Source organism: Streptomyces sp. NPDC051921, assembly GCF_040680975.1.
Taxonomy (GTDB): domain Bacteria; phylum Actinomycetota; class Actinomycetes; order Streptomycetales; family Streptomycetaceae; genus Streptomyces.
In genome coordinates this window covers 225,255-281,757 of record NZ_JBFAXU010000007.1, presented here as the reverse complement: position 1 = coordinate 281,757, position 56,503 = coordinate 225,255, and the positions used below count along the sequence as shown (strand labels likewise).

At 73.8% G+C, this 56,503-nt stretch carries 49 protein-coding genes and 1 pseudogene (2 of these 50 only partly in view); 32 read left to right on the top strand and 18 right to left on the bottom strand.

The genetic code is table 11. The features are described from left to right. Positions 1-4,228, top strand: the 3' portion of a protein-coding gene (gene gltB / locus AB0M16_RS12580) for a glutamate synthase large subunit (protein ID WP_365341792.1). The gene continues 332 nt to the left of window position 1, outside the view; the window shows 4,228 of its 4,560 coding nt (coding positions 333-4,560); its start codon lies off the left edge, out of view; its stop codon occupies positions 4,226-4,228. Beyond that, positions 4,221-5,681, top strand: coding sequence for a glutamate synthase subunit beta (locus AB0M16_RS12575; RefSeq protein WP_365341790.1), 1,461 nt, complete (start codon positions 4,221-4,223; stop codon positions 5,679-5,681). Before gltB ends, AB0M16_RS12575 begins: the two co-directional genes overlap by 8 nt. A gap of 124 nt (positions 5,682-5,805) precedes the next feature. Here the strand turns inward: AB0M16_RS12575 and AB0M16_RS12570 are convergent, their stop codons facing one another. Genes AB0M16_RS12570 through AB0M16_RS12560 form a run of 3 tightly spaced genes read right to left on the bottom strand, consistent with a single transcriptional unit; the run spans position 5,806 to position 8,539 of the window. Beyond that, a complete protein-coding gene (locus AB0M16_RS12570; RefSeq protein WP_365341788.1) occupies positions 5,806-6,693 on the bottom strand; it encodes an alpha/beta hydrolase in 888 nt (295 codons plus the stop codon). Next, positions 6,690-7,415 (bottom strand): glucose 1-dehydrogenase, encoded by a 726-nt coding sequence (locus AB0M16_RS12565; protein WP_365341786.1) that lies wholly within the window; start codon positions 7,413-7,415, stop codon positions 6,690-6,692. The genes AB0M16_RS12570 and AB0M16_RS12565 overlap by 4 nt, the downstream gene beginning before the upstream one ends. Further along, complete coding sequence (locus tag AB0M16_RS12560; protein WP_365341784.1) at positions 7,412-8,539, bottom strand: LLM class flavin-dependent oxidoreductase; 1,128 nt, start codon at positions 8,537-8,539, stop codon at positions 7,412-7,414. Before AB0M16_RS12560 ends, AB0M16_RS12565 begins: the two co-directional genes overlap by 4 nt. A 124-nt stretch (positions 8,540-8,663) precedes the next feature. Between AB0M16_RS12560 and AB0M16_RS12555 the strand changes: the two are divergent. After that, a pseudogene (locus AB0M16_RS12555) lies at positions 8,664-9,248 on the top strand (helix-turn-helix transcriptional regulator); the annotation flags it as partial. Here AB0M16_RS12555 and AB0M16_RS12550 read toward each other — a convergent pair. Beyond that, a complete protein-coding gene (locus AB0M16_RS12550; protein WP_365341782.1) occupies positions 9,185-9,913 on the bottom strand; it encodes a flavin reductase family protein in 729 nt (242 codons plus the stop codon). The pseudogene AB0M16_RS12555 and the gene AB0M16_RS12550 sit on opposite strands and share 64 nt — an antisense overlap. Before the next feature lie 144 nt (positions 9,914-10,057). Here AB0M16_RS12550 and AB0M16_RS12545 point away from each other — a divergent pair, with 144 nt between their 5' ends. The 5 genes from AB0M16_RS12545 (at position 10,058) to AB0M16_RS12525 (ending at position 14,487) form a co-directional block, all read left to right on the top strand. Beyond that, positions 10,058-11,587 (top strand): FadD3 family acyl-CoA ligase, encoded by a 1,530-nt coding sequence (locus AB0M16_RS12545; RefSeq protein ID WP_365341780.1) that lies wholly within the window; start codon positions 10,058-10,060, stop codon positions 11,585-11,587. Then, positions 11,584-12,702, top strand: coding sequence for an acyl-CoA dehydrogenase family protein (locus tag AB0M16_RS12540; protein WP_365341778.1), 1,119 nt, complete (start codon positions 11,584-11,586; stop codon positions 12,700-12,702). The genes AB0M16_RS12545 and AB0M16_RS12540 overlap by 4 nt, the downstream gene beginning before the upstream one ends. 16 nt (positions 12,703-12,718) lie before the next feature. After that, positions 12,719-13,438, top strand: coding sequence for a VWA domain-containing protein (locus tag AB0M16_RS12535; protein WP_365341776.1), 720 nt, complete (start codon positions 12,719-12,721; stop codon positions 13,436-13,438). 108 nt (positions 13,439-13,546) lie between these two features. Then, a complete protein-coding gene (locus tag AB0M16_RS12530) occupies positions 13,547-13,921 on the top strand; it encodes a VOC family protein (RefSeq protein WP_365341774.1) in 375 nt (124 codons plus the stop codon). A 41-nt stretch (positions 13,922-13,962) separates the two neighbouring features. Then, the gene (locus AB0M16_RS12525) at positions 13,963-14,487 is read left to right on the top strand and encodes a pyridoxamine 5'-phosphate oxidase family protein (protein WP_365341772.1); all 525 of its coding nucleotides are present in this window, start codon (positions 13,963-13,965) and stop codon (positions 14,485-14,487) included. A 7-nt stretch (positions 14,488-14,494) separates the two neighbouring features. On the opposite strand, the gene AB0M16_RS12520 is transcribed toward AB0M16_RS12525, so the two are convergent. From AB0M16_RS12520 to AB0M16_RS12505, 4 genes are all read right to left on the bottom strand, one after another. Then, positions 14,495-14,977, bottom strand: a complete 483-nt coding sequence (locus AB0M16_RS12520) for a lytic transglycosylase domain-containing protein (RefSeq protein WP_365341770.1) — start codon at positions 14,975-14,977, stop codon at positions 14,495-14,497. Between the two features lie 88 nt (positions 14,978-15,065). Continuing rightward, on the bottom strand, positions 15,066-16,067 hold the full coding sequence (locus tag AB0M16_RS12515) for an acyl-CoA dehydrogenase (RefSeq protein WP_365341768.1): 1,002 nt from the start codon (positions 16,065-16,067) through the stop codon (positions 15,066-15,068). Then, positions 16,067-17,221: an acyl-CoA dehydrogenase family protein gene (locus tag AB0M16_RS12510; RefSeq protein WP_365341766.1), complete on the bottom strand. Its 1,155-nt coding sequence runs from the start codon at positions 17,219-17,221 to the stop codon at positions 16,067-16,069. The genes AB0M16_RS12515 and AB0M16_RS12510 overlap by 1 nt, the downstream gene beginning before the upstream one ends. After that, positions 17,221-18,099: an enoyl-CoA hydratase gene (locus AB0M16_RS12505; RefSeq protein WP_365341764.1), complete on the bottom strand. Its 879-nt coding sequence runs from the start codon at positions 18,097-18,099 to the stop codon at positions 17,221-17,223. The genes AB0M16_RS12510 and AB0M16_RS12505 overlap by 1 nt, the downstream gene beginning before the upstream one ends. Positions 18,100-18,145: 46 nt before the next feature. Between AB0M16_RS12505 and AB0M16_RS12500 the strand changes: the two genes are divergently transcribed. From AB0M16_RS12500 to AB0M16_RS12485, 4 genes are read left to right on the top strand one after another with little or no spacing between them, the layout of a single operon-like run. After that, a complete protein-coding gene (locus AB0M16_RS12500) occupies positions 18,146-19,303 on the top strand; it encodes an acyl-CoA dehydrogenase family protein (protein ID WP_365341762.1) in 1,158 nt (385 codons plus the stop codon). Continuing rightward, positions 19,300-20,091: an SDR family oxidoreductase gene (locus AB0M16_RS12495; protein WP_365341760.1), complete on the top strand. Its 792-nt coding sequence runs from the start codon at positions 19,300-19,302 to the stop codon at positions 20,089-20,091. The genes AB0M16_RS12500 and AB0M16_RS12495 overlap by 4 nt, the downstream gene beginning before the upstream one ends. 15 nt (positions 20,092-20,106) lie before the next feature. Beyond that, positions 20,107-20,724: a TetR/AcrR family transcriptional regulator gene (locus tag AB0M16_RS12490; protein WP_365341758.1), complete on the top strand. Its 618-nt coding sequence runs from the start codon at positions 20,107-20,109 to the stop codon at positions 20,722-20,724. Between the two features lie 43 nt (positions 20,725-20,767). Next, entirely contained in the window at positions 20,768-21,925 is a 1,158-nt protein-coding gene (locus AB0M16_RS12485) for an acetyl-CoA C-acetyltransferase (RefSeq protein WP_365341756.1), read from the top strand. A 282-nt stretch (positions 21,926-22,207) separates the two neighbouring features. Here AB0M16_RS12485 and AB0M16_RS12480 read toward each other — a convergent pair whose 3' ends face one another. From AB0M16_RS12480 to AB0M16_RS12460, 5 genes are all read right to left on the bottom strand, one after another. Then, positions 22,208-23,116 carry a tyrosine-protein phosphatase gene (locus AB0M16_RS12480; RefSeq protein ID WP_365341754.1) on the bottom strand — a complete coding sequence of 303 codons (909 nt, stop codon included), beginning with the start codon at positions 23,114-23,116 and terminating at the stop codon, positions 22,208-22,210. A 10-nt stretch (positions 23,117-23,126) separates the two neighbouring features. Then, the gene (locus AB0M16_RS12475) at positions 23,127-24,116 is read right to left on the bottom strand and encodes a nitronate monooxygenase (RefSeq protein ID WP_365341828.1); all 990 of its coding nucleotides are present in this window, start codon (positions 24,114-24,116) and stop codon (positions 23,127-23,129) included. Between the two features lie 131 nt (positions 24,117-24,247). Beyond that, entirely contained in the window at positions 24,248-24,970 is a 723-nt protein-coding gene (locus AB0M16_RS12470; RefSeq protein WP_365341752.1) for a CoA-transferase, read from the bottom strand. Next, positions 24,967-25,824, bottom strand: a complete 858-nt coding sequence (locus tag AB0M16_RS12465) for a CoA-transferase (RefSeq protein WP_365341750.1) — start codon at positions 25,822-25,824, stop codon at positions 24,967-24,969. Before AB0M16_RS12465 ends, AB0M16_RS12470 begins: the two co-directional genes overlap by 4 nt. Further along, entirely contained in the window at positions 25,821-26,588 is a 768-nt protein-coding gene (locus tag AB0M16_RS12460; protein WP_365341748.1) for an enoyl-CoA hydratase family protein, read from the bottom strand. The genes AB0M16_RS12465 and AB0M16_RS12460 overlap by 4 nt, the downstream gene beginning before the upstream one ends. 64 nt (positions 26,589-26,652) lie before the next feature. Between AB0M16_RS12460 and AB0M16_RS12455 the strand changes: the two genes are divergently transcribed. Both AB0M16_RS12455 and AB0M16_RS12450 read left to right on the top strand, forming a co-directional pair. Next, entirely contained in the window at positions 26,653-27,426 is a 774-nt protein-coding gene (locus AB0M16_RS12455; RefSeq protein WP_365341746.1) for an SDR family oxidoreductase, read from the top strand. An 11-nt stretch (positions 27,427-27,437) separates the two neighbouring features. Beyond that, complete coding sequence (locus tag AB0M16_RS12450; protein WP_365341744.1) at positions 27,438-28,313, top strand: SDR family oxidoreductase; 876 nt, start codon at positions 27,438-27,440, stop codon at positions 28,311-28,313. Between the two features lie 132 nt (positions 28,314-28,445). Here AB0M16_RS12450 and AB0M16_RS12445 read toward each other — a convergent pair whose 3' ends face one another. After that, complete coding sequence (locus AB0M16_RS12445) at positions 28,446-31,526, bottom strand: vWA domain-containing protein (RefSeq protein ID WP_365341742.1); 3,081 nt, start codon at positions 31,524-31,526, stop codon at positions 28,446-28,448. 248 nt (positions 31,527-31,774) lie between these two features. On the opposite strand from AB0M16_RS12445, the gene AB0M16_RS12440 reads away from it, so the two are divergent. The 7 genes from AB0M16_RS12440 (at position 31,775) to AB0M16_RS12410 (ending at position 38,874) form a co-directional block, all read left to right on the top strand. After that, a complete protein-coding gene (locus AB0M16_RS12440) occupies positions 31,775-32,557 on the top strand; it encodes a 2-keto-4-pentenoate hydratase (RefSeq protein WP_365341740.1) in 783 nt (260 codons plus the stop codon). Between the two features lie 25 nt (positions 32,558-32,582). Further along, positions 32,583-33,476 carry an acetaldehyde dehydrogenase (acetylating) gene (locus AB0M16_RS12435; RefSeq protein ID WP_365341738.1) on the top strand — a complete coding sequence of 298 codons (894 nt, stop codon included), beginning with the start codon at positions 32,583-32,585 and terminating at the stop codon, positions 33,474-33,476. 149 nt (positions 33,477-33,625) lie between these two features. Further along, positions 33,626-34,657 (top strand): 4-hydroxy-2-oxovalerate aldolase, encoded by a 1,032-nt coding sequence (dmpG, locus tag AB0M16_RS12430; RefSeq protein ID WP_365341826.1) that lies wholly within the window; start codon positions 33,626-33,628, stop codon positions 34,655-34,657. Next, the gene (locus AB0M16_RS12425; RefSeq protein WP_365341736.1) at positions 34,654-35,805 is read left to right on the top strand and encodes a Rieske 2Fe-2S domain-containing protein; all 1,152 of its coding nucleotides are present in this window, start codon (positions 34,654-34,656) and stop codon (positions 35,803-35,805) included. The genes dmpG and AB0M16_RS12425 overlap by 4 nt, the downstream gene beginning before the upstream one ends. Further along, entirely contained in the window at positions 35,805-36,035 is a 231-nt protein-coding gene (locus tag AB0M16_RS12420; protein ID WP_365341734.1) for a hypothetical protein, read from the top strand. Before AB0M16_RS12425 ends, AB0M16_RS12420 begins: the two co-directional genes overlap by 1 nt. Next, positions 36,025-37,038, top strand: coding sequence for a ferredoxin--NADP reductase (locus AB0M16_RS12415; RefSeq protein ID WP_365341732.1), 1,014 nt, complete (start codon positions 36,025-36,027; stop codon positions 37,036-37,038). Before AB0M16_RS12420 ends, AB0M16_RS12415 begins: the two co-directional genes overlap by 11 nt. Before the next feature lie 174 nt (positions 37,039-37,212). Next, positions 37,213-38,874, top strand: a complete 1,662-nt coding sequence (locus tag AB0M16_RS12410) for a serine/threonine-protein kinase (RefSeq protein ID WP_365341730.1) — start codon at positions 37,213-37,215, stop codon at positions 38,872-38,874. Here the strand turns inward: AB0M16_RS12410 and AB0M16_RS12405 are convergent. Beyond that, on the bottom strand, positions 38,858-39,742 hold the full coding sequence (locus AB0M16_RS12405; RefSeq protein WP_365341728.1) for an IclR family transcriptional regulator: 885 nt from the start codon (positions 39,740-39,742) through the stop codon (positions 38,858-38,860). The two genes, AB0M16_RS12410 and AB0M16_RS12405, sit on opposite strands and share 17 nt — an antisense overlap. Before the next feature lie 463 nt (positions 39,743-40,205). On the opposite strand from AB0M16_RS12405, the gene hsaA reads away from it, so the two are divergent. The 5 genes from hsaA to AB0M16_RS12380 are packed head-to-tail and all read left to right on the top strand — an operon-like array spanning position 40,206 to position 45,282. Further along, positions 40,206-41,381, top strand: a complete 1,176-nt coding sequence (gene hsaA, locus AB0M16_RS12400; protein ID WP_365341726.1) for a 3-hydroxy-9,10-secoandrosta-1,3,5(10)-triene-9,17-dione monooxygenase oxygenase subunit — start codon at positions 40,206-40,208, stop codon at positions 41,379-41,381. Further along, positions 41,378-42,232 (top strand): 4,5:9,10-diseco-3-hydroxy-5,9,17-trioxoandrosta-1(10),2-diene-4-oate hydrolase, encoded by an 855-nt coding sequence (hsaD, locus tag AB0M16_RS12395; RefSeq protein WP_365341724.1) that lies wholly within the window; start codon positions 41,378-41,380, stop codon positions 42,230-42,232. The genes hsaA and hsaD overlap by 4 nt, the downstream gene beginning before the upstream one ends. Before the next feature lie 10 nt (positions 42,233-42,242). After that, entirely contained in the window at positions 42,243-43,139 is an 897-nt protein-coding gene (locus AB0M16_RS12390; RefSeq protein WP_365341721.1) for a VOC family protein, read from the top strand. Then, positions 43,127-43,585, top strand: coding sequence for a flavin reductase family protein (locus AB0M16_RS12385; RefSeq protein WP_365341719.1), 459 nt, complete (start codon positions 43,127-43,129; stop codon positions 43,583-43,585). The genes AB0M16_RS12390 and AB0M16_RS12385 overlap by 13 nt, the downstream gene beginning before the upstream one ends. Next, the gene (locus AB0M16_RS12380) at positions 43,582-45,282 is read left to right on the top strand and encodes an FAD-dependent oxidoreductase (RefSeq protein ID WP_365341717.1); all 1,701 of its coding nucleotides are present in this window, start codon (positions 43,582-43,584) and stop codon (positions 45,280-45,282) included. Before AB0M16_RS12385 ends, AB0M16_RS12380 begins: the two co-directional genes overlap by 4 nt. A gap of 22 nt (positions 45,283-45,304) precedes the next feature. Here the strand turns inward: AB0M16_RS12380 and AB0M16_RS12375 are convergent, their stop codons facing one another. Further along, positions 45,305-46,792 carry an ankyrin repeat domain-containing protein gene (locus AB0M16_RS12375; RefSeq protein ID WP_365341715.1) on the bottom strand — a complete coding sequence of 496 codons (1,488 nt, stop codon included), beginning with the start codon at positions 46,790-46,792 and terminating at the stop codon, positions 45,305-45,307. A gap of 79 nt (positions 46,793-46,871) precedes the next feature. Further along, entirely contained in the window at positions 46,872-47,672 is an 801-nt protein-coding gene (locus tag AB0M16_RS12370) for a TFIIB-type zinc ribbon-containing protein (RefSeq protein WP_365341713.1), read from the bottom strand. A gap of 210 nt (positions 47,673-47,882) precedes the next feature. Between AB0M16_RS12370 and AB0M16_RS12365 the strand changes: the two genes are divergently transcribed. Beyond that, the gene (locus AB0M16_RS12365) at positions 47,883-48,665 is read left to right on the top strand and encodes a serine protease (protein WP_365341711.1); all 783 of its coding nucleotides are present in this window, start codon (positions 47,883-47,885) and stop codon (positions 48,663-48,665) included. A gap of 291 nt (positions 48,666-48,956) precedes the next feature. Here the strand turns inward: AB0M16_RS12365 and AB0M16_RS12360 are convergent, their stop codons facing one another. Next, positions 48,957-50,711, bottom strand: a complete 1,755-nt coding sequence (locus AB0M16_RS12360; RefSeq protein WP_365341709.1) for a beta-galactosidase family protein — start codon at positions 50,709-50,711, stop codon at positions 48,957-48,959. A gap of 95 nt (positions 50,712-50,806) precedes the next feature. Between AB0M16_RS12360 and AB0M16_RS12355 the strand changes: the two genes are divergently transcribed. From AB0M16_RS12355 to AB0M16_RS12335, 5 genes are all read left to right on the top strand, one after another. Next, positions 50,807-51,694: an AraC family transcriptional regulator gene (locus AB0M16_RS12355; RefSeq protein ID WP_365341708.1), complete on the top strand. Its 888-nt coding sequence runs from the start codon at positions 50,807-50,809 to the stop codon at positions 51,692-51,694. 11 nt (positions 51,695-51,705) lie between these two features. Continuing rightward, positions 51,706-52,011 (top strand): chorismate mutase, encoded by a 306-nt coding sequence (locus AB0M16_RS12350; RefSeq protein ID WP_365341706.1) that lies wholly within the window; start codon positions 51,706-51,708, stop codon positions 52,009-52,011. Continuing rightward, positions 52,011-53,015, top strand: a complete 1,005-nt coding sequence (locus AB0M16_RS12345) for an asparaginase (RefSeq protein ID WP_365341704.1) — start codon at positions 52,011-52,013, stop codon at positions 53,013-53,015. The genes AB0M16_RS12350 and AB0M16_RS12345 overlap by 1 nt, the downstream gene beginning before the upstream one ends. Before the next feature lie 390 nt (positions 53,016-53,405). Continuing rightward, the gene (gene pepN / locus AB0M16_RS12340) at positions 53,406-55,898 is read left to right on the top strand and encodes an aminopeptidase N (protein ID WP_365341702.1); all 2,493 of its coding nucleotides are present in this window, start codon (positions 53,406-53,408) and stop codon (positions 55,896-55,898) included. Positions 55,899-56,231: 333 nt separating this feature from the next. Continuing rightward, a protein-coding gene (locus AB0M16_RS12335) for an aminotransferase class V-fold PLP-dependent enzyme (RefSeq protein WP_365341700.1) crosses the window boundary here: on the top strand, positions 56,232-56,503 show its 5' end (the start). The gene runs 1,111 nt beyond the window's last position; the window shows 272 of its 1,383 coding nt (coding positions 1-272); the start codon lies at positions 56,232-56,234; the stop codon falls past the right edge of the window.

Below are 56,503 nucleotides of genomic sequence, written 5' to 3'. Positions count from 1 at the left end.
CGTCTCGCGGATCGAGACGATCGCCGCCGAAGAGGGCCTGAACGTCCTCGGCTGGCGCGAGGTCCCCGTCGCCCCCGAGCTGCTCGGCGCCTCCGCCCGCTCCACCATGCCGGTCTTCCGCCAGCTCTTCGTGGCCGACGGCGCGAGCACGGGCATCGCGCTCGACCGCAAGGCCTTCGTGCTACGCAAGCGCGCCGAGCGCGAGGCCGGGACCTACTTCCCGTCGCTCTCCGCCCGCACCATCGTCTACAAGGGCATGCTGACCACGGGCCAGCTGGAGCCCTTCTTCCCGGACCTGTCGGACCGCCGCTGCGCCACCGCCGTGGCCCTGGTCCACTCCCGGTTCTCCACGAACACCTTCCCGAGCTGGCCGCTCGCCCACCCGTACCGCTTCGTCGCCCACAACGGCGAGATCAACACGGTCAAGGGCAACCGCAACTGGATGACCGCCCGCGAGGCCCAGCTCGAATCCACCGTCTTCGGCGAGGGCTCCCTGGACCGGATCTTCCCGGTCTGCACGCCGGACGCCTCCGACTCCGCCTCCTTCGACGAGGTCCTGGAGCTGCTCCACCTCGGCGGCCGTTCGCTGCCGCACGCGGTCCTGATGATGGTCCCCGAGGCGTGGGAGAACCACGACTCCATGGACCCGGCCCGCCGCGCCTTCTACCAGTACCACTCCACCCTGATGGAGCCCTGGGACGGCCCGGCCTGCGTCACCTTCACCGACGGCGTCCAGGTCGGCGCGGTCCTCGACCGCAACGGTCTGCGCCCCGGCCGCTACTGGGTCACCGACGAGGGCCTCGTCGTGCTCTCCTCCGAGGTCGGCGTCCTCGACATCGACCCGGCCAAGGTCGTCCGCAAGGGCCGCCTGCAGCCCGGCAAGATGTTCCTCGTCGACACCGCCGAGCACCGCATCATCGAGGACGACGAGATCAAGGCCGGCCTCGCCGCCGAGCAGCCCTACGCGGAGTGGCTGGAGACCGGCGAGATCGAGCTCTCCGACCTCCCCGAGCGCGAGCACATCGTGCACACCCACGCCTCGGTCACCCGCCGCCAGCAGACCTTCGGCTACACCGAGGAAGAGCTCCGCGTCATCCTCGCCCCGATGGCCCGCACCGGCGCCGAGCCGATCGGCTCCATGGGCACGGACTCGCCGATCGCGGCCCTGTCCGAGCGCCCCCGGCTGCTCTTCGACTACTTCACCCAGCTGTTCGCGCAGGTCACCAACCCGCCGCTGGACGCCATCCGCGAGGAGCTCGTGACCTCGCTGCGCTCCTCGCTCGGCCCGGGCAGCAACCTGCTCGACCCGACCGCCGCGTCGTGCCGCAGCGTCACGCTGCCCTTCCCGGTGATCGACAACGACGAGCTGGCCAAGCTCATCCACATCAACGCCGACGGCGACATGCCCGGCATGAAGGCCGTGACCCTGTCCGGCCTGTACCGGGTCTCCGGCGCCGGAGAGGCGCTGGCCGCCCGCATCGAGGAGATCTGCGCCGAGGCCGACGCGGCGATCGAGGGCGGCGCCCGCCTGATCGTCCTGTCGGACCGGCACTCCGACGCCGAGCACGCGCCGATCCCCTCGCTGCTGCTCACCGCGGCCGTCCACCACCACCTCATCCGCACCAAGCAGCGCACCAAGGTGGGTCTGCTGGTCGAGGCGGGTGACGTCCGCGAGGTCCACCACGTCGCCCTGCTCATCGGCTACGGCGCGGCGGCGGTCAACCCGTACCTGGCCATGGAGTCCGTCGAGGACCTGCTCCGGGCCGACACGTTCATCACGGACATCGAGCCCGAGAAGGCCATCCGCAACCTGATCTACGCCCTCGGCAAGGGCGTCCTCAAGGTCATGTCGAAGATGGGCATCTCCACCGTCGCCTCCTACCGCGGCGCCCAGGTCTTCGAGGCCGTGGGCCTCGACACCGCCTTCGTGGAGAAGTACTTCAACGGCACCGCCACCAAGATCGGCGGAGCCGGCCTCGACGTCGTCGCCAAGGAGGTCGCCGCCCGCCACGCCAAGGCGTACCCCGCCACCGGCATCCCCTCGGCGCACCGCGCCCTGGAGATCGGCGGCGAGTACCAGTGGCGCCGCGAGGGCGAGCCGCACCTCTTCGACCCGGAGACCGTCTTCCGCCTGCAGCACGCCACGCGCTCCAAGCGGTACGACATCTTCAAGAAGTACACGGAGCGGGTGAACGAGCAGTCCGAGCGCCTCATGACGCTCCGCGGCCTGTTCGGATTCAGCTCCGAGCGCCCGGCGATCCCGATCGACGAGGTCGAGCCGGTCTCCGAGATCGTCAAGCGCTTCTCCACCGGCGCCATGTCGTACGGCTCGATCTCGCGCGAGGCCCACGAGACCCTCGCCATCGCCATGAACCAGCTGGGCGGCAAGTCCAACACCGGTGAGGGCGGCGAGGACCCGGACCGCCTCTACGACCCGGCGCGCCGCTCCGCGATCAAGCAGGTCGCCTCCGGCCGCTTCGGCGTCACGAGCGAGTACCTGGTCAACGCGGACGACATCCAGATCAAGATGGCCCAGGGCGCCAAGCCCGGTGAGGGCGGCCAGCTGCCCGGCCACAAGGTCTACCCGTGGGTCGCCAAGACGCGTCACTCGACGCCGGGCGTCGGCCTCATCTCCCCGCCGCCGCACCACGACATCTACTCCATCGAGGACCTGGCCCAGCTGATCCACGACCTCAAGAACGCCAACCCGGTCGCCCGCATCCACGTGAAGCTGGTCTCCGAGGTCGGCGTCGGCACGGTCGCGGCCGGTGTGTCCAAGGCCCACGCGGACGTCGTGCTCATCTCCGGCCACGACGGCGGCACCGGCGCCAGCCCGCTCACCTCGCTGAAGCACGCGGGCGGCCCCTGGGAGCTCGGCCTCGCCGAGACCCAGCAGACCCTGCTGCTCAACGGCCTGCGCGACCGGATCGTCGTCCAGACCGACGGCCAGCTCAAGACCGGTCGCGACGTCGTCATCGCCGCGCTGCTCGGCGCCGAGGAGTTCGGTTTCGCGACCGCGCCGCTCGTCGTCTCCGGCTGCGTCATGATGCGCGTCTGCCACCTCGACACCTGCCCGGTCGGCATCGCCACCCAGAACCCGGTCCTGCGCGACCGCTTCTCCGGCAAGGCCGAGTACGTCGTCAACTTCTTCGAGTTCATCGCCGAGGAGGTCCGCGAGCTCCTCGCCGAGCTGGGCTTCCGCTCGATCGAGGAGGCCGTCGGCCACGCCGAGCTCCTCGACACCAGCCGCGCCGTCTCGCACTGGAAGGCCCAGGGCCTCGACCTGGAGCCGCTGTTCCACGTGCCGGCGCTGCCCGAGGGCGCGGTCCGCCACGCCCTGGTCGAGCAGGACCACGGCCTGGAGAAGGCCCTCGACAACGAGCTGATCCAGCTCGCCGCCGAGGCCCTGGGCGCCGAGTCCGCCGAGGCCGCCCAGCCGGTCCGCGCGCAGGTCGCCATCCGCAACATCAACCGGACCGTCGGCACCATGCTCGGTCACCAGGTGACGAAGAAGTTCGGTGGCGCGGGCCTGCCCGCCGACACCATCGACATCACGTTCACCGGTTCCGCCGGCCAGTCCTTCGGCGCCTTCCTGCCGGCCGGTGTCACCCTCCGCCTGGAGGGCGACGCCAACGACTACGTCGGCAAGGGCCTCTCCGGCGGTCGCGTGATCGTCCGCCCGGACCGCGGCGCCGAGCACCTGGCCGAGTACTCCACCATCGCGGGCAACACGATCGGCTACGGCGCCACGGGCGGCGAGCTGTTCCTGCGCGGCCGTACCGGTGAGCGCTTCTGCGTCCGCAACTCCGGCGCGCTGGTCGTCTCCGAGGGCGTGGGTGACCACGGCTGCGAGTACATGACCGGCGGTACGGCGGTCGTCCTCGGCGAGACGGGCCGCAACTTCGCGGCCGGCATGTCCGGCGGCGTGGCCTACGTGATCGACCTCGACCGGGACAACGTCAACTCCGGCAACCTGGAGGCGATCGAGGCCCTGTCGGACACCGACACGGCGTGGCTGCACGATGTCGTGCGCCGCCACCACGAGGAGACCGGCTCGACGGTCGCCGAGAAGCTGCTCGCCGACTGGGACGCCGCCGCGGCCCGGTTCAGCAAGATCATCCCCACCACGTACAAGGCAGTGCTCGCCGCCAAGGACGCCGCTGAGCTCGCCGGTCTCTCCGAGGCCGAGACCACCGAGAAGATGATGGAGGCGGCGACCCATGGCTGACCCGAAGGGCTTCCTGACCACCGGGCGTGAGGTCGCCAAGACCCGGCCGGTGGGCGAGCGACTCAAGGACTGGAACGAGGTCTACGTCCCCGGCTCCCTGCTGCCGATCATCAGCAAGCAGGCCGGCCGCTGCATGGACTGCGGCATCCCGTTCTGTCACAACGGCTGCCCGCTGGGGAACCTGATCCCCGAGTGGAACGATTACGCCTACCGCGAGGACTGGTCGGCCGCGTCCGAGCGCCTCCACGCCACGAACAACTTCCCGGAGTTCACCGGCCGCCTGTGCCCGGCTCCGTGCGAGGCGGCGTGCGTGCTCGGCATCAACCAGCCGGCCGTCACCATCAAGAACGTCGAGGTCTCGATCATCGACAAGGCGTGGGACGCCAACGACGTCAAGCCGCAGGCGCCCGAGCGCCTGTCCGGCAAGACCGTCGCGGTGATCGGCTCGGGCCCGGCGGGTCTCGCCGCCGCCCAGCAGCTGACCCGGGCCGGCCACACCGTGGTCGTGTACGAGCGGGCGGACCGCATCGGTGGTCTGCTGCGCTACGGCATCCCCGAGTTCAAGATGGAGAAGGTGCACATCAACCGCCGCATCGAGCAGATGCGCGCAGAGGGAACCAAGTTCCGCACCGGCATCGAGATCGGCCGCGACCTCACCTCGACGGACCTGCGCAAGCGGTTCGACGCGGTCGTCGTCGCCGCCGGTGCCACCGCCGCCCGTGACCTGCCGGTCCCGGGCCGGGAGCTCAAGGGCGTCCACCAGGCGATGGAGTACCTGCCGCTCGCCAACAAGGTGCAGGAGGGCGACTTCGTCACTACGCCGATCAGCGCCGAGGGCAAGCACGTCGTGGTCATCGGCGGCGGCGACACCGGTGCGGACTGCGTCGGTACGGCGCACCGCCAGGGCGCGGCCTCCGTCACCCAGCTGGAGATCATGCCCCGCCCGGGCGAGGAGCGGAACGCCAACCAGCCCTGGCCGACCTTCCCCATGCTGTACAAGGTCACCTCGGCGCACGAGGAGGGCGGCGAGCGGGTCTACTCCGTCTCCACCACCCACTTCGAGGGCGACGAGGACGGCAACGTCCAGTTCCTGCACCTGGTCGAGGTCGAGTTCGTCGACGGCAAGCTGACCCAGAAGCCGGGCACCGAGCGCAAGATCCCCGCCCAGCTGGTCACGCTCGCGATGGGCTTCACCGGCACGGACGTGGAGAACGGCCTGGTCGCGCAGTTTGGTCTGGACCTGGACGAGCGGGGTAACATCGCGCGTGACGGGGACTTCGCCACCAACGTCGACGGCGTCTTCGTCGCCGGTGACGCCGGTCGCGGTCAGTCCCTCATCGTGTGGGCCATCGCGGAAGGCCGCTCGGCCGCCCGCGGCGTGGACCGCTACCTCACGGGCGCCAGCTCCCTGCCGGCCCCGATCCGCCCGACGGACCGTGCCCTGACGGTCTGACCGGCCGGACCCCCACGACGTCCCGTACAACGACGTGCGGAACTGAGCGCGGCGCCCCCCGAATGTCCCCGACCGGACGACCGGGTAGGGCGCCGCGGCGCGTTCCCGGCGAAGCCGGGAACCCCTACGGCACGCGTCGGCCGGTGACGGCGGAGACCCACGCCGCCGCGCCGGCCAGTGCTTCGTCCGCTTCCGGGAGCAGGCCGAGGCCGCCCAGGAAGCCGTGGAAGACGCCCGTGTGGAGCTGGACCCGGGCCACGACACCGGACGCCGAGAGACGGCGGGCGTAGGCGAGGCCCTCGTCGCGGAGGGGGTCGCAGTCGGCGAGCACGACCAGGGCCGGCGGAAGGCCCGAGACGTCGTCCGCCAGGCCGGGTGAGGCCGCGACCGGGTCGCCGTCGTGGCCCAGGTACTGCTCCCAGTACCAGCGCATGTGGGCGGTGGTGTGGAAGAAGCCCTCCGCGTACGCCTCCGCCGACACCCCGTCCAGCCGGTGGTCCAGGACCGGGTAGAGGAGCAGCTGGCCCGCGACCGGCGGGCCGCCGCGGTCGCGGGCGCGCAGGGCGGCCGCCGCGGCGAGACAGCCACCGGCGGAGTCGCCGGCCAGGACCAGGGGGCGGCCCGGAAACTTCGCGGCCGCCCATTCCAGGGCCGCGTACACGTCGTCCTCGGCGGCCGGGAAGCGGTGTTCGGGTGCCCGGCGGTAGCCGACGGAGACGACCGTCGCGCCACTGTGGGCGGCCAGCGCGCGGCACAGCCGGTCATGGGTGTCGAGGTCGCACAGGACCCAGCCACCGCCGTGCGCGAAGACGACGACCGGGGCGGACTCGCCCGCGTACACGCGGACCGGGACACCGTTCGCCGTCGTGTCCGTGGGGCCCGGCGGGAGCTCGCCCAGGTGTGCCCGCGCGGCCGCCCGCAGCGCCTGCGCGCCGTCCTCGGGGCGCGGGAAGCCCGTGGACATGGCGTCGCACAGGACCCGGGCGGCCGGGGTCAGCGGGTCCGTGGTCATGCGGTGAGCCCTCCGTCCACGGTGAACTCGGCGCCCGTCACGTACGAGGAGGCGTCCGAGAGCAGGAAGGCGATCAGCTCGCCGACCTCCTGCGGCCGGCCCATGCGGCCGAGCGGCACGTGGGACCAGTCCTGGTCCGCGACCGCCGCCGTCATCGGGGTGTCGACGGCGCCGGGGTGGACCGAGTTGACGCGGATCCCGTACGGGGCGAGGTCGCGGGCCGCCGAGCGGCTGAGCCCGCGCAGCCCGAACTTGCCCGCCCCGTAGGCCGCGTGGCCCGGGATGCCGACGAGCCCGGCCGTCGACGACACGTTGACGATCGAGCCCCCGCCCGCCGCGCGCAACGCCGGCAGCACCGCCTGCATGCCGAGGAAGGGACCCAGAAGGTTGACCCTGAGGAGGAGTTCGAAGTTCTCGTACGTCTCCTTCTCCACGGGAGCGGTCCGCCACAGGGCCGCGTTGTTGACCAGGCCGTCCAGTCGGCCGTACGCGCTCAGCGCCGTGTCCACGACCGCGCCCCAGTCCTCCGGGGACGTCACGTCATGGCGTACGAACGCGCCTGCCGCCGCCCCGAGTCCGGCCGCGACCGCCCGGCCCTCCTCCTCCCGTACGTCGGTGAGGACGACCCGCGCCCCGGCGGCGGTCAGGAGCCGCGCCTCCGCGGCTCCCTGGCCGCGGGCCGCGCCCGTCACGATCACGACCTTGTCCCGGAGCCCGCTCACGCGGCGGCCTCCAGAGCCCGGAAGTGCGGGATGACCTTCTCGCCCCACTGGCGGACGGTCTCCAGGCAGACCTCCTGCGGCACCGTGCCCATCTGGATCAGGCACATCACCTCGTCGACGCCGATCTCCCGCAGCCGCTCGACGTAGGCGATGGCGGTGTCGGCGTCCCCGTAGGCGTGGTCGGTGTTGTACGTGCCGGTGTCGACCGGCCGGGCCGGGATGTTCGCCTCGTGGAGGCGGGCCACCAACTCGTCCCGCTCGCGGGCGAGCGCGCCGACGTGGTCCTCGTCCTCGGCGTAGCCGGTGGGCGCGGGCGCGTTCCCGTACCAGTGGGCGATGGACTCGGCGAAGAACCGCTGGCCGCGGGTGCCGAGTCGCAGGGCGCGGGCCGCGTCGTCCAGGACGATCGTCGGGCAGAGCGCCGAGAAGTGGTCGTTGACCTCGGTGGAGACGAACCGCGCGCCGTCCCGTACGGCGATGGCCTCGTCGTACACCTTGCGCATCGCGCGCACGTCGTCGGCGCCGGCGAAGCCCATCACGAGGGCGCCGATGCCGAGTTCGGCGGCGAGCTTGAGGGTGTCGTGCTTGGAGCAGGCCATGAAGAGCGGCGGGTGCGGGTCCTGCACGGGGCGGGGGAGGATCGCGCCGGGGCCGATGTCGAGCGATCCGTGCCACTCGAACTCCGGCTCGCGCCAGGCCGCGGAGAAGATCCGCAGCGCCTCCTCCATCTGCGGGTACGTGTCCTCGGGCCGCACCCCGAACATGCGCATCTCCTGCTTCGTCGCGCCGCGCCCGGCGCCGACGTCGACCCGGCCGCCGGACAGCACGTCGAGCATGGCGGCGCGTTCGGCGACCCGGACGGGGTGCTGGTAGCCGAAGGGCATGGTGACGACGCCGTGCCCGATGCGGATGTTCCGCGTACGGGCCGCGACCCAGGTCAGGAAGATCTCGGACGCGCTCATGTGGGCGTACTGGCTGAGGGAGTGGTGCTCGACCGCCCAGATCCGGTCGAAGCCCATCTCCTCGGCGAACACGGCTTGTTCGACGCAGTCGTGGAGGACCTGGTGCTCGCGTTCGGGGGTGGGGTCGACCAGCTGGGCCTCGAAGATCATCGAGAACTTCACGCTGAGCTCCTTCGCTCCGGGTCCGCCCTCGAAGGGGCGCGGGAACCCCGGGAGGGCTATTTCGAATAGGAATACTTCTAGCAGGCATAGGTGAGGTCGGGAAGGGGGTCGTAGACTTCGCTGCGTGGCGGACGACAAGACAGGCGAACAAGCGGAACTGCCGGGGCTCCCGGCCACCAGCTGGGCGGTGCTCGGACTGCTCTCCTTCGGGCGGGAGCTGTCCGGTTACGACCTGAAGAAGTGGTCGGACTGGTCGCTGCGGTTCTTCTACTGGAGCCCGTCGTTCAGTCAGATCTACAGCGAGCTCAAGCGCCTGGAGAAGGCCGGCTACGCGACCTCCCGCCTGGTCGCGCCGGAGGTCGGCACCCGGGACAAGCGGGTCTACCGCATCACCGGCGAGGGCATGGCCGCCGTCCGGACCTGGGCCCGCACCGCGCCGCTCGACCCGCCCGTCCTCAAGCACGGGCCGATGCTGCGGCTCTGGCTCGGCCACCTCCTCGAGGCCGAGCAGATGCGGGAGATCCTGGCCGGGCACCGGGAGCACGCCGAGACCATGCGGCGGCGCGCGGAGGAGGACATCGAGGGCGCCAAGGCGGACGAGGCCTGGGCCTATCCCACGCTCACCCTCAAGTGGGCCGAGCGGTACTACGCCTCCGAGCGCGACCTGGCCGACGCGATGCTGGCCGACATCGAGGAGCTGGAGGCGGCGCGGAGGCGACGCCCGGACGCCGAAGGCTCGGGCGTCGAGGGGGCGGGCGTCGAGGGGGCGGACGTCGAAGGGTCGGAGGCCGGAGGGGCGGAGGCTGGAGGGTCGGGCGTCGAAGGGGCGGACGGCAGGCGGCCGTAGCCGCGGCGGAAGTAGAGCAGCGGGCCGGCCTCGGGCCGGTGTGCGGTCAGGGCGGTGACCCGGCCCAGCGCGATGGCGTGGTCGCCGCCGTCCAGGACGTCGGTCAGCACGCACTCCACGGTGGCGAGCGCCCCTTCGACGAGTGGCGCGCCGTTGCCACCCGGGCGCCAGGCCGTGCCCGCGAACTTGTCGCCGCCCGTCACCGCGAAGCGCCGGCACAGGTCCTCCTGGTCGGCGGCGAGGACGTTCACGGCGAAGGCGCCGGCCGCCCGGACGCGCGGCCAGGTGGTCGAGGTGTGCGCCGGGCAGAAGCAGACCAGCGGCGGGTCGAGCGAGACGGACGAGAACGACTGCACCGCCATGCCCACGGGCCTGCCGTCCGCCGGGTCGAGCGCGGTGACGACCGCGACCCCCGTGCAGTAGCGGGCCAGGGCGTCCTTGATCGCGGTGGTGTCGACGGCGGTGGTGGCGTCGGCGGTGGTGCCGGCGATGGTGCCGGCGGTGGTGGCGCGGGCGTCGGGATCCATGGGACCTCCTCGGAATGTTCCTACTAGGTATATGCCTAACCGAAACACGTGTGATTGGATACCGGCCACGCTCGTACGTCAAGTGGGGAGGCCGCTTCCTTGCAAGGCCGTACATCAGACCAACTGACCACCACACTCGCCGAGTTGGCCGACCGGGCCGCCGCTGTCCACGCTGCCCGCGAGGCCCTCGCCGACGGCGAGGTGCGGTGGTCCTTCCCCCGGCTCCGGGACGAGATCCACGCCGCCGCGCGCGCCGCGATCGCCCATGGCGTCCGCCCCGGCGAGCGGGTCGCGATCTGGGCCCCCAACAGCCGCCACTGGATCGCCGCCGCCCTCGGCACCGTCACCGTCGGCGCCGTCCTCGTGCCCGTCAACACCCGCTACAAGCCCGCCGAAGCCGCCGACATCCTGCGCCGCAGCGGGGCCCGGCTGCTGTTCACCGAGCACGACTTCCTCGGCACCGACTACGCCGCCGCGCTGCACGCCAGCGGCGAGGACCTCGGCGAGCTGCGCGCGACCGTCGCCCTGCACGGGCCCGAATGGGACGCCCACCTCGCCGCCGGCGCCCGCGTATCCGACGGCGAACGGGCCGACCGGGCCGCCGCCGTACGCCCCGACGACCTCGCCGACATCCTCTACACCTCGGGGACCACCGGCCGCTCCAAGGGCGTCATGACCACCCACGCCCAGACCCTGCGCCTCTACGCCGAGTGGTCCCGGCTCGTCGGGCTCCGGCCCGGCGACCGCTATCTGCTCGTCAACCCGTTCTTCCACACCTTCGGCTACAAGGCCGGCGTCCTCGCCTGCCTCCTCAACGGCGTCACCATGCTCCCCGAGCCGGTCTACGACCCCGACCGGATCCTCGCGCGGATGGCCGCCGAACGCGTCACCTGCCTCATGGGGCCGCCCACCGTCTTCCACGGGCTGCTCCACCACCCGCGCCGCGCCGAGCACGACCTGTCCGCGCTGCGGCTCGCCGGCACGGGCGCCGCCGCCGTGCCCACCTCGCTCGTCGAGGAGATCCGCGGGACCCTGGGGGCGCCCCATGTCTTCACCGCGTACGGACTCACCGAGTCGGGCGGCGTCGTCTCCGTCTGCCCGCCCGACGCCGACGCCGCCACGGTGGCGCACACCGTCGGCCCCGCGCTGCCCGGCACCGAGATACGGATCGTCGCCCCGGACGGGCGGGTCCTCGGGGCCGGTGAGCCCGGCGAGATCCAGGTGCGCGGGCCCCATGTCATGCGCGGTTACCTGGACGACCCCGCCGCCACGGCGGAGGCCGTCGTGGCGGGCGGGTGGCTGCGCACCGGTGACATCGGCGCGCTCGACGCGCGCGGGTACCTCACCGTCACCGACCGGCTCAAGGACATGTACGTCGTCGGCGGCTTCAACGCGTACCCGGCCGAGATCGAGAACGTGCTCCTGCGCCACGGGGCCGTCCTCGACGCCGCCGTCGTCGGCGCGCCCGACGAACGCCTCGGCGAGGTCGGCGTCGCCTTCCTCGTCACCCGCGGGCCCGTCGACGAGGCGGAGCTCACCGCCTGGGCGCGCGAACGGCTCGCCAACTTCAAGGTCCCGCGGCGCTTCGTCACCGTGCCCGAGCTGCCCCGCAACGCCGGCGGGAAGCTCCTCAAGGGCGAACTGCGGCGCAGGGCGGGGGGAGAGGGCACGTGAACGGGTTCGTGGAGGAGGCGCGGCAGCGGGAGCGGGAGCACGAGGAGCTGCGCGGGGCGGTACGGGCGGTCCTGGCCCGCCACGAGGGCCCGGCGGCCTGGGCGGCGCTCGCCGGGCAGGTGGGCGCGGCGGGGCTCCTGGTGCCCGAGGAGTACGGGGGGCTGGGGTGCGGGCTGGCCGAAGTCGCGGTCGTGGGCACGGAGCTGGGGCGGGGGCTGAGCGGGTTGCCCTATCTGGGCTCCGCCGTGCTGGCCGTCACCGCGCTCGTCGCCTCCGGGGACGAGGAGGCCTGTGCCCGGCGGTTGCCCGCGCTCGCGGACGGGGCGGCGGTCGGGGCGCTGGCCTGGGCGGAGGAGGGCGCGGCCGATCCCTGGGACCCGGTGGCCGTCCGCACGGTCGCCGAGCCCGGGGAGGCGGGCGGGCCGTGGCTGCTCACCGGGCGCAAGGAGTACGTCCTGGTCGGGGACGGGCCGCGCCCCGATCTCACGCTCGTCTTCGCCCGTGACCGCGGCGGGGTGCTCGGGCTCTACGAACTCCTGGGGCGGAACGCCGAATTCGCGGTGCTGCCCACGCTCGACCGGACCCGGCCGCTGGGGCGTGTCGTGCTGCGACGGGCGCCGGCCCGGCGGGTCGGGGGCGTGGACGGGGCGGCCGTGCTGGACCGGGTGCGGGACGCCGGAGCCGTCGCGCTCGCCGCCGAGCAGGTGGGGGGTGCGGAGCGGGCGCTCGCCGAGACCATCGCGCACGTCCGGCAGCGGGTGCAGTTCGGGCGGGTCGTCGGGTCCTTCCAGGCCGTCAAGCACCGGCTCGCCGACCTGTACACGGCGGTGGGCTCCGCTCGTGCGCTGACCCTGGCGGCCGCCCGCGCGGAACCGGGTGAACTCCCGTTGCTCGCCGCCGCGGCGAGGTCGGCCGCGTCCGAGGCGTACGCCTGGGTCGCGGCCGAGACGGTGCAGCTGCACGGGGGGATCGGCATCACCTGGGAGCACGCGGCCCACGAGCACCTCAAGCGCGCGCACGGCGCGGCCGCGCTGCTGGGGGCGCCGGCCGGGTACCGGAGCCGTATCGCCACCGGACTCGGCCTTCCCGTACCCTCGGCAGCCGGTACGCGATGAGGGAGGGGGGCCGCCCGTGGCCCTGAGTCTGCGCAAGGTCGAGGAGTCCGCGCCGGGGCTGGTCGACCTGTACAAGAAGGCGGGGGACTCGCTCCGTCGGCGCGGGATCGACGGGCAGCGGGTCGCCGTGTACCTCGTCGTCGACTACTCCGGCTCGATGAAGCCGTACTACGCGAACGGCACCGTCCAGGCCCTGGCCGACCGGGTGCTCGGGCTCTCGGCGCAGCTCGACGACGACGGCCGGGTGCCGGTCGTCTTCTTCTCCACGGACGTGGACGCCGAGACCGACATCGTGCTCGGCGAGCACGAGGGTCGGATCGACCGGATCGTCGCCGGGCTCGGGCACATGGGCAAGACCAGCTACCACCTGGCCATGGACGCGGTCATCGATCACTACCTGGACAGCGGTACGAACGCGCCCGCGCTCGTCGTCTTCCAGACCGACGGCGGGCCGATCAACAAGCTCGCGGCCGAGCGGTACGTGTGCAAGGCGGCCCGGCTGCCCATCTTCTGGCAGTTCGTCGGCTTCGGCGACCCGGGCAGCCGGCAGTTCGAGTTCCTGCGCCGGCTGGACGACCTCGCGGTGCCGGCGAAGCGGCCGGTCGACAACTCCGGCTTCTTCCACGCCGGGCAGGATCCGCGGAGGGTCCCGGACGCGGAGCTGTACGACCGGCTCGTGGCCGACTTCCCCGCATGGCTCGCCGCCGCCCGTGCCCACGGGATCGTCCGGGGCTGACCGCCCGGGCGGCCCGCCGACGTGGGGGCACTCGTGCGCCGGCACCGGTCGGGCGGAGAGCGGGCAAACGGCTGGTCAGGAGCGTTCGGGGCAGGCGATAGTGACGGCATGACTTCTCTCGTGCGCCACATCACCATCGACTGCTCCGACGCCTACGCCCTCGCCGGCTTCTGGGCCCAGGTCCTCGACGCCAAGGTCTCCGACGACGACAAGCCCGGCGACCCGGAGGCGCTGGTCGAGTCGGCGGGCGCCGCCCTGCTCTTCATCCAGGTTCCGGAGAAGAAGTCGCTGAAGAACCGGATCCACCTCGACCTCCAGCCGCAGGACCGCACGCGGGACGAGGAGGTCGAGCGGGTCGTCGCGCTCGGTGCGTCCGTCTTCGACGACCAGCGCCGGCCGGACGGCACCGGCTGGGTGGTGCTGACCGACCCGGAGGGCAACGAGTTCTGCGTCGAGCGCAGCAAGGCCGAGCGCGCGGAGTAATCCAGACAGAAGATGTCGGGTATCCGGTGTCTCCTGGAGTCATGGGAGACACCGGAACCGCCCCGACCGCCTGGGCCGCCTTCGAGGCCGCCGAGCCCGACCTCGCCACCACCGTGCGCGAGCGCTTCGGGAAGTACACCCACCACGCCCTCGCCACCCTCCGCAAGGACGGCTCGCCGCGGCTCAGCGGCATCGAGACGGACTTCCGGGCCGGCGAGCTGTGGCTCGGCATGATGCCGAACTCGCTCAAGGCCCGGGACGTCCGGCGCGACCCCCGCCTCTCGCTGCTCGCCAACCCCGGCGAGGGCACCTCCATGGGCGGCGGCGACGTCCGGGTCTCCGGGCGCGCGGTCGAGGTCACCGACCCGGACACCCTCGCCTGGTACGCGAAGGAGGCCGGCGCGCCGCAGCCCTTCCACCTCTTCCGGATCGAGCTGACGGAGGTCGTGCGGACCGCGGTGGAGGGCGAGGAGATCGTCTTCCGCGCCTGGGCCCCGGGACGGCCGGTACGGACCCTTCGACGCGGCAACGACGACAGCCCGCCGCGGGAGGACGCCCGCCGGTGACCGGTGCCTAGCGGGTGAGGATCCGGTAGTGCGCCATCACCTTCTTCACGTAGTCCTGCGTCTCGCGGTACGGCGGCACCCCGCCGTACCGCTTGACCGCCCCGACGCCCGCGTTCATCGAGGCGGCGAGGAGTTCCGGCCGCGAGCCCACCTGGCGCTCGGCGCCGGCCAGGAACTTCGCGGCGGAGTTCGTCTGCGTCGTGACGTTCCGCACGTCGACACCGGTGCCCGGGCGCATCTGGAACAGCCCGACACCGCCGGTGGTGGAGCGCGCCGACGGATTGCAGCCCGACTCCACGTTCGCCATGGCCGAGAGCAGCTGCCACGGGATGCCGTGGGCCCGCCCCGCCGACTTGAAGGTGGAGGCGTACTCGGGACATCCGCCGGTCGCCGCCGTGGCGGTTCCGGTCTGCGTCAGCGAGGCGGCGGCGAGGGCCAGCGTGATCGCGCCGGCCCGGACGGCCCGGGTACGGAGAGGGGAGAGGGTCATGCGGACACCCTTCTTCGGAGTCACAGCATCCGTGACGATGGGGACAAGTCCCCCAAGGTTGCCCGTGACTGACGCTGTGTGAGGCACGTCATGGGCGGCGGGCCCCGTCGAGGTCCGCGAGCACCCGGGCCCGGCACCAGGACGGGCTGCCCCAGGCGTCGCGCAGGGGGCGGGCCTTGCGGAGCCAGAGGGCGAGGTCCAGTTCCTCGGTGTAGCCGACGGCGCCGTGGATCTGGAGGGCGGTGGCCGCCGCCCTGTGGACCGCCTCACCCGCGGCCGCCTTGGCGGCGGCGAGATCGCTGCTCGCGAAGGTGAGCGCCGCTCCGAAGAGCAGGGGCCGGGCGAACTCCAGGCCTATCAGGGTGTCCGCCAGGCGGTGCTTGACCGCCTGGAAGGAGCCGATCGGCGTGCCGAACTGCGTGCGCTGCCGTGCGTACGCCACCGTCCGGTCGAGGAGCGCGAGTCCCACGCCGAGGGCCTGCGCGGCGGTCGCGAGGAGGGCCCACTGCCGGGCCGCCCGAGCGGCCGCCGCCACGGCGGGGCCGGCCGCGAGGAGCTCCCCGCCCGGTGCGGGGCGCGCCAGCCGGCGTACGGGGTCGGCGGAGACCCGTATCCCCTCGTGCCCGGGAGCCAGACGCAGCTCCTCGCCCTCGACGGCGAACAGGAGGTCGGCGGCGTCGGCGTCGAGGGCGTACGGTGAGGCGTCGGCCAGCGCGAGCGTGGCCACCGTCGAGCCCGCGACCAGGCTCGGCAGGAAGCGCTTGGCCGGGGCGCTCTCGCCGTGCTCGGCGAGGTCCGCGAGCAGGGCCGTCGCCGCGATCGTCTCCACCAGGGGCCCCGGAACCGCGTGGCGGCCCGACTCCAGCAAGGCGTGGGCGAGTTCGACGGGCAGCGGGCCCACGCCCTCGTACGCCTCGGGGGCCGCGAGGGCGAACGTCCCCGACTCCCCGAGCCGGCTCCACAGGACGCGCCCGGGGCCGGGATCGCCCGCGGCCCACGCCCGTGTCGCCGCCGGGGTGCCGGCGGCGGTCAGCATCGCGTCCAGGGAGCGCGCGAAGTCGCGCTGTTCGTCGGTCGGCAGGAAGCGCATCAGCGGCGGCCCTTCGGGAGGCCGAGCAGGCGCTCGGCGATGATGTCGCGCTGGATCTCGTTGGTGCCCGCGTAGATCGGCCCCGCCAGCGAGAAGACATGGCCCTCGGCCCACTCGGTGTCCGCCAGTTCGCCGTCCGCGCCGAGCAGGTCGAGCGCCGTCTCGTGGAGGGCGATGTCGTAGGTCGACCAGAACACCTTGTTGAGGCTGGACTCGGCCCCGACGGTGCCTCCGGCGGCGAAGCGCGACGCTCCGGCGGCCGTGAAGAGCTGGTAGGCGCGCGCACCGATCACCGCGTCCGCGACCCGGTCACGCAGCGCCGTGTCGGCCGGGTCGCCGTGCTCCCGCCACTGCCGTACGAGGCGGTCGGCGGCCGCCAGGAACCTGCCGGGGGAGCGGAGGGTGAGTCCGCGCTCGTTGCCGGTGGTGGACATGGCGATCCGCCAGCCCTGGCCGGGCTCGCCGATGACGTCCGCGTCCGGCACGAAGACCCCGTCCAGGAACAGCTCGGCGAAGGCCGGCTTCCCGTCGAGCCGCCCGATGGGCCGCACGGTCACGCCGGGCGCGCGGAGGTCGAACATCAGGTACGTCAGCCCCCGGTGCGGGCGGCCCTCCGCGGCCGGCGCCGGGTCGGTGCGGAAGATGCCGAAGGCCCGGTCGGCGAAGGCCGCCCGCGAGGACCAGGTCTTCTGCCCGGACAGCAGCCAGCCGCCCTCGGTGCGCACGGCCCGGGAGGTGAGCGAGGCGAGGTCGGAGCCGGCCTCGGGCTCGGACCAGGCCTGTGCCCAGATCGTCTCGCCGGTCGCCATGGACGGCAGGACGCGGGCCCGCTGCTCCTCGGTGGCGTGGTCGAAGAGGGTGGGCGCCAGCAGGTTGATGCCGTTCTGCGAGACGCGGCCGGGTGCCCCGGCCGCGTAGTACTCCTCCTCGAAGGCCAGCCAGCGGAAGATGTCGACCCCCCGGCCCCCGTACGGCTCGGGCCAGGAGACCACGGACCAGCGGCCGGCGGCGAGCTCGGCCTCCCAGGCGCGGTGGGCGGCGAAGCCCTCCTCCGTCTCCAGGGAGGGCAACGGCTCGGCCGGCACATGGGCGCGCAGCCAGGCGCGGGCCTCGGCCCGGAACTCCTCCTCGGCCGCGGAACAGGTCAGATCCATCAGCGCATGGCCTCCTTCATCGACGTGACGTCCATCCCGCCAAGGGGGTCCCCCGTGTCCGGACGGAGGGGAGAGCCCGGGGGAGGGGCCGCCGTGGTCTCCGCGTTGTGCGCGTGGGCGAGGTGGTGCAGCCCGAAGACCGCGTCCAGGCCGGAGTGCAGGCCCTGGAGGTCCTCGGCCTGGTTCACCGCCCGCTTGGTCAGGGCCAGCCCGAACTGCGGCATCTCGGCGATGCGCAGGGCCAGCCGGTCCGTCGCCCCGGCCAGTTCGTGCCGGGGCACGAGCCGGTTGACCATGCCCAGCTCGTACGCCCGGCCCGCCGGCATCCGGTCGCCCGTGTAGAGGAACTCCTTGGCGATCCGCGGCGGCAGGACCCACGGGTGCGCGAAGTACTCGACGCCCGGGATGCCCATCCGCACCACCGGGTCCGCGAAGAAGGCGTCCTCGCTCGCCACGATCAGGTCGCAGACCCAGGCGAGCATCAACCCGCCCGCCACGCACGCCCCTTGGACCGAGGCCACCACCGGCTTCGGCAGTTCGCGCCAGCGTCGGCACATGCCGAGGTAGACCTCCGACTCGCGGGCGAAGCGCGACTCGGCGCCCCGCCGCTCCGAGTGGTCCCACCACAGCCCGGCCCGGCGCGCGAAGGGCAGGTGCGCGTCGCGGTCCGGGGTGCCGATGTCGTGGCCCGCGGAGAAGTGCTCGCCCGCCCCGGCGAGCACCACGACCTTCACCTCCGGGTCCTCGGCGGCCCGGTAGAAGGCGGCGTCCAGGGCGTACGTCATGGCCGAGTTCTGGGCGTTGCGGTAGCGGGGGCGGTTCATCGTCACGTACGCGACCGGACCGCGTCGCTCGTACAGGACGGGATCGTCGGACAATGTCTCATCCTTCCCTAACAAGTGTTTGGTAGGTTACCGTGCAGCCATGAGCAGCGCCATGAGCAGCGTCGAGGAGTTCCGCACCGAGATACGCGACTGGCTCACGGTCCGACTGGCGGGCCGGTTCGCCGGGTTGAAGGGCCTGGGCGGGCCCGGCCGCGAGCACGAGGCGTTCGCCGAACGGCTCGCCTGGGAACGGCACATGGCCGCCCACGGCTGGACCTGCGTCGGCTGGCCGAAGGAGTACGGCGGGCGGGGAGCGAGCCTCGAGGAACAGATCGCCTTCCACGAGGAGTACGCCCTCGCCGACGCCCCCGCCCGCGTCAACCACATCGGCGAGCAACTCCTCGGCCCCACCCTCATCGACCACGGCACCGACGAGCAGAAGGCCCGCTTCCTGCCGGCCGTCCGTGCCGTCGAGGAACTGTGGTGCCAGGGCTACAGCGAGCCCGAGGCCGGATCCGACCTGGCCGCCGTCCGCACCCGCGCCGTCCGCGAGGGCGACGAGTGGGTCGTGCACGGCCAGAAGACCTGGACCTCCCTCGCCCACGAGTCCCAGTGGTGCTTCGTCATCGCCCGCACCGAGCCCCGCGCACCCGGCGCCCGCCCGCACACCGGACTCTCCTACCTCCTGGTCCCGCTCGACCAGCCCGGCGTCGAGATCCGGCCCATCACGCAGCTCACCGGCACCAGCGAGTTCAACGAGGTCTTCTTCGACGGCGCCCGCACCCCCGCGAGCCACGTCGTCGGCGCCCCCGGCGACGGCTGGCGCATCGCCATGGCCACCCTCGGCTACGAACGCGGCGTCTCCACCCTCGGCCAGCAGGTCGGCTTCCGCCGCGAACTGGAGGCCCTGGTCCAACTCGCCCGGGCCAACGGCTCCGCCGCCGACCCGCTGATCCGCGACCGGCTCGTCCGCGCCTGGATCGGCCTGCGCACCATGCGCGCCCACGCGCTGAGCGGCGCCGACCCCTCCATGGCCAAGCTCTACTGGTCCCACTGGCACCGCGACCTCGGCGAGCTCGCCATGGACGTCCGCGGCGCCGCCGGGACCCTCGCCACCGGAGAGCCGTACGAACTCGACGACTGGCAGCGCCTGTTCCTCTTCTCCCGCGCCGACACCATCTACGCCGGGTCGAGCGAGATCCAGCGGAACATCATCGCCGAGCGGGTGCTCGGCCTCCCGAAGGAGCCCCGCGCATGAGCAGGACACCCGCTCCCGACTACGTCCCCGGCCACGGACTGCTCGCCGGCCGCACCGCCGTCGTCACCGCCGCCGCCGGCGCCGGCATCGGCGGCGCCACCGCCCGCCGGCTCCTGGAGGAGGGTGCCCGGGTCCTCGTCAGCGACGCCCACGCCCGCCGCCTCAAGGAGACCGAGGAGGCGCTCGCCGCCGAGTTCGGCGCCGACAAGGTCGCCTCCCTGCCCTGCGACGTCACCGACGAGCGGCAGGTCCAGGCCCTCCACGACACCGCGGTACGGCTCCACGGCGGACTCGACATCCTCGTGAACAACGCCGGACTCGGCGGCACCGCCGAGCTCGCCGACATGACCGACGACCAGTGGAACCGCGTCCTCGACGTCACCCTCAACGGCACCTTCCGCTGCACCCGCGCCGCCCTGCGCCACTTCCGCGACAGCGGGACCACGGGGGTCGTCGTCAACAACGCCTCCGTCGTCGGCTGGCGCGCCCAGGCCGGACAGGCCCACTACGCCGCCGCCAAGGCCGGCGTCATGGCCCTGACCCGCTGCGCCGCGATCGAGGCCGCCGGCTACGGCGTCCGCGTCAACGCCGTCGCCCCCTCCCTCGCCATGCACCCCCACCTGGTCAAGGTCACCTCGGCCGAACTCCTGGAGGAGCTGACCGCACGCGAGGCCTTCGGGCGCTACGCGGAGCCCTGGGAGGTCGCCAACGTCATCGTCTTCCTGGCCAGCGGCTACTCCTCGTACATGACCGGGGAGACGGTCTCCGTCAGCAGCCAGCATCCGTAGGACCAGAATGGAAGCGTGCCAACGACCAAGAAGAAGACGCAGGTGACCGCCTCGCCCGAGCGGCGCAGGGAACTCCTCGACACGGCGGCCGAGGTGTTCGCCGCGCAGGGGTACAACGCCACCACCGTCCGCAAGATCGCGGACGAGGCGGGCATGCTCGCCGGCAGCCTCTACTACCACTTCGATTCCAAGGAATCGATGCTCGACGAGATCCTGTCCACCTTCCTGAACGAGCTGTGGGACGGCTACGACGCCGTACTCGCCGCCGGGCTCGGCCCCAGGGAGACCATCGAGGCCCTCGTCACCGAGTCCTTCCGGGAGATCGACCGGCACCGCGCCGCGGTCGCGATCTACCAGAAGGAGGCCCGTCACCTCGTCGACCAGCCCCGCTTCCACTACCTCGCCGATTCGCAGGTCAAGTTCGAGAAGGCCTGGCTCGGCACCCTGGAGCGCGGAGTCGGGTCCGGCGCCTTCCGCGCCGACCTCGACATCCGGCTCACCTACCGGTTCGTGCGCGACACCGTCTGGGTCGCCGCGTCCTGGTACCGCCCCGGCGGACAGCACAGCCCCGAGGAGATCGCCCGTCAGTACCTCTCGATGGTGCTCGACGGGATCGCCGTACGCATCGAATAGCCCGCTCGCGCGGACAACGCGCGGACACCCAGGAGGAGTCGTCATGGCCGAGGCCTACATCGTCGAAGCGGTCCGCACCCCGGTGGGCCGCCGCAAGGGCGGACTCGGCGCCGTCCATCCGGCGGACCTCGGCGCCCATGTGCTGAAGGCGCTCGTCGAGCGGACCGGCGTCGACCCCGCGGCCGTCGAGGATGTCGTCTTCGGCTGCCTCGACACCGTCGGGCCGCAGGCCGGCGACATCGCCCGCACCTGCTGGCTCGCGGCCGGACTGCCCGAGGAGGTCCCCGGCGTCACCGTCGACCGCCAGTGCGGCTCCTCCCAGCAGGCCGTCCACTTCGCCGCACAGGGCGTGCTCTCCGGCACCCAGGACCTGGTCGTCGCCGGCGGCACCCAGAACATGACCATGATCCCGATCGCCTTCGCCTCCCGGCAGGCCGCCGAACCGCTCGGCCTCACCCAGGGCCCGTACGCCGGCTCCGAGGGCTGGCGGGGCCGGTACGGGGACGCGCCGGTCAACCAGTTCCACGGTGCCGAACTCATCGCCGCCAAGTGGGGCATCACCCGCCGCGACCAGGAGGAGTTCGCCCTCCGCTCGCACCTGCGGGCGCTGCACGCCATCGACGAGGGCCGCTTCGCGCGCGAGACCGTCCCCTACGGCGACGTCACCGTCGACGAGGGCCCGCGCCGCGACACCAGCCTGGAGAAGATGGCCGGACTGCAGCCCGTCGTCGAGGGCGGCACCATCACCGCCGCCTGCTCCTCCCAGGTCTCCGACGGCGCCGCGGCGATGCTGATCGCGAGCGAGCGGGCCGTACGGGAGCACGGGCTCACCCCGCGGGCCCGCATCCACCACCTCTCGGTGCGCGGCGAGGACCCGATCCGCATGCTGTCGGCGCCGATACCGGCGACCGCGCACGCCCTGAAGAAGACCGGGATGACCATCGAGGACATCGACCTGGTCGAGATCAACGAGGCCTTCGCCCCGGTCGTCCTCGCCTGGCTCAAGGAGACCGGCGCCGACCCGGAGCGCGTCAACGTCAACGGCGGCGCGATCGCCCTCGGCCACCCGCTCGGCGCGACCGGCGTGAAGCTGATGACGACCCTCCTGCACGAACTGGAGCGCACCGGCGGCCGCTACGGACTGCAGACGATGTGCGAGGGCGGGGGACAGGCGAACGTGACGATCATCGAGCGGCTCTGAGACACGGCGCGGCCGCCACGGCCCGCCACCGTCCGGCCGGAGGCCGGCACAGGTCCCCGGATTCCGGGAGGCTCGGGGGTGTGCCGAGGCCCTTACGGGCGGCCCCGTACGGGTACGGCGGGCCCCTGGCCGGATCCGTACCCGTGCGGGAGGGGACTGACGCCCCTGCCCGGACGGGAGGGGGCAGACGCCCGCCCTCCTGCGGCCGGCAGCACCTCTCGTACGGGTACGGGCGTGGCCCGCACCCCGGGAGGTGCGGGCCACGCCGGCGTACGGGAACGGTCAGCCGACGAGCCGCTCCCGGAGGCCCGCCAGGGTGCGCAGGTCCAGGCCGAGGCCGTCGGTGACGTAGCGGTAGAGGCTGCCGTAGCCGGTGCGGACCTCGGCGAGGGCCGCGTCCAGGTACTCCTGGCGCACCTCCTGGAACGGGATGATCAGGTCCGGGTTCTGCATCAGCCCGGCCTGCTTCAGCCCCTCCCTGACCCGGGCGTCGTACGCGGCCCGGATGGCGTTGGAGGCCAGGTAGTCCTCGGTGGCCGAGCGTTCCGGCACGCCGAGGAGGGTGAGCAGCAGCCAGCTCGCCCAGCCCGTACGGTCCTTGCCCGAGGTGCAGTGGAAGAGCGTCCGCCCGGCGCCCGGGGCGGACAGCTCGCGCAGGGTCGTGCCGAACTGCTGTCGGTTCGCCGCGTTGGTGACGAAGGTGCGGTACACCTCGGTCATGAAGGCCGCCGCCCGGCCGCCGCCCAGCATCTCCTCCTGCTTGACCGGGTCGCGCGAGCCGATCGCGGCGAGCAGCCGCCCGTACAGGCCGTTGTCGGTGACGGTCCGGGACACCGGCACGACGCCGGCCGGCAGCCGGTCCGCGCCGTCGGACTGCACCTCCAGGGGGATCCGGAAGTCGACCGCCCGGGCCAGGCCGAGCCCGCCGAGCGTCACCAGGTCGGCGTCGGTCAGCTTGCCCAGGTGGTCGCCGCGGTAGACGAGGCCGTGGCGGACCTGGGCCCCGTCGTACGTGAGGTAGCCGCCCAGGTCACGGACGTTGACCGCACCCTGGAGCGGGACCTGCCGGATGGCGTTCGCGCTCCAGGGGCGGGGTCGGGACCGTGGTCCGGCCAGGACGGGTGGGGCGGCGACCGCCAGAAGAGCGGTGGCGCCGGCGGTGCTCAGCAGTGCGCGTCTCGACAGAGACATGGCTGACTCCCTACGTGGATGGAAGGGTACGGAGCACGTGCGCGGCCTCGGACATGATCCGGGTGACGAGTTCCTCGCAGCTGGGCAGGTCCTCGATCACCCCCGCGACCTGTCCGGAGGCCATGACGCCGAGGTCGGTGCGGCCCTCGACCATGGAAGCCTTCAGGAGCATCGGGGTGTTGGCGGCGAGCAGGACCTGGCTCCAGGACAGGTCCTTGCCGTGGCGCATCGCCAGGCCGTCACGGACCATCGCCGCCCAGGACAGCCCGGAGAGCCTCCGGAAGCCGGCGGCCCGGCGCACGGCCTGCACGAGTCCCCTGACCCGGCCCGCCCGCTCCAGCGCGGCGACCATCTCGGTGCGCAGCATCCGGTGCGGCAGCCCGTCGACGGCGGTCGTGACGGTGACGTCCTTGACCGTGGCCGTCAGGTACTTCGCCTTGACGGCGTCGGGGACGGTCGAGTCGGAGGTGAGCAGGAAGCGGGTGCCCATCGCGACGCCCGCCGCCCCGTAGGACAGCGCGGCGACCAGGCCGCGCCCGTCGTGGAAGCCGCCGGCCGCGATCACCGGGATGTCGACCGCGTCGACCACCTGCGGCAGCAGGACGGTCGTCGCCACCTCGCCGGTGTGTCCGCCGCCCTCGCCGCCCTGGACGACCACCGCGTCGGCGCCCCAGGCGGCGACCTTCTCGGCGTGCCGGCGCGCCCCGACGGAGGGGACGACGACGACGCCGGCGTCCTTCAGTTCGGCGATCAGCTCGCGCGAGGGCGCGAGGGCGAAGGAGGCGACCCTGACACCCTCCTCGACGATGATCCGGACCCGTTCGCGGGCGTCCCCGGCGTCGGCCCGCAGGTTCACCCCGAAGGGCCGGTCGGTGCGGGACTTCACCTCCCGGACGGCGGAGCGCAGCTCGTCCACGGTCATGGTGGCGGAGGCGAGGACGCCGAGGGCGCCCGCGTTCGCGGTGGCCGAGACGAGCCGGGGCCCGGCCACCCAGCCCATGCCGGTCTGCACGATCGGGTGCGCGACGCCGACGAGCTTCGTGAGCGCGGTCTCGAACACGGGCGTCTCCCCGGCGGGGTCGTCCGCGGCGGGCGTCCTCACGGTCGGGTGCTCGGCGGCGGGGTTCTCCGTCACGCCCTGACCTCGCGGTCGCGGAGTCCCTGCGGGTCGACGACCTCGCGGATCAGGCGCAGTTCCTCGGCGCTGGGCTTCCGGGTCGTGGGGACCTCGCCGTCGGTCACGAGCTCGAAGCCGGTGGCCGCGCGTACCTCGTCCACGGTGACGCCCGGGTGCACGGACGCGAGGCGCATCGCGTGGTCGGGGGTCGCGAAGTCGAGGACGGCGAGGTCGGTCACGACCCGGGGGAGGTGGTGGTACGGGCCGACGGCGTGGTCGTAGCCGACCCCGCTGATCATGTCGACCCGCTCGACGAAGACCCGCGGCGAATGCTTGGGCACCCAGTAACTGACCGGGTTGTTGAGCGTGTTGACGGGTGCGCCGCGCACCCCGAGGAGCTGCCGGGCGGGCCGCTCCCAGTCGCCGATGCAGGAGATGTTCTGGTTGCCGTACCGGTCGATCTGGCTGGCGCCCATCATCACGTGCCGCTTGCCGCCGGTGACCATGGTCAGGTGCCGGCGGTACGGCAGCCAGCCCTCGGGCCGCCCGTCGAGGCCGACGAGCAGCGCCTCGCCGTCGGTGAGCAGCAGGTCGGGGGAGAAGGTGCGCTTGGCGAGGCGGGCGCCGAGGGCGGGGACCAGGCCCATGGGGCTGGCCAGGACCTCGCCGTCGTCGCGCCAGGCCTCGGCGCAGGCCACCACGCAGTACTCGGCCCGGGTGATCACGTCGGTGGTCACTTCTGCTCCTCCGTCCGCTCGTCGTGCCAGGTGCGCACGGCGGCCTGGTAGTCGTCCTCGCTCTTGCCGGCCAGGAAGCGCGTGGCGAATTCGGGCCAGGGGGTGGTCGCGTAGAGCTTCTGGAAGGGCTCGTCGCGGTCGTGGTCCGGCGCGCAGGAGGTGAAGTGCGCCCCGTTCGGGGTCTCGACGACGCCGGTGACGCTGTGCCGGGAGACGAGCAGGGTCTGCGGGACGGTGTCGGGGCCGAAGGCGTCGACGAGCCGCTCGCAGGACAGGTACGCGGTGTCGGCGGCCTCGCAGAACAGGTCGTCGAAGTACGGGTCGGGGCCCAGGTACTGCCCGTTGCCGAGCCGGTCGGCGCGGTTGAGGTGGACGAGCGCGGCGTCCATGCGCAGGGCGGGTACGGCGACGAACTCCTCGCCGTCCTCGTACGGGGAGGTCACCGTCCGCAGCTCCGGGTTGACCCGCATCACGTCGGAGCCGAGGCCGGCCCGTACGGGCAGGAAGGGCAGCCGGTTGGCGGCGGCGTGCAGCCCCCACATGAACATCGCCTCGTCGAGCTCGGTGAGCTGGAGGGTGCCGCGCTCGCGGGCCGCCCGGAAGTGCGGTTCGAGGGGGATGGAGTCCAGGGTGGCGAAGGGCGCGACGAGCCGGCGGATCCGGCCGGCGGCGGCCAGCAGGCCGACGTCGGGGCCGCCGTAGGAGATCACCGTGAGATCGGTGATCTCGGACCGGAGCAGCGCTCTGACCAGGGCCATCGGCTTGCGCCGGGAGCCCCAGCCGCCGATCCCGATCGTCATGCCGGAGCGGAGCCGGCCCACCACGTCCTCGGGGCTCATGGTCTTGTCGGTCATGCCTGCCGCTCCTTCCCGGTGGCCTCGGGGGCGCCGAAGGTGTCGCGGACCCGGTCGGCGACACCGCTGAGGTTGGCCTCGAAGGTGAAGCCCTGCTCGAAGCGGTAGCTGCGGCGCACGTCGACCGGGTCGATGCCGTTGATGGCCGCCTTGGCGAGCCGGATGAGGGTGCCGTCCTTGGCCGCGATCTCGCCCGCGAGCTCCAGGGCCGCGGCGCGGAGCTCCTCGAGGGGGACCACCTTCCACACCGAGCCGTGGGCGTGCAGCTCGTGGGCGGTGGCGGTGCGCGAGGTGAAGTAGAGGGCGCGCATCAGATGCTGGGGGACGAGCCGGGCGAGGTGGGTCGCGGCGCCGAGCGCGCCCCGGTCGAGTTCGGGCAGCCCGAAGACGGCGTCCTCGGCGGCGACGATCGCGTCGGCGTTGCCGACGAGTCCGATGCCGCCGCCCAGGCAGAAGCCGCCGACCGCCGCGACCACCGGCACCTCGCAGTCGTAGACCGCCGCGAAGGCCTCCGCGCAGCCGTGGTTGACGCCGATGAGCGAGCCGTGACCGGGGTCGCGCTGGAGTTCCTTGATGTCGACGCCCGCGTTGAAGCCGCGGCCCTCGGCGGCGAGGACGACGCAGCGGACCTCCGGGTCGCGCCCGGCGGTGCGGACCGCGTCGGCCAGGTCGTACCAGCCGCGTACGGGAAGGGCGTTGACGGGTGGGAAGTCGACGGTGACCAGAGCGACGCCCTTGTCGGGGCGTGAGGTGGAGACACCCATGAGCGGATCAGCTACCTTTCCACCAAACGTTTGTTAGGTGACGCTGGGAGGAAGGTAGCAGCCGATGGAGCTGGACGGGAGGGTCGCCGTCGTGACCGGTGGAACCCGCGGGGTCGGCGCCGGCATCGCCCGGGCCTTTCTGCGGGCCGGGGCCGAGGTCGTGGTCTGCGCCCGCAGGCCCCCCGGCGAACCGGTCGTCGAGGGAGGCCGCGAGGCCGTGTTCGAGGCGGTCGACCTGCGGAGACACGAGGACGTGACGGCGTTCTTCGGCCGGTGCGCCGAGCGGTACGGGCGGCTCGACACCCTCGTCAACAACGCGGGCGGCACGCCGTACCGCCTCTTGGCCGAGGGCGGCGAGAACGCGGCCGAACGGCACGCGCGGGTCGTCGAGTTGAACCTCACCGCCCCGCTGATCGCCTCCCTCGCCGCGTACGAGCAGCTGCGCGCGGCCCGCGGCTCGGTCGTCATGATCGGCAGCGTCAGCGGCACCCGCCCCTCGCCGGGCACCGCCGCCTACGGTGCCGCCAAGGCCGGCCTGGAGAACCTGGCCCGCTCCATGGCCGTCGAATGGGCGCCCGAGGTCCGCGTCAACACCCTGGTCCTCGGCATGGTCAGGACCGAGCTGTCCCACCTGCACTACGGCGACGTCGACGGCATCGCCGCCGTCGGGCGCACCGTGCCCCTCGGCCGGCTCGCCGAACCGTCCGACATCGGCGAGGCCGCGGTCTTCCTCGCCTCCGGGCGGGCCGGCTACGTCTCCGGAGCCTCGCTCCTGGTCCACGGCGGCGGCGAACGCCCCGCCTTCCTGGACGCCGCGACCGTCAACAAGGAAAGCTGAGGAGAGCTGACATGGGACTGTGCGACGAACGAGTGGTCATCGTGACGGGCGCCGGCCGCGGGCTCGGCCGCGCCCACGCGCTGGCCTTCGCCGCCGAGGGCGCCAAGGTCGTCGTCAACGACCTCGGCGTCGGCCTCGACGGCCGCCCCGGCCCCGACACCCCGGCGGCCCAGGTCGTCGACGAGATCCGGGCGGCCGGCGGCGCCGCCGTCGCCCACGGCGGCGACATCGCCACCGAGGAGGGCGCCGCCTCCCTCGTGCGGACCGCCCTCGACACCTACGGGCGGCTCGACACGCTCGTCAACAACGCGGGCTTCCTGCGCGACCGCATGCTCGTCAACCTCGGCGAGGACGACTTCGACGCCGTCATGCGCGTCCATGTGAAGGGACACTTCCTGCCGCTCCGGCACGCCGCCGCGCACTGGCGCGCCGAGGCGAAGGAGGGCCGCCCGGTGACCGCGCGCGTCGTCAACACCACCTCGGGCGCGGGACTCCTCGGCAGCGTCGGCCAGGGCAACTACGCGGCGGCCAAGGCCGGGATCGTCGGCCTGACCCTCGTCGCGGCGGCCGAGATGGGCCGCTACGGCGTGCAGGTCAACGCCATCGCCCCGGCCGCCAGGACCCGGATGACCGAGCAGACCTTCGCGGGGCTGGAAGCGCTCCCCGAGGACGTCTCCCCGCTGGTGGTGTGGCTGGGCTCGGCCGCCTCCGCCGGGGTGACCGGCCGGGTCTTCGAGGCGGAGGGCGGCCGGCTCACCGTCATGGAGGGCTGGCGCCCCGGCCCCAGCGCGGACAAGGGCGCCCGCCGGACCCCGGCCGAGGCGGGTGAGACGGCCCTGGAACTCCTCGCCCGGTCGGAGCCCCCCCAGCCGGTCTACGGCGCGTAGCCCCCGACGCCCGCGCCCCCCTCGTGCCCACCCGTTCCTCCCCGCGGAAGAAGCCGGGGGGAGGAACGACTGCCCTCACGGAGGTGGGCGGCGGCCGCCCGTGCCCAGCGGGGGCGGTGTGCGCGGCCTCCGTCAGTCCGCTCGGTCGCCGCAGCAGCCGCCTCCTCCCCGGCCCTTGGGGCCGTGGGGGTGCCCCTGGTCGTGTGGGTCGTCGGGGTGGCCCTGGTCGTGCGGCCCGTGCGGGAGGTGCGGGTCGTGCGGGTGGTGCGGGTCGCACGGGCCCGGGGTGGGGGGACGGTCCGGACCGCACGGGCCGTGGGGCGGGCCGGTCAGGCAGTGGCAGAGGGCGCGGAGCAGGCCGGCGAGGGTCCGCTCGCAGCACGGGTCGCACGGGCCGCCGCCCGGCGGCAGGGGCGCGCCCGGTACGACCACCGGCGGGCGACCGGGCTGCGAGACGATCACCCCGGGCGCGCCCGGGGTGCCCGGGACCCAGGTGACGGGAACGGTGTAGCTTCCGTCGCCGTTGTCCTCGACCGGGCCGGTGACCGTGGTCCCGGCCGCGCCGCCGATCGGGAGCAGGTCGGACCGGCCGGGGCCGACGTGATTGCCGTACCGGTCGCGCGGCACGAGCGTGAGCGTGCCGCCGTCAGGTCCGCCGGCGACGGTGACGCTCGTGCGGCCCGGGTCCACGGAGACGTCGACGTGCACCGTCCACTGCGTCTCGCGACTGGACCAGCAGCCCTCCCCGTACACGGCCCGGGCGTGGAAGGTGTGGTTGCCCTCCACCCTCAGCGCGTCCGTCAACGGGTTGCCGAACAGGCCGCCGGGTTCGAAGGCGCCCTCGGTGTGCGCCGGGTCGTTGAAGAGCGGGAAGGTCTCGTTCGTGTAGGCGAACAGGGGCCTTCCGGCGGCCTTCTCCATCGCCCGCAGGGTCGCGTGCCGGGCCGGGATCGTGTCGCCGCCGACCGTGGCGGGGGCCCCGAGGCCCGCCTGGGTGAGCAGGTTGCCCGCGCCGGCGGCCGGCCGGGTGAGCGTGAGGTCGACGCGGGGGTCGTGCGGGCTGCCGCCCTCCGCGTAGTGGAGCAGCACCAGGGGGTTGACCACGTCGCCCGTGTAGTACCGGGAGGGGCCGGGCATCCGGTCGAGCCGCGGCCCGCCGGAGGCCACCACCTGGACGAAGTACCGCAGGTCCACGCCGGGCGGCGGGAACTCCCCGCCGCCCGGCCGGAACACCTGCACCCGCCACTGGCCGTCCCGGCTCCCGCCCTGCGGCAGCGGCACGCGCAGGAAGGTCCAGGTGTGGCCGCTCTCGGAGACGACCCCCGCGGCGGAGGTGGAGACGGAGGCGCCGCTCGGGGTCACCAGCGAGATCCGCAGTGTCCCGTCCGGGTTGTCCCAGCCGACCACGACGGTCAGGGACTCCTCGCCGCACACGTGGAACGGGATCGGATCGCCGCGGCGGTCGGCCGCCGGCATGTCGAACTCGGGGTCGAGCAGTGCCCCCGACTCGAAGATGTTCCCGAAGGCGAGGCCGAAGAACTTCTTCAGGGCCAGCCCGCTCCCCGCCCGGGTGTACAGGCCGTTGTGGTCCTGGGTGAGGCGGGTGAGCAGGGCGCCGTCGAGGCTGGTCTCCGTGCCGAAGCCGACCGCGTTGACGTCGACGCCGGCGAGGGAGGCCTCGACGTCGGCCACCATCGGCGGCGTGTTCTGCAGGCCGTCGGTGAGCAGCAGGATCGAGCGCGGATGGGCGCCGGGCGCCGGGAACTGGCCGCGGGCGGCGTCGAGTCCGCCGCCGATCGTCGTCATGCCGCCGGGCGAGAGGCCCCCGACGACGCCGCCGGAGAACGGCGGCGGACCCACCAGGGCCGTCTTCGCGGCGTCGGTCACCGGCGCCAGGGCGAAGTCGACGGGCGAGCTCGCGGACGTGGAGAAGGACACCAGGCCGAGTCTGTTGCCGTCGCCCGCGCGCACCAGGCGGACGAACAGCGAGGCCGCGTCCCGGGCCTCCTCGATCTTGGTGCGGTCGCGTCCCGTGCCCGCCTTGTCCTGCATGCTGCCGGAGCGGTCGAGGACGACCATGACGTCCTTGCTGACCGCGGGTCCGGGCGGGGTGGCGATGTCGCGGAGCATGCTCGCCGTCGGGTAGTAGTGCAGCCGGCACCTGCTCCCGTTGGACAGCACGCCGACGACCCGGCCCGAGGTGTCGAAGAGTCCGGAGCCGGAACTGCCGCCCGAGACGTCGAAGTCGGTGTCGAGGGCCGCCGTCGAACTGGACAGCACGCTGCCGAACGAGGCGTGCGGCGGGGACAGCTTCTTCACCGCGCCGTTCGGATGGTGGATCCCGAACACGGCCTCGCCGGCCCCCGGCAGGTCGGGCCTGATCGGGATCGGGGTGATGCCGAGCCCCGCCGCGGGCACCTCCAGCTGCAGCAGGCAGTAGTCCCCGCCCGCGTCGTACCGGTGCCGGAGCACCTTGACGACCTTGTGGAAGCGGGCCGCGTACCCGGCGGGACGGGCGCCCGCGCAGTCGGTGGCGTAGTCGAAGGTGACCGAGGCCGAGGCGGCCTCGCCCGCGACGTCCTCCAGGCAGTGCCCGGCGGTCAGCACCACGTTCGGCTCGACGAGCGTCACCGAGCAGGTCGAGAAGGAGTCTCCGTGGGCGGACACGATCATGCCGACGCTCCTCGCGACCCGGGCGCGCACGTCCGAGGCGGGCGTCGCGCACGCCGCGTTCTCCCAGTTCGGCGGAGTGCGGCAGAACCAGAACGGGTCGTACTTCGGCTCCGTGTAGACCGCCTCGCCCAGGAACGGGTCGCTGTGGGAGAAGGCCGTCGGGTCCTGCTCTCCCGCGTGCCGCTCCCCGCGCGCGTACTTGTCGAGGGTCGCGCCGCCCGTGGCCGCCCCGTCCGTCACGTACCGGACCGGCACCCGTCCGCCCGGGAACGCGTACACGTTGACCGGCCGCGTCCAGAAATCGGACCCGTCGGCGGCGGTGAACACGTCCTTCCCGTAGCCGAGGTCGACCTCCAGGCGGTTGTTCCCCGGCAGGGCCGCGTCGCGGAAGTGCAGGACGACCAGCTTGGTGCCGGAAGGCGCGGGGACCCACGGGAAGTCGAACGCCCACGTGCCGGGCGAGGTCGGCGGCGCGCCCGACGCGGGCCCCACGGTGACCGGGGGCGACAGCGTCTGCACCGTACCGGTGATGTGCGACATGGCCTCTCCTCAGGGGTTGTCGGTCCGCCCCGCAGCCGTCCCGTTGCGGGCATCGCGAGACGTACCCAACCAACTACTCTCAGTAATCATTGCTGGTGGGGGCGTGAAGGAGCGCGCAGGGCGCCAGGAGAGTGCACACGTCGTCGCTCTTTCCCGGCCAGTGGGAACGCGCGCTCCCGGGCCACCGCGCCCACGGCCTACGGTCGGCGCACCCCGCACCCGAGCACCCGCCCCCGGAAGGAGTTCCGATGCTCACCGACCGGCTCCTGCGGCAGGCCGCCCGGCGGCTCCGCTCCGCCGAGCACGGCAGAACGCCCGTCGCGCCCCTCACCGAGACCTATCCGGAGCTCGGAACCGCCGACGCCTACCGCGTCCAGCTCGTCAACATCCAGGCCCGGACGGCCGCCGGGGCCACCGTGGTCGGGCACAAGGTCGGCCTCTCGTCGCCCGTGATGCAGCGCATGATGGGCGTGGACGAGCCCGACTACGGCCACCTCCTCGACGACATGCGCCTGGATCCCGGCACCCCCGTCGACACCGCCGCCTACTGCGCGCCCCGCATCGAGGTCGAGATCGGCTTCGTCCTCGGCGCCGACCTCCCGGGCGCCGACTGCACCCCGGCCGACGTCCTCGCGGCCACCGAACACGTCGTCCCAGCCGTCGAGTTGATCGACAGCAGGATCGCCGACTGGCGCATCGGCATCGCCGACACGATCGCCGACAACGCCTCCTCGGCGGGCTTCGCCACCGGCCCCGGCACCGACCCGCGCGACCTCGACCTGACAGCCGTCGACGCCCGGCTCCGCGAGGACGGGACGGTCGTCGCGGAGGGCCGCGGCGATGCGGTGCTCGGGGACCCGGCCGTCGCCGTCGCCTGGCTCGCCCGGACCGTGGACCGGTTCGGCGTACGGCTGCGGCGCGGGCACCTGATCCTGCCCGGCTCCTGCACCCGGGCCGTGGACGTCGTCCCCGGCCGCACCTACACCGCCGAGTTCGCCGGTCTCGGCTCCGTGTCCCTGTCCTTCCGCTGACCCCAGCCGCCACCCCGAGGGAACGATGACCACGCTCACCGCCGCCATCGTCGGCTCCGGCAACATCGGCACCGACCTGCTGTACAAGCTCCTCCGCTCCCCGCACGTCGAGCCCCGCTGGATGATCGGCGTCGACCCCGACAGCGAAGGGCTCGCCCGGGCCCGCCGCCTCGGCCTGGAGACCGGCCACGCGGGGGTGGCCCCGCTCCTTGCCGGCTCCGAGCTGCCCGACCTCGTCTTCGAGGCGACCTCCGCCCACGTCCACCGCGCCAACGCCCCCCGCTACGCCGAGCTCGGCATCCGCGCGATCGACCTCACCCCGGCCGCCGTCGGGCCGGCCGTCGTCCCGCCGGTGAACCTGACGGAGCATCGCGACGCGCTCAACGTCAACCTGATCACCTGCGGCGGACAGGCCACCATCCCCATGGTGCACGCCGTCTCGCGCGTCGCCCCCGTGCCGTACGCCGAGATCGTCGCCTCCGTGGCCTCGCTCTCGGCGGGGCCCGGGACCCGCGCCAACATCGACGAGTTCACCCGTACGACGGCCCGCGGCATCGAGACCATCGGCGGCGCCGCCCGAGGCAAGGCGATCATCGTCCTCAACCCCGCCGAACCACCCGTCATCATGCGCGACACCGTCTTCTGCGCGATCCCCGAGGACGCCGACCGCGAGGCGATCGCCGCCTCCGTCAAGCAGATGGCGGAAGACGTGCGCGCGTACGTGCCCGGTTACCGGCTCCGCGCCGAGCCGCAGTTCGACGACCCGTCCGACGTCAACGGCGGCATGGCCCGCGTCGCGCTCTTCCTGGAGGTCGAGGGTGCCGGGGACTACCTCCCGCCGTACGCCGGAAACCTCGACATCATGACCGCCGCCGCCACCAAGGCCGGCGAGGAGTTCGCCAAGGAGCGCGCGAAGTGACCGACACCCAGGCGACCGCTACCCAGGCGCCCGACACGTGGCCGAGCGGCACCGAGGCGACCGGACCCCACGCGGCCGACCCCCACGCGGCCGACCGGCACGCGACCGGATCGCGAGCGACCGGCCCGCACGCGAGCGGCACCCCGCCGATCGACATCCGCATCACCGACTCCTCCCTCCGCGACGGCTCCCACGCCAAGCGCCACCAGTTCACCCCCGAGGACGTACGGGCGGTGGTCGGCGCACTCGACGGGGCCGGCGTGCCCGTGATCGAGGTCGCGCACGGCGACGGACTCGGCGGCTCCTCGTTCACGTACGGCTTCTCCAGGACCCCGGAACAGGAGCTGATCAAGACCGCCGTCGCCACCGCCCGGCGCGCGAAGATCGCCTTCCTCGTGCTGCCCGGCCTCGGCGTCAAGGACGACATCCGCGCCGCCCACGCCAACGGCGCCCGGATCTGCCGCATCGCCACCCACTGCACCGAGGCCGACATCTCCGTCCAGCACTTCGGCCTCGCCCGCGAGATGGGCCTGGAGACCGTCGGCTTCCTGATGATGGCCCACTCCACCAGCCCCGAGAACCTCGCCCGCCAGGGCCGCGTCATGGCGGACGCCGGATGCCAGTGCGTGTACGTCGTCGACTCCGCCGGCGCCCTCGTCATGGACGAGACCGCCGACCGCGTCGCCGCCCTCGTCGCCGAACTGGGCGACGACGCCCAGGTCGGGTTCCACGGGCACGAGAACCTCGCCCTCGGCACCGGCAACTCCATCGCCGCCGTCAAGGCCGGCGCCCGCCAGATCGACGGCTCGACCCGGCGGCTCGGCGCGGGCGCCGGCAACACCGCCGTCGAGGCCCTCGTCGCCGTGTGCCACAAGATGGGCATCCGCACCGGCATCGACGTCCTGAAGATCGTCGACGCGGCCGAGGACGTCGTCCGGCCGATCATGGACGAGGAGTGCCGACTCGACCGGCTCGCCCTCCTCATGGGCCACGCCGGCGTCTACTCCAGCTTCCTCAAGCACGCCTACCGGCAGGCCGAGCGCTACGGGGTGTCCGGCGCCGAGATCCTGCTGCGCGCCGGCCGGCGGCGGCTCGTCGGCGGCCAGGAGGACCAACTCATCGACATCGCCGTCGAACTCGCCGACCGGTCCGCCACCGCACGCACCCAGGAGGTCCGATGACCACCGACACCACCGCCGGCGAAGGGCCCCGCGTCATCGAGGCCGCCGCGCTCCCCGCCCGCTACGCGCGCGGCTGGCACTGCCTCGGACTCGCCGCCGACTTCAGGGACGGCCGACCCCACGAGATCGCCGCCTTCGGCACCAGGCTCGTGGTCTTCCAGGGCGAGGACGACGGGCAGCTGCACGTCCTCGACGCCTACTGCCCCCACATGGGCGGCAACCTGGCCCACGGCACGGTCAAGGGCGACGCCGTCGCCTGCCCCTTCCACGACTGGCGCTGGTCCGGCGACGGGCGCTGCGCCGGCATCCCGTACGCCCGCCGCGTCCCGCCCCGGGCCCGCACCCGCGCCTGGCTCACCCTGGAGCGCAACCGACAGCTCTTCGTCTGGCACGACCCCGAGGGCGCGCCGCCGCCGCCCGAGGTCACCATTCCCCAGATCGAGGGCCTCGACGGCGGCGAGTGGTCCGACTGGTCGTGGAAGACCGCCTTCGTCGAGGGCTCCCACTGCCGCGAGATCGTCGACAACATCGTGGACATGGCGCACTTCTACTACGTGCACTACGCCTTCCCCACCTACTTCAAGAACGTCTTCGACGGGCACATCGCCACCCAGTACCTGGAGTCCACCCCGCGCCAGGACATGGACCTCGGCAACCTCAGCGCCCCGCTGCGCTCCGACGCCTCCTACTACGGCCCGTCCTACATGATCGACCGCGTCCGGTCCGACATCGGCGGCGGCGTGGAGATGGAGAGCGTCCTCATCAACTGCCACTACCCGGTCGACGCCAACAGCTTCGTCCTCCTCTACGGCACGACCGTGCGCAAGCTCCCCGGCATGACGGACCGGCAGGCGGACGAGGCCGCGCAACTGTTCACCGCCGGCCTCGCCGTCGGATTCGAGCAGGACATCGAGGTGTGGCGCAACAAGACCCGCATCGACAACCCGCTGCTCAGCGAGGAGGACGGCCCGGTCTACCAGCTCCGACGCTGGTACGAGCAGTTCTACGTCGACGCCGCCGACGTCGAGGACGAGATGACGCGCCGCTTCGAGTTCGAGATCGACACGACCCGCGCCAACGAGGCCTGGCGCGCCGAAGTCACGGAGAACCTCGCGAAGCGGGAGCGGCAGCAGGAGCGGGAGTCCTGATGCGCGCCGTGGAGTGCGGTGCCTGCGGCAACCAGGTCCTGTGCGTGAAGTACAGCCCGGCGCACACCGCGGTGCAGTGGACCGAGGAGGCCGCCGCCGTCTGCCCGCGCATCGCCGCGCGGGTCGCGGCGGGCGAGCCGTCCGCCCGCGTGCGGGCCTGCGCCGCGCTCCGCGACAGCATCGACGCCGCCGTGGCGGCGGGGGAACTGGAGGTGACGGGTGCCTGGTAGCCGTACGGTCCGGGTGGTCGAGGCGGTCCGCGAGACCTCCGACGCCGTCTCGCTGGTCCTCGACCCCGGCGCGGACGGACTGGCCTACCGTCCGGGGCAGTTCCTCACGGTCCGGATCCCCGGCGGCGGCGCCCGCTGCTACTCGCTGGCCAGCTCCCCGCACACGGGGGAGCCGCCGCGGATCACCGTGAAGCGCGTGCCGGGCGGGGCCGGGTCGGGCTGGATCTGCGACCGGGTGGCGGTCGGCGACGCGCTGGAGGTGCTGCCGCCGGCGGGCACGTTCGGCCCCGCCGACCTCGACCGCGACCTGCTGCTCGTCGCCGGCGGCAGCGGCATCACCCCGGTGGTGTCCGTCGCCAAGTCGGCCCTCACGGCGGGCCGGGCGAGGGTGGCGCTGGTCTACGCGAACAGGGACCAGGCCTCGGTCATCTTCCGCGACGAACTGCGCGAGCTCGCCGAGGACTTCCCGGGCCGCTTCACCCTCACCCACTGGCTGGAGAGCCTGCAGGGCCTGCCCACCGCGGAACTCCTCGGTCCGCTCCTCGCCCCGCACGCCGACCGGGACGCCTACCTGTGCGGCCCGGTCCCGCTGATGGACGCCGCGGAGACGGCTGTACGGGCGGCGGGCGGGCGCGCGCTCCACCGCGAGCGCTACTTCTCGCTGACCTCGGACGTGTTCACGGGCCCGGAGCGGCACCACGCCCCTGCGCGCCTCGGGCGCGACGACCCCGCCTGGACCGCGGAGGTCCGCCTCGACGGCACCTCCCACACCGTCACCGGGGGCACCGCCACCCCGCTCCTCGACGCCCTGCTCGTCGCCGGCGTCGACGCCCCGTACTCCTGCCGCGAGGGTGCCTGCGCGGCCTGCACCTGCCGGGTCACGGCGGGCGAGGCGAAGATGGCCCGCAACGAGGTCCTGGACGCGACGGACCTGGCGGAGGGGTACGTCCTGGCCTGCCAGGCGGTTCCGGTGGGGGAGCGGATCGAGGTCACGTACGACTGAGGGGGCGCGGCGCCCGGGCCCGGCCACCGGCCGGTCCCCGCCGTCGGCGGAGCGCACGAACCGTCCCGACTGCCGTGCAGGCCAACCCGTCTGTCGAGGGGTCGGACCCGCTCGCCTAGGCTGCTGCCCTGGTCGGCGCGCCGGTCGGCCGGGGGAAACAGGGGGACGGGGCGAATGAAGAGCGCGACCGCGGTGTTCCAGCCACTGCAGGCGGACGATCCGGTCCAGGTCGGCGGCTACCGCCTCGCCGCGCGTCTCGGCGCGGGCGGCATGGGCCGGGTCTACCTGTCCCACACGCGGGGCGGCCGGCCGGTGGCGATCAAGGTCGTACGGCCCGAGCTGGCCGACGATCCGGACTTCCGGCGCCGCTTCCGCCGCGAGATGGAGGCCGCCCGGCGTGTCCGCGGCGCGTATACCGCCGAGTTGATCGACGGCGACGCGGACGGCGCACCGCCCTGGCTGGCCACTCTGTACGTGTCCGGCCCCTCCCTCGCCGAGGCCGTCGCCCGGAGCGGACCGCTGCCGGTCCCGGCGGTGCTGTGGCTGCTCGCCGGGGTGGCCGAGGCGCTGCAGGCCATCCACGAGGTGGGGGTGGTGCACCGGGACCTGAAGCCCGCGAACGTGCTCCTCGCCGCCGACGGCCCCCGGGTGATCGACTTCGGCATCTCGCTCGCCTCCGGGATCTCCTCGCACACCGCCACCGGCGCCGCCGTCGGCACGCCCTCGTTCATGGCGCCCGAGCAGGCGTCCGCGGCCGAGGTCACGCAGGCGACCGACATCTTCGCGCTGGGACAGACGGCGGCGTTCGCGGCCCTCGGCCGGCCGCTGTACGGGGACGGCCCCGGGGTCAGCGTGCTGTACCGGATCGTCCACTCGGACCCCGACCTGGCATCGCTGCCGGAGCTGCTGCGTCCGCTGATCGCGCGGTGCCTGGCCGCCGATCCGGCGGACCGCATCACCGCGGCGGAGGTCGTGGAGCAGTGCCGCCGGCACCTCGGCGCGGACCTCGAAGCGGGTGTCGGCCCGGCCGCGTGGCGGGAGGTCAAGGGGCCCGACCCGGAGCTCCCGCCGCCGGTGGCCGAGCCCACTCCGCTGCACCTTCCGCCGCCGGGGACCTGGCCGTATCCGTCGGAGGCCGCGGGCCCTTCGGCGGGCGGCGGGGCGGGGGATCCGCAGGAGCGCCGGACGCGCAGGCGGCGCACCGCGCTCGTCACGGCCGCGGCCGTGACGGCCGGCGTGCTGCTGCTCACGGGTGTGACGATGCTGGTCGGGGACGCCTTCGGCCGCCTGGCGGACCGCGCGGCGCAGGGCCCGTCGACCGGGGCGAAGAACTCGACCGGGCCGGGCGGCCCGGCGGGCACCGACGGTTCGGCGAGCGGTGGCCGGTCCCTCGACTCCGCGCCGTCCGCGTCGAGCGAGCCCTCGGCGTCGCCGAGCCTCGACGCGTATCCGGTGTTCCTCGACGAGACGAACTCGCTGGGCGTCAGGGAGCCGGTGAGCCGCAAGGATCGCAAGGGGGACCTGCGCCTGGTGTGCAAGCCGAGCGGTTGTGATCTGGAGAGCGGCAGCAGCGTGATGTACCCGATCGTCGGCGTGGAGGGAGACGGACTCGAGCTCTGCAAGCTCATGCTCGGCCGCGCCGAGGAGCGCAGCGTGTACCTGGCCTTGACGCCGGTCGGCAGCCGGATCTGCGTCAGGCACCCCTCGGGGGACGTCGCGCTCCTCGTGATCAAGATGAAGTCGACGCCCCTGCCGCGCAGTTCGCACGGCTTCCTGACGGGCGAGATGACGGTCTGGCGGAACGTCTTCGACCGGCGCTCTACATCCAGTCGCTGAACCGCAGCCACCCCATCATCGACTCCATCTCCCGTTCCGAGACCCGCTCCCGCGCCGCCGGCACCGGGTCCGTCGCGGCGCGGCGCGCCGTCCGCCGCCCCGGGCCGTGGAGGTCGTGCCAGATCGCCCGCGCGTGGGCGGCGACCGTCGGGGCGAGCCGGTCGAGGTCGCGGTGCAGGCCGTGGCCGGAGACGGAGAGCGCGGCGATCGCGCGGCCCGCGCCGCGCAGCGGGACGGCGACGCAGGAGACGCCGCGGTAGGTCTCCTCGCGGTCGTAGGCGACGCCGCGCGCGGCGGCCGCGGCGAGCTCGGAGCGCAGGGCGACCGGGCCGACCAGGGTGCGCGGGGTGAGCGGGCGCGGTCGACGGGCGAGGACCCGGCCGAGGGCGGCGGGGTCGCCGAAGGCGAGCAGGGCCTTGCCGGAGGCGGTGGAGTGGACGGGCAGCCGGCCGCCGGCCCGGGAGGGCACGGTGGAGTCCTCGGAGCCGCCGATGCGTTCGAGGCAGAGAACGCCGTCGACGCCGCCGCCGTCCAGGACGGTCAGGTGGACGAGGTGACCGGTGGACTCGTGCAGCGCGTGCAGATGGGGGAGTGCGGCCCGGCGCAGCCGGTTGTGGTGGGCGGCGAGCGCTCCGAGCTCCAGCATCCGGACGCCCATGCGGTAGTCGCGCCCCTCGCGGTCGAGCCAGCGCAGCCGGACCAGCTGGTCGAGGATGCGGTGGGCGGAGGAGCGGGGGATGCCGGAGCGGCGGATGACCTCGGTGAGCGAGAGACGGGGCTCGGGACCCTCGAACGCGGCGAGCACCCGGGCCGCCTTGTCCAGGAGGGACGGCGCGGCCGGTGCGGGGCCGACGAGCTCGGCGGTCATGAGGCCTCCCCAGATGGGACGGGGTCCGTGTGGTTGGCGCAGACCCTGCCACGACCCGGCGGCGCGGCGGAAGACGGCTGCGCGAACTATTTCGAATAGGTATAACCGGCCGGTGCCGAGCCGGTGCCGAGCCGGTGCCGAGCCGGTGCCGAGCCGGTGCCGAGCGTGTCGGGCTCGGTGCGGTGCGGGTGCCGTGCCATGTCGGTGCCGCGCCGTGCCGGTGCCGTGCGATGCAGTGCCGGTGCCGAGGTGCCGAGGTGCCGAGGTGCCGAGGTGCCGAGGTGCCGGGTGCCGATGCCGATGCCGATGCCGGTGCCGAGGTGCCGGGTGCCGGTGTCGGGTCCGGTGCCGCGGCAGCCCCGCGCCCGGCTTCCCGCTGAGCGGGAACCCCCGGTACCGGCCCCGCCGCCGTACCGCGTACGGTCCAGCCCACCCGACCCCGAGGCAGTCCCAGGGAGGACACATGAGCGACGCCACCGAAGCCGTCGTGGAGGCGGTCCGCGCCCTCGCCCCGGCCCTGCGCGAGCGAGCCGCCGCCGCGGAGGCCGCGCGCGGCGTGCCCGCCGAGTCCGTCGCCGAGCTCGCCGAGACCGGCTTCTTCCGACTGCTCCAGCCGCGGGCCCACGGCGGGTTCGCCGCCGACCCCGTCGTCTTCTACACCGCGGTCAAGGAGATCGCGAAGGCCTGCGGCTCCACCGGCTGGGTGGCCTCCGTCGTCGGCGTGCACCCCTGGCACGTCGCCCTCTACGACCCCAAGGCCCAGGACGAGGTCTGGGGCGCCGACCCCGACACGCGGATCTGCTCCTCGTACGCCCCCACCGGCAAGGTCACCCCCACCGAGGGAGGATTCGTCATCAGCGGCCGGTGGCACTTCTCCTCCGGCTGCGAACACGCCGACTGGGCCCTGCTCGGCGGGCTCGTCACCGACGCAGACGGACGCCCCGTCGACATGCGCACCTTCCTCGTGCCGCGCGCCGAGTACACCGTCGACCCCGTCTGGGACACCGTCGGACTGCGCGGCACCGGCTCCCACGACATCGTCTGCGACGGCGTGTTCGTGCCCGAGCACCGCGCCCTCAGCTTCGGCCCGGTCACCGCGCTCGACACCCCCGGACAGCGGCTCAACCCCGAGCCGCTCTACCGCCTGCCGTACGCGGCCGTCTTCACCACCACCATCTCCACCCCGGTCGTCGGCATCGCCGAGGGCGCCTGGGAGGGACACGTGGCCGCCACCCGCGAGCGCTTCCGGGTCAGTTACGGGCAGCAGGTCGCCGAGGACCCCTTCGCTCAGGTACGGATCGCCCGCGCCGCCTCCGACATCGACGCCGCCTGGCTCCAGCTCACCCGCAACATGACCGAGCTGTACCGGCGCGCCTGCGAAGGCGCCGAGCTGCCCACCGAGCTGCGCGCCCGCGCCCGCCGCGACCAGGTCGCCGCCACCGAACGCGCCGTGGCCGCCGTCGACCTGCTCATGGAGAACGCCGGCGGCGGCGCCATGCGCACCGGCGACAACCCCGTCCAGCGGGCCTGGCGGGACGTCCACACCGGCCGCGGCCACGCCGCCAACGACCCCGAACGCGCCCTCGTCCTCTACGGCCAGGCCGCCCTCGGCCTCGACATCCAGGACACGATGCTGTGACCACGTACACCTACGACGGGACGTCCAGGCTCGCCCAGGCCGACGGCCTCACGCTCCACTACCACGAGGCCGGACCCGCCGACGCGCCCGCCGTGATCATGCTGCACGGCGGAGGTCCCGGCGCCTCCGCCTGGTCCAACTTCGGCGGCAACCTGCCCGCCTTCGCGGCCCGCTTCCGCACCCTGCTCGTCGACCAGCCCTGCTTCGGGCGCTCCGACAAGACCGCGCCGGACCGTGACTACTTCTCGTACAGTGCGGCGGCCGTCACCGCCCTCATGGACGAACTCGGCCTGACCACGGCCCACTTCATCGGCAACTCGCTCGGCGGCGGCACCGCCGCCCGGCTCGCGATCGCCCACCCGGACCGGGTGGACCGGCTGCTCCTCATGGGCCCCGGCGGCGTCTCCGTCAACCTCTTCTCGCCCGACCCCACCGAGGGCATCAAGCGCCTCTTCGCGTTCAACGCCTCGCCCGCGCCGACCCGCGAGCAGATGCGCGACTTCCTCCTCACCATGGCCCACGACCCGGCCACCGTCACCGACGCCTTCGTCGAGGAGCGCTACGCCCGGGCCGTCGACCCCGAGGTCCGGCTCGGCGCCGCCCGCATGGGCGCCGCCTTCGCCCGGTGGCCCGAGGAGAGCCAGGTGTGGCGCGAGGCCCACCGGATCACCAGTCCCACCCTGCTCACCTGGGGACGCGAGGACCGCACGAACCCCCTCGACGGCGCGCTGCTCGCGCTGCGCACCATCCCCGACGCCCGGCTGCACGTCTTCCCGCACTGCGGCCACTGGGCGCAGACCGAGGCCGCCGCGGAGTTCAACCGCCTCGCCCTCGACTTCTTCACGAACTGAGGACCCCACCATGGACATCCGCTCGCTCGGCTACCTCCGCATCGAGACCACCGACCTCGCCGACTGGCGCCGCTACGCCCTCGACCACCTCGGCTTCGTGGAAGGCCAGGACTCCACCGACTCGACCCTGAACGTCCGCATCGACGACCGGATCCGCCGCCTCTCCTTCGTCGCCGGCACCACCGACCGCCTCCTCGCGGCCGGCTTCGAACTGCCCGACGCCCGCGCCCTGACCGAGGCCGCCGAGGAGCTGGAGTCGCACGGCTTCCCGGTGAAGCACGCCGACGAGGCCACCCTCGCCGAGCGCCGCGTCCAGGGTCTGGTCCACGTCGACGACCCGGCCGGCAACCCCCTGGAGCTCTACTGGGGCCAGGCACAGGACCACAGCCCGCTCGGCACCCCGTACGGCAACCGCTTCGTCACCGGCGACCACCTGGGCCTCGGCCACGTCGTGCTGCCCGCGCCGGACATGGACGCCGCCGTCGCCTTCTACCAGCACCTGCTCGGCTTCCAGCTGCGCGACCGGATGAAGCTGCCGCCCGTCGCCGTGCCCACGGGCGAACCCGGCCGCGACTTCTTCTGGATGAACTTCCTCAGCCCCAACGCCCGCCACCACAGCCTCGGCCTCTACCCCGGCGCCCTGCCGCCCGGCATCGTCCACTTCATGGTCGAGACGGACTCGCTCGACGCCGTCGGCTACTGCCTCGACCGGATGAACGCGGCAGGCGTCCCCATCGCCTCCAGCCTGGGCCGGCACTCCAACGACCACATGGTCTCCTTCTACGCCCAGGCTCCCGGCGGCTTCCAGGTCGAGTACGGCTGGGACGGGCTGCTCGTCGACCCGGCCACCTGGACGACGAAGGAGATCACCTCCGACAGCCTGTGGGGCCACCAGTGGAACGGCTGACCGACGTCCTCGGACACTTCGCCACCGGTGTCGTGGTCGTGGCCGCGCGGACCCCCGGGAACCGGCGCCCGGCGGCCTCGACCGTCCGGTCCTTCGCCTCCCTCTCCCTCGATCCGCCGCTCGTCCTCCTCTGCGTCCCGCACACCTCCACCGCCTGGCCGGCGGTCGAGCGCGCCGGCCGGTTCGGCGTCTCGGTGCTCGCCGAGGAGCACCGGGCCCTCGCCGCCGGCGACGACCCCCTCGCGGACGCCCACTGGACCGCGGGTCCCGGCGCCGCCGCCCACGTCGAGGGGGCGCTCGCGACCCTCGACTGCGCGGTCCACGCCGTTCACGAGGCGGGCGACCACCTCGTCGTCACCGCCCGTGTCCTCGGCCTCGACGCCCGTCCGGACGGCCTGCCCCTGCTCTCCTACCGCAGCGACTACACGACGGGGGTGTTCTCGTGACCGGGACGCACGCGTACGACGTGGTGGTCGTCGGCTCGGGAGCCGCCGGCTTCGCCGCCGCGCTCACCGCCCGGCTGCGCGGCCTGACCGTCCTCGTCGTCGAGAAGACCGACCGCTACGGCGGCTCCACCGCCCTGTCCGGCGGGGCGATCTGGGTGCCCGGAAACCTGCACCTCGACGCGGCCGGTCTCGGCGACACCGAGGAGAAGGCCCGCGCCTACCTCGACGCGACCGTCGGCGACCGGGTGCCGGCCGCCCGCACCGACGCCTACCTGCGCCACGGACCGCGCATGGTCCGGGAGTTCCACGAGCGCACCCGGGTCCGCTTCCGTTACACCCCCGGCTACTCCGACTACTTCCCCGAGGCCCTCGGCGGCATGGCCCAGGGCCGCTCCGTCGAGCCCGAGATCTTCGACCTGAAGCTGCTCGGCCCGCTCGCGGCCGGGATGCGCCGGGCCGGACTGCCCACCTACGGGCTGACGATGACCTCGTACGACTTCCGCTTCCTCAACATGGTCGCCCGCACCTGGGCGGGGCGCCGGGCCGCGGTCCGCGTCGGGCTCCGTGCCGTCGGGACCCGGCTGCGGGGACGCACCCTGCTGTCCCTCGGCGAGGCGCTGGTCGCCCGGATGCGGCTCTCGCTCCAGGAACTCGGCGGCGAGCTGTGGCTCTCCGCGCCGCTCGCCGGACTGCTCACGGCGGACGACGGGCGGGTGACCGGCATCCGGCTCGCCGACGGGCGGACCGTGCGCGCCCGGCGCGGTGTCGTCCTCGCCTCCGGCGGCTTCTCCCACGCCCAGGACCTGCGCGAGAAGCACCTCCCGGCGCCCACCTCGACCGCCTGGACGCACGCCTCCGAAGGGCAGACGGGCGACGCGCTGCGGCTCGGTGAGGAGTTGGGCGCGGCGACCGACCTGCTGGACAGGGTGTGGGGCGCGCCGTCGGTGTGCCCGCCGGGCGAGCAGCCCTTCTTCCTCGTCGCCGACCGGGGCATCCCCGGCATGGTGATCGTGAACGCGGCGGGGGAGCGGTACGCGAACGAGGCGGCGCCGTACCACGCCTTCGTCGACCGGATGTACGCGTGCGACCGGCCCGGCGCGACGACCGTGCCGTCCTGGCTGGTCCTCGACGCCCGCTCCAAGGCCCGCTACATCTTCGCCGGCCTCTTCCCCGGACAGCCCTTCCCGAAGCGCTGGGACGGCTTCGTCCGCCGGGCCGGGACGGTCGAGGAGCTGGCCCGCGTGATCGGGGCACCGGAGCTCCCGGCCACCGTCGCCCGGTTCAACGCCTTCGCGGAGCGGGGCGTCGACGAGGACTTCGGCCGCGGGGACTCCGTCTACGACCGGTACTACGGCGACCCGACCCTGCGCAATCCGAACCTGGCGCCGCTGGAGAAGGGCCCCTTCTACGCCGTCCCCGTCCACCCCGGCGACATCGGCACCAAGGGCGGCCTCGTGACCGACGCCGACGCCCGGGTCCTGCGCGAGGACGGCACCGCGATCCCCGGCCTGTACGCGGCGGGCAACTGCTCGGCGGCCGTGATGGGCGAGACCTATCCGGGCCCCGGCGCGACGATCGGCCCGGCGATGGCCTTCGCGTGGGCGGCGGTCGACGCGATGACCGGGAGCGCAGCCGGGAGCGACGGGACGGCGAGCGACGGCTCCGGGGGCCAGGGCCCGCTGCAGGACGTGCCCTGAGAGGTGATCCCGCGGCACCGCCCTAACGGCACCGCGGCGCCGTCCACTCCAGTCGGGTCCTGGTCCGGCGGTCCGTGATGTGCTCCAGGGCGGCCAGGGCCGTCTCGCGGGCCGGGTCGTCCGGGGCGGCGTCCGCCAGGATGCGGGCCAGGACCTCGACGGCCCGGGGGTCCTGACGGATCGCCAGGCCACGGGCCGCCTCGGCGACCGTCTCCGGGTCCGGGTCGGTGAGCCGGGCGGCCAGGGCCTCCCGTACCAGAGGGGTGTCCTCGGGCAGCTCGCCGAGCGCGAGGGCCGCCCAGTCGCGGACCCGCGCGTCGGCGTCCCGGCTGAGCGCCACGAGCACCCGGGCGGCCTCCGGGTGCCCGGCCGGCACGAGGCCGGCGAGGGCCGCGGCCACCTGCTGCCGCACCTCCGCCGCGGGATGTCCGGCCAGGCCGAGCAGTTCGCCCACCCCGCTCGCCTCCCCGCACTGTCCGAGCGCGAGGACGACGGACAGGGCGGGCTCGCGGGCGTCCGGGTGCGCCGCATCCCCCGCCGCGCACTCCGCCGCCAGGCGGCGCAGGACCGGCACCGCCCTCGCCGTCCAACCGGTGAGGGCGGCCAGGACGCTGGCGCCGAGGGCGCGCCGCCGCGGGTCCCGGTCCGCGCACCAGGCGGCGGCGGTCACGAAGGTGTGCTCGTCGGCGCGGTCCGCGAGGGCCGCGACGGCCGTCGTCCAGTCCTCCTGCTCGGGGTCGCCGCAGCGCAGCGCACGCCCGGCGAGTTCCTCCAGAGGGACGCGGATCCCGAGGGCGCGTTCCAGGAGCGTCGCGATCGCGGCGTGGCCGGTCTGGCGTTCGTCGCCCCGGCTCGGGGCGCCGTCCTCGCGCAGCAGCTCGACGACCACGGTCACGCCGCCGTCCTCCGGGACGCGCCGCACCACCGCCTCGTACGTCTCCGCGCTGCCGCCGCTCTCGACCAGTCCGCGCCGCAGCACGCCCGCCATGTCGGCGCCGATCCAGCGCCGGGCCTCGTCGAGCGCCTCCTCCCGGTGGCCCGCGCCGTGTTCGAGCAGGGCGCGCACGAGGGAGGCCGAGCCGCGCCGGGCGGCGGCGACGAGCGGCGGGAGCCCGTCGGGGCCGGGCCGGTCGGGCACGGCGCCCGCTTCGAGCAGTTCCCGCGCCACGCCGGTGTGGCCGAGCCGTACGGCCCAGGCCAGAGCGGTGAAGCCGTAGGCCTCCGGCTGGTCCGGCTCCGCGCCGGCCGCGAGCAGTGCCCGCACGACCTCGGTGTGGCCGCCGCACGCGGCCCCGCACAGCGGCAGGTCGCCGTCGTCCTCGCCGCTCGCCCGCGCGGGGTCGGCACCCGCCGCGAGCAGCACCCGCACCGCCACCGGACGGTTCCCGACGGCCGCCCGGTACAGCGCCGTCTCCCCGTCGTCCCGGGCCTCCGGGTCGGCCCCCTCCCGCAGGGCCCTGACCACCCCGTCGTCGTCCCCGGTCCACAGCGCGTCGAACAACTTGCTCATGCGCCGACCCTCACCCGAAGCACCCGAACGGCGCAAACGCATTGCGCACGGAATGACGGTCCGTCCGGTGCGCGAAGCCCTACGGCGCGCACTCCAGGACCGTCCCGCACACCCCGCACCGCGCCTTCACCCGCCGCTCGCGCGCCACCCGCAGCCGCTGGCCGCACACCGGGCAGGGGAAGACGCCGTCGCCGGCGGCGCGGGCACGCCGGCGGGCGGCCCAGCCGGCGGCGGCGAGCGGCGGGCGGCGCCAGTCGCGCGCGGCCTCGGCCCGGCCGCGTACCCAGGCCTCGTAGGCCACCGCACTGGTGAACCACGGCGAGGGGTCCTCGCCGAACACCTCGGCCCGCTTGGCCAGCACGTAGCCGAACTCCTCCGGCGTCAGATAGCCGAGCTTCTGGCTGGAGACGCCGTCCTGCCGGAAGGCGTCGAGAAGCAGCCAGCCCGCGCCGAGGTAGGTGGTGACGACGTCGGTGAGGATCTCGTTATCGGCCGTCGTCGGGAAGGTGAGGCCGAGTCGGTGCAGCAGCACGTGGGTGACCTCGTGCGCGAGGGCGGCGCCGATGTCGCGCCGGTGGGTGCGGAAGCGGTCGTTGAGCTCGACGAAGTACTCCGGTCCCGCGGTCAGTTCGACGCTCGCCGCGTGCTCCATCGCCCGGAAGCCCACCACCATCCGGGCGTCCGGCAGCCGCAGGTGCCGGACGAGGGCGCGGGCGGCCCGCTGCGCGCCGAGGTGGAGCCCGCCGTCGGCTGCGTCGACCACCACGTCCGAGGCCGGGACGCTCGTGTCGTAGCGGCGTACGCCGTCCGGGGTGAGTCGGCGGTAGAGCGCGGCGATCGAGGCCCGGACCGTGTCGAGGTGAGGGAACCCGTGGACCACCCGGGAGACTTCATCGCTGTGCGACACGTGCGGCACGCCGGACCACCCCCTGCCGACCAGGGTACGGGCGGTCCCGCGCCACTCCCAGGACGTCCCTCATCTGGCCGAAAAGGCCTTCTTGTTACCCCCGTTGCGCGCTGTCCATACTCCGGACACATCTTGACGGGCACATGCCATCAAGATCAACCCCCCATGAAAGAAGGCAGTCGCATGCAGAAGAACAGACTCGTTCGTGCCCTGCAGAAACTCGCCGCCGCCGGCGCCGTCGTCCTCGCGGCCGTCAGCCTCCAGCCCACCACCGCCTCCGCCGCGCCCGCACCGGTCGTCGGCGGCACCCGCGCCGCCCAGGGCGAGTTCCCCTGGATGGTCAGGCTCTCCATGGGCTGCGGCGGCTCCCTGATCACCCCTCAGGTCGTCCTCACCGCGGCGCACTGCGTGAGCGGCTCGGGCACCAACACGAGCATCACCGCCACCGCCGGCGTCGTGGACCTCCAGTCGAGCAGCGCCATCAAGGTCAGGTCGACCAAGGTCTACCAGGCTCCCGGCTACAACGGACAGGGCAAGGACTGGGCGCTCATCAAGCTCGCCTCACCCATCACCAGCCTGCCGAACCTGAAGATCGCCGAGACCACCGCGTACAACAACGGCACCTTCACCGTGTCCGGCTGGGGCGCCACCCGCGAGGGCGGCGCGCAGCAGCGGTACCTGCGCAAGGCGACCGTCCCGTTCGTCTCGGACGCCGACTGCCAGTCCGCGTACGGCAGCTCCCTCGTCCCCGGTGAGGAGATCTGCGCCGGCTTCAACGAGGGCGGCGTCGACACCTGCCAGGGCGACTCCGGCGGCCCGATGTTCCGCAAGGACAACACCGGCGCCTGGATCCAGGTCGGCATCGTGAGCTGGGGCGAGGGCTGCGCCCGGGCCGGCTACCCCGGTGTCTACACCGAGGTCTCGACCTTCGCCTCCGCGATCAAGGCCGCGGCGGCGACGCTGTAGCGGCGCGAGCGGTACGGGTGCCCGGGGCCGACCGGTCCCGGGCACCCCCGCGTCCAGGCGACCGCCGGTCCACGCCGTCCCGCGCCACGGTCCGGGCCTTCCCATGCCGCCGGTCCACGCCGTCCCGCGCCGTCCCGCGCCACGGTCTTCGCCGTCCCGCGCCGCGAGTTCCATGCCGTCCCGCGCCGCCGGTCCATGCCTCCACACGAGCGCACCCCACCTTCACACGACCGGCTCCCTCGCCTTCCACACGGCCGGCGCCCCCGGTGCGACCGGGCCGCCGTCCCCGCCTCAGGCGAGCTCCGCCGCGTCCCCGGCCCCGCCCGCCAGCTCCAGGACCCACACCTCGTTCGCGCCCTCCCGCAGCACCGGGCCCGGCACGAACAGCGACTCCTGCGGGCCCGCGTTCCAATAGCGCCCCAGACAGAAGCCGTTGACCCACACGAAGCCACGCGTCCAGCCCGGCAGGCGCAGGGCGGCGTCACCCGGCGACGGGACCGTCACCGAGCCCCGGTAGAGCCCCGGCCCGGCATCGGCGGGCACCGGACCCCACGGCACCTTCGCCACCGCCGCCGCCTCGAACGCGTCGAGCCGCAGCCCCCGCGCCCGCACCCCGTGCAGGTACTGGCGCTCGTGCCGCACCCCGCCCGTGACCCCCTTCGGTTCGGCGAGCCGCGGCCCGTAGTTGACCCGGCCCAGCGACTCCACCCACAGTTCGACCACCGCGGGCCCCGCCACCGGCTCCGGCAGCTCCGCCTCCTCCGTGTCGAGCACCCCCGCGAGCACCCCGTCCACGTACACCGTCGCCCGGTCCCGCAGCCCCGACACCGCCAGAGGGTACGGCTGCCGCGGGCCGGGCACCTCCACCAGGTAGCGCACCAGACCGCGGTCCACACCGAGCTCCTCGAACGTCGGCGGCAACGGCGTCCGCGACTCCTCGTCGCCCAGCACCTCCAGGACCTCCGCCGACGGCGCCCACTCCGCCACCACGCCCACCGCGGGCGCCCCGATCCGCACCGGCGGCTCCGGCACCTCGGGCAGCGGCCCGTCCGCGTACTCCGCCAGCACCTCCCGGAAGCGCCAGAACTTCTCCGTCGGCAGCCCCGCCTCGTCGACCGGCGCGTCGTAGTCGTACGAGGTCACCGTCGGCCGCAGCGCACCCCCGTGCAGCCGGCCCGACCGGTTCGCGCCCGCCCAGCCGGCGAAGCTCGTCCCGCCGTGCGCCATGTAGACGTTGACCGACGCCCCGCACTCCAGGATCTCCCGCAGCGCGGCGGCGGCGTCCGCCGCGTCCCGGCCCACGTGCTCCGTCCCCCAGTGGTCGAACCAACCGCACCAGAACTCCATGCACATCAGCGGCCCCCGCGGCCGGTGCCGCCGCAGGGTCGCGAACGCCTCCCGCGCCCCCGAGCCGAAGTTCGCCGTCGCGAGCACCCCCGGCACCGAACCACCCGTCAGCATGTGGTCCTCCGGGCCGTCCGAGGTGAACAGCGGCACCTCCACCCCGCACGCCACCAGCAGGTCCGCCACGTGCCGCAGATACCCCGCGTCCGTGCCGTAGCTGCCGTACTCGTTCTCCACCTGCACCATGAGCACCGGGCCGCCCCGCCCGATCTGCCGCTCCACCACCTGCGGCAGCAGCCGCCGGAACCAGCGGTCCACGTGCACCAGGTACTCCGCGTCGTCCGTGCGCACCCGCCGCCCGAGCCGCCCCGTCAACCAGTGCGGCAGCCCCCCGTTCTCCCACTCGGCGCAGATGTACGGCCCCGGACGCACGATCGCCCACAAACCGGCCCGCGCCACCGCGTCCAGGAAACGCCCGAGCGCCGCCACGTCCCCGTACCGGCCCGGCTCCCGCTCGTACAGGTTCCACGGCACGTACGTCTCGACGCAGTTGAGGCCCATCGCCCGCAGCATCCCGAGCCGGTGCTCCCACTGCTCCTCGTGCACCCGGAAGTAGTGCAACGCCCCCGACAGCAGCCGCACCGGCCGCCCGTCGAGAAGGAAGTCCTCGTCACCCACCACGAACTGGCTGAACTCGCTCATGCGCCTCACCTTCGCCCTCTGGCGGCGGACGGGTCCATGGACAAAGATCGTCGCAGTTTGGACGTTCGGACCGAGGTCAGGGAGGCGGCCGCGCCGTGTACCACACCTGGATGCGCTACTTCACGCCCGGCCCCGTCCACCACCGGCTCGGCCTGGTCTGCCTCGGCGTCGGACTCCAGCACGGCGCCCTGCCCACCGTCGGCCCGCGCACCCTCGACCACCACGTCGCCGTCCTCGTCAGCTCGGGCAGCGGCTGGTACCGGAGCACCGACGGCCGCCGCACCTCCGTCACCGCCCCCGCCCTGATCTGGCTCACCCCCGGCAGCCCGCACCACTACTCCGCCGACCCCGGCAGCGGCTGGGACGAGTCCTTCGTCGACTTCACCGGACCCGCCACCGCCACCTACACCGAGCTCGGCTACATCGAACCCGACCGGCCCGTCGTGCCCCTCGCCGACGCCGCCCCGGCCCGCGCCGTCATCGCCCGCATCGCCCGCGCCGCCCGCCCGGGCAACCCCCTCCTGGAGGTCGAGACCGGCGCCGCCGTCCACGAACTCCTCGTAGCCCTGCGCCGGGCCCGCGCCGACACCAACGCCGACGGCGACCCCGTCCTCGCCGCCCTCGCCCGCGACGCCTACCGGCGCCTGTCCGTCTCCGAGCACGCGGCCCGCCACGGCATGACCGCCGCCGAGCTGCGCGCCGCCGTCCGCCGCACCGCCGGCTGCAGCCCGAAGGACTACCTGCTCACCGTGCGCCTCGGCCGCGCCAAGGAGCTCCTCGCCGCGACCGACCTGCCCGTCGCCGCGGTCGCCCGCCGGGTCGGCTACGACGACCCCGCCTACTTCTCCCGGCTGTTCACCCGCCGGGTCGGCACCGCCCCCGTCCGCTTCCGCGAGCAGCAGGGCAGGACCGTGCCGGGCGGCTGGAGCACCACCGTTCCGGATCCCGAACACCCGCCCACCATCCTCACCGGATCCGGATAGGCTCCCTGGTCATGAGCGAGATCGACGAGTCCGTACGGGCCGAGCTGACCCGACTGCGCGAGAGCATCGACAACATCGACGCGGCGGTGGTCCACATGCTCGCCGAGCGCTTCAAGTGCACCCAGCAGGTCGGTGTCCTCAAGGCGGAGCACAACCTGCCGCCCGCCGATCCGGCGCGGGAGGCCCGGCAGATCGCCCGGCTGCGGGAACTCGCCGAGAGCGCGAAACTGGACCCGGCGTTCGCGGAGAAGCTGCTCAACTTCATCATCGCGGAGGTCATCCGCCACCACGAGACGATCGCGGACGGAGCACGCTGATGGCGCGCGTCACCGTATTCACCCTGGGGGGCACCATCTCCGCGCGGGGCGGTGACGCGGCCCGCATGTCCGGCGCCGAGGTCCTCGCCGAGCTCGGTGTCACGCCCGCCGGTGTCGACGTCGAGCTCCGCGACTTCCGGCGGGTCCCCAGCTCCTCCCTCTCCTTCGAGGACCTGACGGCCCTCGCCGACGAGGTGGCCAAGACCGTCGCCGCCGGCTCCGGCGTGGTCGTCGTCCAGGGCACCGACACCCTGGAGGAGACCGCTTTCCTGCTCGACCTGGCGTGCACCACCGAGGAGCCCGTCGTGGTCACCGGCGCCATGCGCCGCCCCGACCTGCCCGGCGCCGACGGCCCCGCCAACCTGGCCGCCGCTCTCGCCGTCGCCGCCGACCCCGGCTGCCGCGACCTCGGCGTCCTGGTCGTCCTCGCCGACGAGATCCACGCCGCCCGCTTCGCCCACAAGGCCCACACCACCTCGATCGCCACCTTCACCTCGCCGGGCGCGGGCCCCCTCGGCTCCGTCGTGGAGGGCGAGCCGCGCCTGCTGCTCCGCCCGGCCGTCCCCAGCCGGCTCTGCCCGCTCGGCTTCGACCCCGCCGTCCGGGTCGCCCTGCTGACCCTCTCCCTCGGCGACCGCGGCGACCTCCTCGAACTCGTCACGGAACGGCCCGAGCGATACGACGGCCTGGTCGTCGCCGCCTTCGGCGCCGGGCACGTCCCCTCCTGGTTCGTCGAACCCCTCGCCGCGCTCACCGAGCGCATGCCCGTCGTCCTCGCCTCCCGCACCGGCGCCGGCGCGACCCTCTCCCACACCTACCGCAGCCCCGGCTCCGAGTACGACCTCCTGCACCGCGGCCTCATCCCGGCCGGCCCGCTCGCCCCGGCCAAGGCCCGGCTGCTGCTGCACGCCCTGCTCTCCAGCGGCGCCAAGGGACCCGCGGGCTACGACCGCCCCCGGATCTCCGCCGCCTTCGCCCACCTGGACGGCGCCGGACTCGCCTGAAAGACCCGCCGGGGGCGGCCGAAGACCCGTCGAGGGGCGGCCGAAGATCCGCCGTGGGGCGGCCGAAGACCCGTCGAAGGGCGGCCGAGGGGCTGCCGTGGGGCTGCCGGAGGGGGACCGGAAGCCGAAGGGGCGGACCCGGTGTGCCCAGGGGCGTCCCGGGCGCCGTCCCGGGGACGGCGCCCTGGTGTCCCGTTCCCCAGGGGTGTCCCGTTCCCCAGGGGTGTTCAGGAGTGCCCGGGGGTGTGCGGGGGATGCTCCGACGGATGCCCCAGGCGTCTCCCGCAGAACCTCCCGAGGGGTGCCCCCAGGGGCGTCCCCCGAGGGATCTCCTGAGCTGTCGGTGAACGCCCCTCCCCGGCCCCGCGGGCCATCAGGCAGCATGGGCCCATGTCCGTACTGACGCGCGACGAAGCGCAGACCCGTGCCCAGCTCCTCGACGTCCACCACTACACCGTGGACCTCGACCTCACCACCGGCGACGAGACCTTCGAGTCCACCAGCCTCATCCGGTTCACCGCCCGCGCCGCCGGGGACACCTTCGTCGAGCTCAAGCCGGACGCCCTGCACTCCGCCGTCCTCGACGGACAGCCGCTCGACCCCGCGGCGCTCGACGGCAACCGGCTCCCGCTCGCCCTCACCGAGGGCGAGCACACCCTGAGCGTCACCGCCACCATGCGCTACTCCCGCACCGGCGAGGGCATGCACCGCTTCACCGACCCCACCGACGGCGAGGCGTACGTCTACACCCAGCTGTTCATGGAGGACGTCCAGCGCGTCTTCGCCGCCTTCGACCAGCCCGACCTCAAGGCCGTCTTCGAGGTCGGCGTCACCGCCCCCGAGGGGTGGACCGTCCTCGCCAACGGCATCACCGAGCAGCAGGCCGACGGGCGCTGGAAGGCCGCCCCCACCCCGCTGCTGTCCACCTACTTCGTGTGCGTCGCCGCCGGCCCCTGGCACACCGTCCGCACCGAGCACGCCGGCCTGCCCTTCGGCATCCACTGCCGCCGCTCGCTCGCCCCCCACCTCGACGCCGACGCCGACGAGATCCTCGACATCACCAAGGCCTGCTACGACCGGTACCACGAGAAGTTCGACGAACCGTACCCCTTCGACTCGTACGACCAGGCCTTCGTGCCCGAGTTCAACGCCGGCGCGATGGAGAACCCCGGACTCGTCACCTTCCGCGACGAGTTCGTCTTCCGCTCCGCCGTCACCGACACCGAGCGGATGACCCGCGCCATGGTCATCGCCCACGAGATGGCCCACATGTGGTTCGGCGACCTCGTCACCCTGCGCTGGTGGGACGACATCTGGCTGAACGAGTCCTTCGCCGAGTACATGGGCTTCCAGACGATCAACGAAGCCTGCGCCGACCGCTTCGCCGACACCTGGATCGACTTCGGCGTCACCCGCAAGTCCTGGGGCTACGAGGCCGACCAGCGGCCCTCCACCCACCCCGTCGCCCCCGACCCGGACGCCGTCCCCGACACCGCCTCCGCGCTGCTCAACTTCGACGGCATCTCCTACGCCAAGGGCGCCTCCGCGCTGCGCCAGCTCGTCGCGTGGATGGGGGAGAAGGACTTCCTCGCCGGCATCAACATCCACTTCAAGCGGCACAAGTTCGGCAACGCCACCCTCGCCGACTTCATCGACAACCTCGCCGCCGCCACCGACCGCGACGTCCACGGCTGGGCCGAGCAGTGGCTGCGCACCACCGGCGTCGACACCCTCACCCCGCGCCTGGAGGGCGAGGGCCAGCACTGGCGGCTCACCGTCGACCGCGACGGCAGCCGTCCCCACCGCCTCGCCGTCGGCGTCTACGACCGCGACGCCGCCGGCGATCTCGTGCTCCGCGAGCGCCCCTGGGTGGACGTGCCGCAGGAGGCCCCCCTGGAGCTCGACGGCCCGCGCCCCGCGCTCGTCGTCCTCAACGACGGCGACCTCACGTACGCCAAGATGCGCTTCGACGAGGTGTCGCGGGAGACCGCCCTGCGCGGCCTCTCCCGCATCCCCGACCCCCTCACCCGCGCCGTCGTGTGGAACGCGCTGCGCGACATGGTCCGCGACGGCGCGCTGGCGCCCGCCGCCTACCTGGAGAGCGCGCTCGCCCACCTCCCCGAGGAGACGGACCTCGCCCTCGTCCAGGGCGTCCTCGGCTTCGCCCGCGCGCAGATCGCCGACCGCTACGTCTCCGAGACGGACCGGCCGGCCGCGCTCGCCACGATCTGCGAGATCGCCCGCGCCCTGATGCGCCGGACCGAGGACGGCGACGCGCCGGGCCTGCGCCTGACCGCCGTACGCACCTACATCGACAGCGCCACCACGCCCGACAAGATCGCCTCCTGGCTCGCCGACGGCACCGTCCACGGCGGCCCCGAGCTCGACCCCGAGCTGCGCTGGCGCATCCTCGCCCGGCTCGCCGTCCTCGGCGCCACCGACGAGGCCGCCATCGCCGCCGAGCTCGAACGCGACCGGAGCGCCTCCGGCCAGGAGGGCGCGGCCCGCTGCCGCGCCGCCCTGCCGACGACGGAGGCGAAAGAGGCCGCCTGGGCGTCCATGTTCGCCACCGACGACCTGTCCAACTACCTCTTCACGGCGACCGCGCAGGGCTTCTGGAAGCCCGAACAGGCCGAACTGGTACGGGACTACGTGGCCCGCTTCTACCTCGACGCCGTCGCCATGGCCGGGCGCCGCAGCCCCGCCATGGCCGAGGCGGCCGGCCGCTGGGCCTTCCCCTCGTACGCGGTCGACGCGGAGTCCCTGGCCCTCGGCGAACGCCACCTCGCGGACGACGAGATGATCCCGGCCCTGCACCGCAAGCTGGTCGACCAGTTGGACGACCTGCGCCGGGCGCTGCGCGTACGCGGCGAAGGCGTGTAGGGCCGGCCCGGTCTCGGGGGCGAGACGCCCCCGAGACCGGCCCGGACGTCCGGCCCCGGTCGGTGAGCGCCGCGTGCATGAGGGGCGCGGCGCCCACCGGGCACACCTGCGCGCTCCGGAACAGGGTCAGGGCGCGCCGGCAGTCCGGGCCCTCGACGGAGATCCGGGCGACGGGGGCGCGGGTGGTGCCGCGCCGCGCCACTCGTCCGAGCCCTTCACCGGCCCGGAACACCTGCCAGGCCGCACCGTCCCCGTCCACCCCTTGTCCCTCGTTCGGGTCACATCGAGAACCTCTTCGGACACACCACCAAAAACCCCGGCACCCTGTCGTCCATGCGTGCCGCACCCCTCGCCGGAGGCGCCCCCGGCCCCGACCACCTCCGCCCGCTCCTCGACACCGTCCTCGACGCCCTCCGCTCCGGCGCGGAGGAACGCGGCGGCCCCCTCCCCGCCGGCGGCCCGCACGCCGTCGCACACCAGCTGCGCGAGACCCTCGAAGGCCCGGCACTTCCGGACACCGGGACAGGCCAGGACGAAGCGCTCCGCACCCTCGTGCACGCCCTCGCCGCCGGCGCCGCCGACCCCGCGCACCCCCTCTGCGCGGC

Excerpts from the sequence above, each read along its gene's own strand:
- AB0M16_RS12515 (WP_365341768.1), bottom strand. The coding sequence starts at position 16,067 with ATGCGCTTCCTGCCGACCGACGAACAGCGCGACTTCGCGCGCTCCCTG.
- AB0M16_RS12530 (WP_365341774.1), top strand. The coding sequence starts at position 13,547 with ATGACTTCTCTCGTGCGCCACATCACCATCGACTGCTCCGACGCCTAC.
- AB0M16_RS12550 (WP_365341782.1), bottom strand. The coding sequence starts at position 9,913 with ATGGATCCCGACGCCCGCGCCACCACCGCCGGCACCATCGCCGGCACC.
- AB0M16_RS12455 (WP_365341746.1), top strand. The coding sequence starts at position 26,653 with ATGGAGCTGGACGGGAGGGTCGCCGTCGTGACCGGTGGAACCCGCGGG.
- AB0M16_RS12480 (WP_365341754.1), bottom strand. The coding sequence starts at position 23,116 with ATGTCTCTGTCGAGACGCGCACTGCTGAGCACCGCCGGCGCCACCGCT.
- AB0M16_RS12575 (WP_365341790.1), top strand. The coding sequence starts at position 4,221 with ATGGCTGACCCGAAGGGCTTCCTGACCACCGGGCGTGAGGTCGCCAAG.
- AB0M16_RS12525 (WP_365341772.1), top strand. The coding sequence starts at position 13,963 with ATGGGAGACACCGGAACCGCCCCGACCGCCTGGGCCGCCTTCGAGGCC.
- AB0M16_RS12440 (WP_365341740.1), top strand. The coding sequence starts at position 31,775 with ATGCTCACCGACCGGCTCCTGCGGCAGGCCGCCCGGCGGCTCCGCTCC.
- AB0M16_RS12465 (WP_365341750.1), bottom strand. The coding sequence starts at position 25,824 with ATGACCGACAAGACCATGAGCCCCGAGGACGTGGTGGGCCGGCTCCGC.
- AB0M16_RS12510 (WP_365341766.1), bottom strand. The coding sequence starts at position 17,221 with ATGGATCTGACCTGTTCCGCGGCCGAGGAGGAGTTCCGGGCCGAGGCC.
- AB0M16_RS12365 (WP_365341711.1), top strand. The coding sequence starts at position 47,883 with ATGCAGAAGAACAGACTCGTTCGTGCCCTGCAGAAACTCGCCGCCGCC.
- AB0M16_RS12390 (WP_365341721.1), top strand. The coding sequence starts at position 42,243 with ATGGACATCCGCTCGCTCGGCTACCTCCGCATCGAGACCACCGACCTC.
- AB0M16_RS12475 (WP_365341828.1), bottom strand. The coding sequence starts at position 24,116 with ATGGGCTGGGTGGCCGGGCCCCGGCTCGTCTCGGCCACCGCGAACGCG.
- AB0M16_RS12495 (WP_365341760.1), top strand. The coding sequence starts at position 19,300 with ATGAGCAGGACACCCGCTCCCGACTACGTCCCCGGCCACGGACTGCTC.
- AB0M16_RS12375 (WP_365341715.1), bottom strand. The coding sequence starts at position 46,792 with ATGAGCAAGTTGTTCGACGCGCTGTGGACCGGGGACGACGACGGGGTG.
- AB0M16_RS12345 (WP_365341704.1), top strand. The coding sequence starts at position 52,011 with ATGGCGCGCGTCACCGTATTCACCCTGGGGGGCACCATCTCCGCGCGG.
- hsaA (WP_365341726.1), top strand. The coding sequence starts at position 40,206 with ATGAGCGACGCCACCGAAGCCGTCGTGGAGGCGGTCCGCGCCCTCGCC.
- AB0M16_RS12445 (WP_365341742.1), bottom strand. The coding sequence starts at position 31,526 with ATGTCGCACATCACCGGTACGGTGCAGACGCTGTCGCCCCCGGTCACC.
- AB0M16_RS12520 (WP_365341770.1), bottom strand. The coding sequence starts at position 14,977 with ATGACCCTCTCCCCTCTCCGTACCCGGGCCGTCCGGGCCGGCGCGATC.
- AB0M16_RS12410 (WP_365341730.1), top strand. The coding sequence starts at position 37,213 with ATGAAGAGCGCGACCGCGGTGTTCCAGCCACTGCAGGCGGACGATCCG.
- AB0M16_RS12425 (WP_365341736.1), top strand. The coding sequence starts at position 34,654 with ATGACCACCGACACCACCGCCGGCGAAGGGCCCCGCGTCATCGAGGCC.
- AB0M16_RS12405 (WP_365341728.1), bottom strand. The coding sequence starts at position 39,742 with ATGACCGCCGAGCTCGTCGGCCCCGCACCGGCCGCGCCGTCCCTCCTG.
- AB0M16_RS12360 (WP_365341709.1), bottom strand. The coding sequence starts at position 50,711 with ATGAGCGAGTTCAGCCAGTTCGTGGTGGGTGACGAGGACTTCCTTCTC.
- AB0M16_RS12500 (WP_365341762.1), top strand. The coding sequence starts at position 18,146 with ATGAGCAGCGCCATGAGCAGCGTCGAGGAGTTCCGCACCGAGATACGC.
- AB0M16_RS12350 (WP_365341706.1), top strand. The coding sequence starts at position 51,706 with ATGAGCGAGATCGACGAGTCCGTACGGGCCGAGCTGACCCGACTGCGC.
- AB0M16_RS12460 (WP_365341748.1), bottom strand. The coding sequence starts at position 26,588 with ATGGGTGTCTCCACCTCACGCCCCGACAAGGGCGTCGCTCTGGTCACC.
- AB0M16_RS12450 (WP_365341744.1), top strand. The coding sequence starts at position 27,438 with ATGGGACTGTGCGACGAACGAGTGGTCATCGTGACGGGCGCCGGCCGC.
- AB0M16_RS12420 (WP_365341734.1), top strand. The coding sequence starts at position 35,805 with ATGCGCGCCGTGGAGTGCGGTGCCTGCGGCAACCAGGTCCTGTGCGTG.
- AB0M16_RS12435 (WP_365341738.1), top strand. The coding sequence starts at position 32,583 with ATGACCACGCTCACCGCCGCCATCGTCGGCTCCGGCAACATCGGCACC.
- AB0M16_RS12485 (WP_365341756.1), top strand. The coding sequence starts at position 20,768 with ATGGCCGAGGCCTACATCGTCGAAGCGGTCCGCACCCCGGTGGGCCGC.
- pepN (WP_365341702.1), top strand. The coding sequence starts at position 53,406 with ATGTCCGTACTGACGCGCGACGAAGCGCAGACCCGTGCCCAGCTCCTC.
- AB0M16_RS12570 (WP_365341788.1), bottom strand. The coding sequence starts at position 6,693 with ATGACCACGGACCCGCTGACCCCGGCCGCCCGGGTCCTGTGCGACGCC.